Genomic DNA, 57,671 nt, shown 5'->3' with positions numbered 1-57,671 from the left:
TATTATAGCGATTTTCAATATCCTCGAAAATTTTAATCCCAAGATAATATGGATTAATCGATGTTTTGGAGGGCTGCACAACCCCCGCATTTAATTTGGCATATTCGATAGTTTCAGCAGTAGTTAACTTTAGCTCCCGCATGATTCGTTGATGCCAGAAAGAGGCCCACCCCTCATTCATTATTTTAGTTTCTAATTGAGGCCAAAAATAAAGCATTTCCTCTCGCATCATTGTTAATATATCTCGTTGCCAGTCTTCCAATTCACGGCTATGCTCCTCTAAGAATAACAACAGGTCCTTTTCTGGCTGAGGAGGAAATTGCTTTAATCTGCGTCGGATTGGTTTATAAACTTTTTCTTTTTCCTCTATACTCCATAAATCATCATACGGTGATTTTGTTGGTGGTTTTTCCTCCTCAAGCTCATCCTCCTCACTCCAGGATAGCTTCGGTCTTAAAATGGATGGATCAATATGTTCTTGAATAGCTAAAACAGCATCTAAAAACTTCTCCACCTCATCTTTGCCATATTCTCTCTCATAGCCAGCTATTCGCTCAGCAGTTGCGGTCATACTTTCTACCATATCTCTTCTTGTATTAGAAAAACGTATATTATTTTTGAAGAAATCGCAGTGTGCTAGAACATGGGCAATAATCAATTTATTTTGGGTTAAAGTATTAGTATCGAGTAAAAATGCATAGCAAGGATTTGAATTAATGACAAGCTCATAAATCTGACTAAGTCCTAAATCATATTGAAGCTTCATTTTATGAAATTGTTTTCCAAAGCTCCAATGGGAAAAGCGCGTGGGCATACCGTAGGCGCCAAATGTATAAATAATATCCGCTGGACAAATTTCATAACGCATTGGATAAAAATCTAAGCCAAAGCTTGAGGCAATTTCGGTAATTTCATCTATTGCTCGATGAAGCTCTTTTGTGTTCATTTTACGCCCCCTCCTTTGAACGTGGTGCTGAGGATACTTCCATGTTACTCTTCACTTTTCTTGAAAAAGCTCTTTAAGGCGTCATAGACATCGCCTTTTTTTCTCAAAATATGGTATCTGAATTTAGGATCATCAATTTTTTTATACGTATACATAAGCGTAGAGAATCGGTTATGCTGATTCACCTCACCATAGCCAAACATGCTGGATACGTCCATTAACTCCCCTACTAGCTTCAGGCACTTTTCATTGTCCATCGATATATTTTCACCGTCTGAAAAATGGACAGGATAAATATTGTAGCGAGACGGATGATATTTATCCTGAATTAATTCCAATGCCTTTTTATAAGCTGAAGAACAAATAGTGCCACCACTTTCGCCCTTTGTAAAAAACTCCTCTTCTGTGACAACCTTTGCCTCAGTATGATGGGCAATAAATTCAATTTCTACTGTTTCATATTTTGACCGTAAAAACTTCGTCATCCAAAAGAAGAAGCTTCTCGCACAATATTTTTCAAATGCTCCCATTGAGCCACTTGTATCCATCATGGCGAGCACTACTGCTTTGGATTCTGGTTTCTCCACTTCATCCCATGTTTTAAAACGTAAATCGTCATTGTGGATTGGCGTTATTTCTGCTTTCCCATGCATCGCATTGCGCTTTAATGCATTTAAAATAGTACGCTTTTTATCGACATTACCCATGAGACCTTTTTTTCGAATATCATTAAACTCTATTTTTTCTGTTTTAATATCTGCCTTTTCTTTCTGCTGTAAATTTGGTAATTCTAGTTCATGAAATAAAACATTTTGAATTTCCTCCATACTGACTTCTGCTTCATAATAATCTTGGCCAGGCTTGTCACCCGCTTCTTTTCCTTTACCGGGAGCCTGATTGGCCTTACTGCCATCGCGCGCCACTACATCTCCAACACTACTATCCCCTTGTCCCTGCCCTACATGCTTAGAGTTATCATAGTTATATCGTATTTTATATTCATCAAGTGACCGAATTGGTATCTTAATAACCTCGCGACCATTGGACATCACAATACTTTCTTCGCTAACTAAATCAGGTAAATTATTTTTAATCGCATCTTTCACTTTTTCCATATGGCGTTGTTGGTCCTGGTGCCCTTTACGATGGAGGGACCAATTTTCCTGAGAAATGACAAAGCGTTTATTTTCGTGTTCAGTCATTTTTATCCTCACCCATCTATCAAATTCGCTTTTTCTATACTATGCTTGTGAGCCAAATTTTTGAACTTTTTTCATAAAATCAATTGTATCTCTATTAATCACACCTCAATGCGTCCAGATTTTATTGGCCATGCTCGAAAGCTTCTCTTCAAAGTCTCGGACATCCTCTGGGGCTTTTTGTTGATTCCGTCAAATCAACATAAATCTCTCCTCCTGATAATAAAAGGAGTGCCCTAAAATTGGGACACTCCTATCTGACTTGGAACAATGAACATCAAGTTATCGATTGAGCAAACTTCCTACATACTGTAGCAACTCATTTGCTGATGTTGTATTATAGCCATGTTCATCAACAAGCCTTGCCACAACCTCATTAATCTTCTTCAGTTGCGATTCATCTGGCATTTTAGAAGAAGTAGTAATTTTCACGATATCTTTCAAATCTGCAAATAATTTCTTCTGAATGGCTTCTCGCAATCTTTCATGAGAATTATAATCAAAACGTTTACCTTTTCGTGCATAGGCAGAAATTCGAATGAGAATCTCTTCACGGAATGCCTTTTTAGCATTTTCTGAAATGCCAATTTGCTCCTCAATCGAGCGCATTAATTTTTCATCTGGGTTCATTTCTTCCCCAGTAAGTGGATCATAAATTTTATTTTTATTACAGAATGCCTCTACATTATCAAGGTAGTTATTCATCAATGTTTTTGCCGATTCCTCATAGGAGTACACAAAAGCCTTTTGTACTTCATTTTTAGCAATTTCATCATATTCTCTACGAGCAACCGCAATGTAATTCATGTATTTTTCACGATCCTCTTGAGAAATAGATGCATGCTGATCTAGCCCATCCTTCAATGCTCGTAAAACGTCTAATGCATTTATCGATGGTATCTCTTTGCGGATAATAGCAGAAGAAATACGGTTAATAATATAGCGTGGATCAATACCGTTCATGCCTTCATTCGGGAACTCTTTCTTCAGCTCCTCTAAGTCAACGGAATTAAATCCCTCCACATTTTCTCCGTCGTACAAGCGCATTTTTTTAATTAGATCCACACCTTGTTTTTTCGGAACTTCCAAACGAGTGAGAACCGAAAAGATTGCTGCGGCCTTTAAAGCATGCGGTGCAATATGGACATGGGACATATCGCTCTCTTTTATCATCTTTTCATAAATATGCTCTTCCTGACTAACTTTGAGGTTGTAGGGAATTGGCATAACGATAATTCGAGAATGTAATGCCTCATTCTTTTTGTTGGAAATAAATGAACGATACTCTGTTTCATTTGTATGAGCAACGATTAACTCATCTGCACTAATTAAAGCAAATCTTCCTGCTTTGAAATTTCCTTCCTGTGTTAGCGATAATAAATTCCATAAGAATTTTTCATCTAATTTTAGCATCTCCTGGAATTCCATCATTCCTCTATTGGCCTTATTCAGCTCCCCATCAAAGCGGTAAGCTCGAGGATCCGACTCTGAACCAAATTCACCAATTGTAGAAAAATCAATACTTCCTGTTAAATCTGCAATATCCTGTGATTTAGGGTCTGATGGTGTAAATGTTCCTATACCCACACGTTTATCTTCTGAAAAAGTAATACGTTCAATCATTACATTTTCAATGCGTCCATCGTATTCCTTTTCAAGACGCATTGTATTTAAAGGCGATAAACTTCCTTCAATTCTAATCCCATATTCCTCAAAGAACTCATTACGCAAATGATGTGGAATTAAATGGAGCGGATCTTCATGCATTGGACATCCCTTAATTGCGTAAACTGCACCTTCATCTGTTCGCGAATATTGCTCTAATCCGCGTTTTAGTAAAGTAACAATAGTTGATTTACCACCACTAACTGGTCCCATTAATAATAAAATACGTTTTCTAACATCTAACCTGCGTGCTGCTGGATGGAAATATTCCTCCACCAGTCTTTCAATTGCTGTTTCAAGCCCAAAAATTTCTTGTCCGAAAAATTTGTACATTTTTTGCCCATCGCGTTCCTCTACACCAGAACTTTTTATCATATTGTAGACGCGTGAATGGGCTGTTTGAGCAACTTCAGGTCTTTCCCTAATGATGTTTAAATAATCTGCAAATGTCCCTTCCCACTTCAGCCTGTTTTCTTCTTCGCGATAGTTTTTCACTTTATCTAAAATGTTAATAGCCTTCCCTCCATTCAGGGCTTGATTTATAACATAGTATGAAGTTAATGGCATGATGATACCATTACTTTTTCTTTGATGAAGTTTCTTCTTATTATTTCTATTTTTTGGGGCAAAAAAATTGCGGATATATCAACTGTTTTCATACATAGAACCTTACTGAATGAAGATAAAAATTTCGGTTATTCTAACGTTAGAAAGGAGGTCCATCATTGCATCGCCATTTTATATTTCTTTTCACATTTTTATTTTTAGGGATTATGCTGTACCCTTCTGCCTCTTTTGCAAAGGAGGATCTTACAGAAGAAGAAATTTTACAGCAGCGTATGTCCTATTATGTACAATTCGATGAATTACTCATTCCATGGCATTTTTTAGCTGCTATCGATCAGTATGAGAGAAACCTACAATCAGTTCGTAAAGACATCCCTAAACGAGAAGGCTATTTGGCTATCCAATTTTCTGATGAATACTGGTCAGGTGCATTAAATCCTGTAAAGGAAGACACTTCTCCTGAGACAATTAGCTATTTCGGAGGAATGGGCCTTGACGGTAATCATGATGGAATCGCTAGTCCAAAGGATGATGAGGATGTCATCTTTTCGATGGCTAGTTATTTAGGGAAATTTGGAACGACTGATGAGGATTTTAAATTAGCTTTATGGGAATATTACGGAAGCGAAGAAGCAGTCAATCAAATATTTACCATCTCCACATTGTACAGACATTTTAAAACCATTGAACTTGATGCACATACCTTCCCGCTAAATATCCGCTCTGATTACAGTTACCGGGGCACTTGGGGCGCCAATCGCGGTTGGGGTGGACGCCGTATTCATGAGGGAACTGATATTTTTGCCAGCTATGGAACACCTGTATTATCTACCTCTTTTGGAGTTGTTGAGGTAAAAGGATGGAATCAATTTGGTGGCTGGCGTATTGGTATTCGCGACAATCATAATTCCTACCACTATTATGCCCACCTCGGTAGCTATCATAAGGAAATTGAAGTAGGTACAATTGTAAAACCTGGTACTGTTCTTGGCTATGTTGGAAGCTCTGGCTATGGAAAAGAAGGTACATCTGGTAAATTCCCTCCACATCTTCATTATGGTATTTATAAATTTAATGGAAGAACCGAATGGGCTTTTGACCCTTATCCTTCCCTTCTACAGTGGGAGCGCACGGCGAAAAAACAAAAAGAATAGAGAATCCTTTACTTATGGCACTTGAAGCAATTTGCTTCAGGTGTATTTTCTTTCTACATAGGAAATTATACACAAATATATAAATTAGTTGTTAGACATCTATATATATTTAACCATCAATAAAAGGAAAATAATTATATCATTGTACTAAAAAACTATTTTTAAATATTTCTATCGAAAGGCTTATTAATACGCATAATTAGTTATAAAATAATACTTGTGTTGAAAAAATTTCTCAATGAGATAGTAAAGGGATGGGAAAATGAAAGGCATTATCAAGTTTAAAACACTTAAAACTCGAATTTTAAGTGCATTTATTCTTTTGTTAGTTTTAGTAGTTAGCTTTACAACCTACACTTACAATTCCAATACAAATATGGAAAAACAGGCAAAAGATTTAGTAAAAGAAGATTTAGTTGTTTTAAATGCAAGTAAAAATTTAGCACTCTCTATGAGTGTCCGCCTATCTGTAGCGTTAAATTATGTGTTGACAGGTGACGAAAAATACAAAGAATCATTTGATGAGTATCGCAAAAAGGCTGAGGAAAATAACGCTATTCTAGACAAATATGAAAAATCAGATGAACGCGATCAACTTGTAGCAATCGCCCGTGATTGGAGTACCCTTGTTAATACAGAGGTATTTGATATCTATCAAAAGGGCAATAAAGAATTAGCTTTAGAAAATTTAATGGATACACATGAACTCGTAACGAAAGTGCGATATGGTTACGAAAAACTGGCAGATGAACGTGCTAAAGCCATTACAGATGTTGGTAACGATGTTGTATCAACTAGCTCGGAGAATCGAACAATTGGTATCGCCTTTAGCTTGATTCTAACTATAGCTGGTATTCTAATTGCCATTATCACAGCCAATACCATTTCTAAACCTGTTACAGTCGTAGCCGACCGAATGAAAGAATTAGCAGATGGAAATTTGCAACTAGAGCCTCTACCTGTAAAAACACGAGATGAAATTGGAACGTTAATGGTAGCTGCCAATGACATGAACAAAAAATTAAAACAAACGATCCATTCTATCTACACGGTTTCTGAAACAGTAGCAGCTAGTAGTGAAGAACTTGCTCAATCATCGAATGAGGTACAAGCAGGTACTGAGCAAATTACTGTAACGATGCAAGAGCTTGCATCGGGTACAGAAACACAAGCATCTACCACAGGTGATTTGGCAGAAACAATGACAGCATTTAAGCGTAGCATTCATGAAACTACACAAGAGGGCATTGAATTAAGCAAACATTCTAGTCATGTTCAAACATTAACGGTTTCAGGGAAAAGTTTAATGGTTCAATCTACCAAACAAATGGCTACAATAAATGAAATTGTATTAGACTCTGTGAAAAAGGTGGAAAATTTAAATGAACAGTCTGCTGAAATATCCAAACTTGTGTCAGTTATCGATGATATTTCAAACCAAACAAATTTACTTGCATTAAATGCAGCAATCGAAGCAGCTCGAGCTGGTGAGCATGGCAAGGGCTTTGCTGTTGTGGCAGATGAAGTCCGAAAGCTTGCTGAGCAAGTACAGTTCTCTGTCACGGATATTGCAACAATTGTCCATCGTATTCAAGGTGAGACTGACAATGTAACATCTGCCCTTCAGACTGGCTATGAGGAAGTAAAAAGAGGAACAACACAGCTCGATGAAACAAATGAAACATTTGAAAAAATTTCTGATGCTGTTGGAGATATGATTGATAATATTTCAACCATTTCAACGAATTTAAATCAGCTTGCTCAAAATTCGGAAACCATTCATGCTTCTATTGATGATATGGCCTCCATTTCACAGGAATCCGCTGCTGGCGTTGAGCAAACAACAGCAACTGTTGAGGAAACCGCCGCTACAATGGATGAAATCGCTAGAAGTGCAAATCAGCTTGCTGGAATGGCCGAGGAGTTAAATACGCAGCTACAGCAATTTAAAATTTAATCATCTAAACAACAAAGGCTATCTCAAATTTTTCTATTTTGAGATAGCCTTCTCTCTTATTGCCAATGACTTATGGGCACGCGTTCCAATTCATGACGTTTAATAATAACACTTATCTTTTGAAACCATTTCTCACAAAGCTCCATGGCTTCTTTATAGTCATCTTCCTCTTTTGATATTGGATCTTCACTATTATCCATGAACATATATTCTTGAATAGGTTCTGATAAATGATCTACTACTAGCTTTAACGATAGCTGTGAGATTGTATCTTCTTCTACCTCCTCTTCTTCTACTTCCTCTGCTTCAGCAAGTAAGGAACCACTCATTAGATGATTCTTTGTTCTAACCGTAAATACTTCATCTTCCATGATGGCAACCTCATATATTCTGTTAAATGGAACCTCTATTATTTTTAGTTCTTCGTCTAAAGCTTCTCTTCGTGCGAAAATAAGCGTGTTTGTCTGTTCATTTAACAATAAAGCATTTAAAGCATCATTGGAAACTGTACAATGTGTATGAGGAATAGCCATTATCTCCTCCTCACTAGCTTCCGTCATGGCTGTCAAAGTTTGTATGGCAATATAACGCTCTTTTAAATAACGGATACACCCTAGACCGACTAAAGCCAGCCCAATTAAAAAAAATAGTTGCTTAATAATGACTAATTCAATGGCATTTGCTAGATAAAGATAGACAATCCCTAATAAAATGAAGAAAATATTTTTCATTCAATTCCCGCCTTTATCAAGATAATCACTAGAAAAATTCAGATGATGTACTAGCAATAGTATTCTTGATTCTATCTTTTCATTCTAATAAAAAACACGAATTCATTGAACTTTACAATGAATCCGTGCTTTTGCTTTTAACGACCAATTAGCTCTTCTTTACTACTTACGTCGTCTAATGTTTTATCTTTTTCTATTTTGTGCATCTCAAGAACATGCTCAGATGGCGGAACGAGTAAACTCACCACGACAATTGTGATACCAGTTATAACAACACCCGAAAATACAGGAGCCTGCCATAATTCATTTAATAGACCTATGAAGCCTTCTGATTGGATTGTCAGACTAGGTACGAATGTTAGTGATGTCACAATGTAATAAACTAAGCCAACGGAAATACTTGCCCAAACTGCTGGTGTACTGACACGTTTCCAAAATGGTCCTAAAACGATTGGCCAGAATATTGTTACGAATATAATATCCCAAGCTAAATAAGCTAAATCAATTACTTTTTGGAAGCTTACAGCTAGCACTAAACCTAATAAAGCACTGGCTAGAATAATAGATCGTGAAAATCTTAATAGCTTCTTAGGATCAGGATTACGATTAATAAAATCTAAATAAATATTCTTTGTCACAATTCCTGAAGTCGCTACATAACATGCAGCTACTGTAGACATCCCCATGGCTGCCATGGCTGTTAAGAAAATAGCTGCTAATAAAGGCGGAAAATAACCTTGTGCAAAGGTAAGCATCAATGTTTCCGGGTTTGTGCTCTCAGGATAAATAGACTTAAAGGCTTCCCCTAGCATCCCTGGAATCCAGCTAATTGCAATGACAATAATACCAGCAATAATCATACTTCGTTGTGCCACTCGCGGACTTTTCGCAGCAGCTACCCGCTGCCCAAGGTCAACTGCAGGGATATCTCCAAGTGCTAGTACAAGATACAAAGTCCAGAATTCTGCTCCTGCCTTCTCAAATAATGTACTGATATTCCACCACTCAGGATTAAATGTAACGTCTGGATAGTAAAACAAAATAAAAATGGTAATACCCAAAATACCTGCCACTGCAAGCGCACCTTGTACGATTTCAGTATAGGCAACTGCCCATAAACCACCAATAACTGAATAAATAGCCGTTAGTGATACAAATAGAAGCGCCGCAGGTATAAAATCAATTTGCAACAATTGCTGAATAATATAAGTTCCACCAACTGTTAACGCCGCTGCATTAAAAACACCAAAAGCAATTGCCATAACAACCCCTGTATAGGCTCCTAGCTTTTTACTGCCATAGCGTAAACCGTAGTAATCTGCTAATGTCCAGCCCTTTAAACGTCGTAATGGCTTGGTCCAAATGAGTGCTCCAAGAATCATACAAGTCCCTAAACCACCCATTGTTGCCGAACCTTCAAAGCCACCACTTGTATAGCCAGAGCCTACCGCTGCAAAAAAGAAGGGAGCTGCTAATAATGCAGCAACTAAACTACCCGTGACAACGGATAAAGGCATGCTCCAGCCAGCAACAATTAAATCCTCGGCTGTGTTGACACGCTTATAGCCTTTATAGCCAATATAATAGATAAATAATAAGTATAAGCAAAAGATAATAATATTTAACATTATTTACTCCTTCGTTTTCCATTAACCGTTCATTACGACCCCACCATTTGGCGTTAAAATTTGACCTGTATAGAAGTCAGCATGATTAGAGGCTAAAAATAATACACTTTTCGCAATTTCTTCTGGTTGCGCTAAACGTTTTAATGGATATTTTGCGGATTCTTCCTCCACATAGTTATCGCCAAACTCTTGTAGAATGTCCGTAAATGTTCCACTAGGAGCAACTGCATTGACAAGTATAGAAGGTGCTAATTCTCTTGCTAAAGCCTTTGTAAAAGCATTAATAGCACCCTTTGCAGCTGAATAATGCGTGAATTCTTCACAACCCAAGCTACCAATATCAGATGAAATATTGATGATTTTTCCTGTATTACGTTCCTTCATTCTTTTAGCTGCTTCACGGCAATTATAGAAACAGCCATATAAATGAACTTTAATCATACGATCCCACTGCTCATCCGTTAAATCTGTAATGCTGGAACCCTGTGCAAATCCAGCGTTATTTACAAGAATATCAAGATTCCCGAGATGCTCGTCCATAAATTGATGCATCGCTTGTACTTCTTGAGAGTTAGAAACATCTGCGTGGAATATTAAAGCTTTCACACCCAACTTTTCTGCTTCTGCACGTACAGCTTCTGCCTCTTGCTCATCCCCAATATAATTAATTAAAATATTGGCTCCATGTTGCGCAAAGCCTAAAGCAATTGCTTTACCGATTCCTTTACTAGAGCCTGTAATTAAAACATTTTTTCCTGTAAAATTAATGTCCATTATGATCATTCTCCAATTTGAATTTTGCCACTAGACCTTGCAGCTCTTCTGCTGTTTTGCCCAGTGATGAAGAGGCATCCTTTACTTCCTGCATGGTAGATAATTGCTCTTGTGTAGATTTCGAGACATTTGAAGAAAACTCTGCTGACTGCTCTGCAGATTGTTTAATATTATTTACAGATGCCGCCACTTCTTCTGAGGATGCAGAAATTTGTTGTGAAGCAGCGGAAATTTCACGTATTTGGCTAGCTACTTCTTCTGATGAAGTAAGAATTTCTTTAAAGATTTCGCCTACTTCATTAGTAAATGCCATCCCTACCTTAACATCCTCTTTGCCTTTTTCCATAACCGTGATAGAAGCGTTTGAATCAGATTGAATAGAACTAATTAAATTGTAAATTTCTGTTGCTGATTGAGAGGATTGTTCAGCTAAGCGTCTCACCTCATCCGCAACAACGGCAAAGCCTTTACCATGTTCACCTGCTCGTGCCGCTTCGATGGCAGCATTTAATGCTAATAGATTTGTTTGATCGGCAATAGCAGTAATTAAGCTAACAATTTCACTTATTTTTTTCGTATTAACATGTAGTCCATTAATGGTTGTCCCTATTTGTTCAACAGAATCATTAATTAACTCCATTTGAGCAATAACTTGTTGGACAACTTCATTGCCTCGTTCAGAAGCCTGTGATGCTGAAATAGAGGATTCCGCAGCTACATTTGCAGAATCAGCAATTTGCTGAATACCTGTTGCAGTTTCTTCCATAGCAGCGGCTGTTTCCTCTGTCATGGTCATCGAGGCCTCAGCATTTTGAGTAATTTGATTCATGTCTAGTGCAATATTTGTTGAGCTGTTATAAGTTTCACCAGCATGCACCGTTAATTGATTGGCTGCTGAAGAAACGTGATTGGATGTATTGCGTATGTTTAAAATAATATGTTGCAAATTAGCCACCATTGTACGAATGGATTCAGATAATTTACCAATTTCATCCTTCGATGTCTCTAAATCAACCTCTATTAATTCACCATTTGCCACTTGATTGGCAACGTTCACTACTTTTTTCAGTGGCTTTAATAGTCGATCTATAATTATGTAAACTAAAACTAATAAAATTAAAATGCCGATAATGGCAATGACAATTTGCTTAATCACACTTGTTTTAATAATCGTATTGATATAATCAGCAGAGTAATCAATCCCTAATAGGGCAATCAGTTGGCCATTATCATCTTTAATAGGACTAAAAACCGTTCTCCAAGAACCAAAAGGATCCTCGAAAATAGCAGTTACCTCTGTACTATTATTTTCAATAGCTAATTTTGCTGTTTCTACATGTTCATCCGCTAAATCAGTAAAAATTTCACCAGCTTCATATACTTCATTTAGATTAGAGGTATAGCCAATTGGATTGACGCCACCCTCATCCTTGACATCCCAAATATAACTCCAGCTCATAATACCTTGCTGGTCCTGAATCATATCAAGTTGCTTTTGGATCTTAGTAAACTTTGCGTTTGTTTCCCCTTTTTCGGACAGCAAATCTTTTACTTCATCACTGTCTAAGTTCATAGCTGTTAATAAACCAACACTTTTTAATTCTTGCTCCAAATCCACATTCATCCGATTATTCAATTCACTAATACTTTGCGTCGTAATAATAGCGATAAGCAGTAATACAACGATAGAGACTGTTAGTAAAAGCTTATTTTTTAATGATGTGTTTTTTAACAACGTCATTTCCCCTTTTCCTCCTTTGAACTTTACTTGCAAAAAAATGCCTATTTCAAAAGAAATAGGCATAAAAGAACAAAAACTAGAATGAGAATGATACAACTAGCACTCTTTTGCAACCCAGCCGTCATAGCATTTATTGCCTTAGACCTGTAGCTTTGCGTCTCTACTTTTCAGTAAATTTACCTATATTTCCCTACCAAAATTAACACAGTAGGTAAAAGTAGTCAATGCTCTCTAGTTAAAACATACATATTTTATACTAGCTGTTCCTTCATTATTAATTATAGAAATTTTATTCATCTATTGAACAAACTAAAAACAGCTACAACCTCAATTAGCGTTGTAGCTGTCAACTTTCATTTCACTTACCCCTAAGTGTTTGAATAAATTATACGTTTTGTGTGACAAGTAATACGGATGGTATAAAGGATAATGCAAACATAGCGATATACCATACGGAAGTACGACGTAATGAAAAGCGCACTTTTTTCCGTTCCGCATAAAAAATATCTAACATAACTGCAACAATAAAAGGCATTGTAATACATGCAATAGCTACTAATAAGATGTCAATATAAATCATACAAGCACCCCTTTGTCTGTGAACAATTTTCATCTTTTTTGTGAACATTTTGTGATAAATTTATTGTACACAATTTCGTCACAAATTGTCAACGAGTTTCAAAGAAAAAAATGGCACTTTATGATTGTGCATTATGCTCTATATTTATATGTTAAGCCCCTTAAAAAATTTCGTACGAATGAATCGCCACACTCTTTATAATTACGATGACTTGGATTTCTTAAAATAGCACCTAATTCACCTTTTGTTACTTTAATGCCTCCGTCATATAAAATTTCAAGCATCTCCTCAGTTGTTAAAGCTAAAGCAATTTTTACTTTCTTTAGTAGCATATTATTTGGGCTTTCTTTACCTGACACAGGTAACGGTCCAACAGCCTGTCCTTCCCTTGGTTTCTGAGGCCCGCGTTTAAAAGTAATTAATCCATTTAAAAATGCCTCTAACATTTTATTATTACATTTGATGTATTCTTCTGGCGCTTCTTCCTCATCATTAATCTTAATTAGCATATTTAATACTTCTTCCTTTGTATAATCCATGCCACCAAGTTTGAAAATTTCTACCATATCTACATTTTTTATATCGAACGCATAGCGTAAACGAATTAAGATATCATTATTCGTCATTATATGTTCCTCCTTTAATTAACCTTATATAGTAAAGAGCCAGGCTTAATTATAACAGAGAGTTTGCTGATTATTGCTAGCTTTCCACAAGTTGTTGTTGTTAGCAAATAGCGTGTGCATTTCCTACTTTTTAAATGTATGAAAAATTTAATCGCAACCATTCTAAGGTCAAGGAGGTGAGAACAATGGCTAACAATAACCGCAGTTCAAATAAACTTCTAGTACCTGGTGTACATGAGGCAGTCAATCAAATGAAATATGAAATTGCACAAGAGTTTGGCGTTCAGCTTGGGCCAGAAGCATCTTCTCGCGCAAATGGTTCCGTTGGAGGAGAGATTACAAAGCGCCTTGTTGAAATCGCTGAAAAACGTTCAAAAGGTTTATTATAATTAAATACTAATAAGAAAAGAACGAATCCCATTTGCAGAAGTGGAATTCGTTCTTTCGTGCTCGATAAAATTATGCTGTTTGCAATCCCTTACCTGAGCTCTTAAGCGTTAGCATGACGATAAAGGAAATACAATACAGCGCTGCTAAGTAAATCATAACGACAGTCATATCGTAGCTTTGTAAAATAAAGCCGACAAAGATTGGTGAGAATCCACCTATAGCTCGTCCAAAATTAAAAATGGTGTTTGTTGCTGTACTGCGAATTTGTACTGGATAAAAGCTACTAATTAATGCACCATACCCTGCAAACATTCCATTAGAAAAGAATCCTACAACCGCACCGCCTACTAATATCGCTACTGCACCTGTTGCAAACGAGTAAAGGAATACAGCACCTGCAGAGGCTACTAAGAAGATACCGAACGTTCGCTTTGCTCCAAAACGATCCATAAATCTACCAAATGTCAGCATTCCAATGATCATGCCAACTGCGGTACTAATTGTCCACAATGCTGAACTTGAAACCGATAAACCTTGCGATTTCTGTAACATCGAAGGTAGCCAAATCATCAGACCATTATAGCCTGCAATTTGAACAGTAGCCATTAGAATTAGGGAAAGTGTTGTCATGGTGATACGAGGTGAAGCAAATAATTGTGCTAATTTCCCGTTCTCTTTCTTATTATTTTGTTGTTTCTGCGCAGCTAACCATTCTGGTGATTCATCAATATTTTTACGTACGATAAAGGCGAAAATAACTGGTAGTAATCCTACAAAGAATAATGCACGCCACCCTAAAGTTGGTAAAATAATAGCACTTAATAAAGCAGCTAAAATTACCCCATATTGTGCACCTACACTGACATAAGAGGATGCTCTGCCTTGTTTATTCTTTGGCCAAGCCTCCGCCACAAGCGCCATCCCAATACCATATTCTCCGCCAGCACCTAAACCAGCGATAAATCTATAAACATAAACTTGTTCAATACTTGTTGCTACTCCTGTTAAGGCCGTTCCGATGGCAAACAAAATAATCGTATACGTAAATACTTTTACTCGACCATATTTATCTGCTAACACACCGAAAACAATACCACCCAGTAGCATCCCAATATTCGTGATGGATGAAATCAATCCACCTGTTGCAAGATCAATATTAAATTCTGCAATAATCATTGTCATAGCAAAGGAAATGAACATAATATCCATTCCTTCTAACGTTAGCCCTGCCACTGAAGCGACCACGGTTTTTTTACGATAATCCATTCTTGTTAGCCTCCAATTTTCTAGTTGTCGATCTCTTTTAGTGAATGGATTATAGCTATCTTGTCCATTCTCTTTTGAAGCCTCACAGGACTTCCTTTAAAAGAGGAGTATGAAACAATAATAAAAGCCCTTCCGTCACAGAGGACAAAAGGGCATGACAAAGCAAAGATATTAGCTTAAAAATATCACATAGCCCTTTTCAGCCTCTCTGGACCGTATTAAAGGATTTATATATCGTTCATTTATACCGTTCTACATTCTATAAGATTAAGAAAGAAAAAGCAATGGTCGAATAGTGGAAATTCAACTCGGTAATTCTATAAAGTTTTGAGCAAACTGATAAATTAGATTGGCAGGTACAGCCAAATTAAGGTTTTGACCATCATCGAAGCCTGCAGTAATCAGACCAACCAATCGACCATGCATATCCAATAAGGCACCACCCGAACTGCCATTTGATATAGCGGCTGTAAATTGAATCATAGACATTTGCCGTATATCACGAAAACCAGAAACAATCCCATCAGAAACCGAGTTAAACAATCCTAAAGGACTGCCAATCGCCACAATTTTTTGCCCTCGAACTAATTGTCCATCCATTTTAACAGGTAAAGGGTGGCTTATTCTATCTACCTTCAAAATAGCCAAATCATGCATATCATGATATTTCACAAATTGATGGGTTATATACTCGTTAGTATCATTTTCATAGAGCACAGAATAATATTTTCCACCACCCACAACATGCAAGTTTGTTAAAATATATCCATCTTGGTGGAGAATAACACCAGAGCCATAGCATAAAACCTTATCATCCTCCCCGAAGGTCTTAATCATCACAACAGATGTGGCTAAGGAGGCTAATTGCTCATAGCTCCACTCTTCTGTTACATTCGTTTTTTGAACAGGAATGTTCAATTGTCTTGCAGTACTTTGAATAGGCAATGTTATTTCCTTTTCATAGAAATGACGACACATATGTAAGGTAGATGAAGCTTCTATTATAGTGTACAAATTAGCAATATCTCCTTTAGGATTCATGTAACAAATATCGCACCCCAGTGACGATAAGAAATATAGAAATAGTAATTCATGCTGCGTAATGTCACCTATAAAAACAATTTTTGGGGACATTGGATTTTCCTCAGAAAAAATTTGTGGTAAATAATAATCCATCCAATACAAAAATTTAACTGCAAAATTTTTTAACAACGTTTCATTAGGATAAGGCTGATTTTCTTTAAATAGTTGAATCATCTGTTTAAAGCTTAGCTTTTTTGTCCATTCAAGTTGATCACTCGCTAATGTACTGCACAAAGATAGCTTATCCAGTAATTGCGGGTTTTCAGCAACAGTCTGCCACATTCTCCAACTTTCTGACAATCTATCTACATCTTCCTTATTACGAATGACCTCAAGCTTATGCAGTCGTAAATAAAATAAGCTTTGCTTGGAGAAATACTCCTCCATTTTTAGAACCTCATCTTTATAAAAATCTACCGAATCAGGTATACCGATATAGCGTAGAAAAACTACTTCCTTCGTTTGGGAATGATTGTTGTGATGATTTTGCATAAACTCCTGAAAAGTATTTACTGATTTATTATATTTAATTTTTAACGGTCTAGTTGTCACAATCATCTTCATACAACTCCTATAAGCTCGTCATTACATATAATGGTACTCACTATACAATTCTCTGATGTTTCTCTAAATCCTCTATTGATGCAAACAAAAAAGCCCAACTCTATAAAGAATTAGACGTAGCTTTGGAATAAAGATTTAGAATAACAACTTCCATTGTTTTCGAGTGGTTCACTAGTATTCCATTAGTTGTTCATGCCACTCTAACATAATTAAAAACTAAAAAGATGTTTTATTCATTCAATTTAGTGGAATAGATTGAATGTGAACATATATAGGAGGGATCAATAATGACAGTCAAATTGACAGTAGAAAACGTAGTACAGGCGAAACAAGAAGTGGAGAAATTAGAAGCGCAAGGATATCTTCGAGATAACATTTACATCTTTGCTCACTATGAAGAACGTGAAGATGATATTAACGAAGCACTCGGGACAGAAGAAGCTGGTATTAGCGAGCAAGGGTTCCTGACTTCGTTAAAGAACCTGGTGAATTCCCGTGGTGATGAACTCCGCAATGAATTAGCTTCTGTCGGATTAAGTGAATTGGAAGCTGCTCAATTCGAAAAGGAACTGGATACAGGTAAATTGGTCATAGTTGCCAATAAGTAAAAACAAACCCGGGAAACCAATCCCGGGTTTGTTTTTCATTTTACAAGTCCTCCTCGTATTTCATCGACTCTGTATTCCACAAAGCCTTTCAACCAAGTCAGTATAAAAACTGTCAATGATCTGCTCGAGGAAATTTTCATTTTTTTCATGAAAGAGTTCTTCAACAATATGGCCCTATTCATAAAGAATGACGCTTTTTCCTTATTACGGAAAAGCGCCCGATTGTTGAATAACTAATTTTTATTAATAATAGCGTTTTCTCAAATATTTCTTATTTAGTAGTTCAATGACTATTGAAGATAATTTCATAAAAAATTAGCACCACAGTAATTTTTATGTCTATTCTTTACAAAAATCGACAAATTTTTTTGCCTGTATTAAGGACATATCTGTTTGTTCTCTCACAAACTTTACCGCTTTAATTTCACCGACGGACTTTATTTTCTCTTTTACTAAGGCAATCAGTTCCTCATTATAGACTTTAGTATAATCCATTTTTCCGACCTCCTCTAATCTATAATACCTTATACGACTATTTTAACCATTTAGTTTCAATATATATTAATACCACTTAAAGAAATTTGTAAAAATAAGGATAAATCAATTGTGAGGGTTCATATTACGAGATAAAAACTACATTTAAACAGAAGAGCATAAAAACAAGCGTCCTCCCCCCTAGCATTAGAAGCCAAAACCTCAATAGCGATAATTGAAAGGAGCAAAGAAAAGGAAATCTCATCCTCAAATCTTTGCTCCTACTTCTACTGTTATTTACTTGACTTTATTAGTAGTTCCATTATTTCATTGTCATTCAATATTGTTTGATTCAAAGTTGTCTAGCAATACACGCACTTCATCCGTTGATTTTGTGTTCATCAATTGACTTCTTAATTCACCAGCTCCTCTGAATCCTTTGACATAAATTTTAAAGAAGCGATGAAGTCCTGTGATGGAACGTGGCAGTTCTTCCGCATATTGATCTTGAAGATCGAGCTGCAGTCTTAAAAGATTAAGGTACTCTTTACTGCTATGTTCTTTTGGCTCTTTTTCAAAAGCAAAAGGGTTTTTAAAAATACCTCGTCCAATCATTACGCCATCAATACCGTATTGTTCAGCTAGCTGCAGTCCCGTTTGACGGTCAGGAATATCTCCATTGATCGTCAGTAGCGTATTAGGTGCAATACGATCACGTAACTTTTTGATTTCTGGAATGAGCTCCCAATGCGCATTTACTAGGCTCATTTCCTTTCTTGTTCGTAGATGAATCGAAAGGTTCGCTATATCCTGCTTTAAAATATGCGTTAGCCACTCTTCCCACTCATTTACATCCTTGTAGCCAAGTCGAGTTTTCACGCTAACAGGCAGTCCGCCCGCTTTTGCTGCTTGAATCAATTCTGCCGCCACATCTGGTCGGAGAATTAGACCACTTCCCTTCCCTCTTGATGCTACATTTGGTACAGGGCAGCCCATGTTAATATCAATACCTTTAAATCCTAGCTCTGCCATGCCAATACTCATTTCACGGAAATACTCGGGATTATCTCCCCAAATATGTGCCACCATTGGCTGCTCATCTTCTGTAAAGAGCAAACGGCCACGCACACTATTCTTTCCCTCTGGATGACAGTAGCTATCCGAATTTGTAAACTCAGTAAAAAACACATCTGGTCGACCTGCTTCACTTACAACGTGACGAAATACAACATCTGTCACATCTTCCATCGGTGCCAATACAAAAAATGGGCGTGGTAAATCACGCCAAAAATTATCGTTCATGTTATTTCCAATTCCTCTCACTATGGACATATTGATACATTTGCCTCTTTACCTAATAGAGGTAGAAGTATTCTTTATCAAGAATTAATGTAAAAATCAACAATGTTTATTTTAACGAAAATCCGTCCTAAATGATATTTTAAAAAATAAAAAAGCAGATGGATAGCTTGTTTCTATCTCATCTACTTTTATTATACCTAATTTTCATTTCTATATTTTTTCGAATGGATCCATTTGTGAGGTGGATTTACACAAAATAGATAATATGACTGCAATACAAGCCGTAGACATCGAATATTTACTCTCCTACATTTGAGTTCTGCCGTTATCTTCTTGTATCTGTTTAGTATGTTGTACCTTTAGTATCTCTGGTTTTTTCGACCAATAGGTAGCGAGAATTGGACCAGAAATATTATGCCAAACAGCCCCAAGTACACTAGGTAAGGCCGCTAAGGGACCGAAGTGGGCAGTGGCTAACGCTACACCTAGACCAGAGTTCTGCATTCCAACTTCTATTGAAATAGCTCTTCGATTACTTTCATCGAGGCCTAATAGACGAGCTGTTATATAACCAAATAACAATCCGAATGCATTATGAAGCACTACAGCTGCAAAAATAATGGAGCCTGCCGAAGCGATGGTATCAACATTACCAGCAACAACAGCGGATACAATAATCATAATAGCAACTACTGAAATAAGAGGAATCACATTAATACTTTTTTCTACGATTTGAGGAACAACTCTTCTTATAACAATCCCTAGGATAATAGGGAAAATAATTACTTGAATAATTGAAGTAAACATTGCTATTGGATCAACTGGCATCCATTTACCTGCAAGTAATAATAGGATGAGTGGTGTGGCAATTGGAGCTAATAATGTCGAAAAGGATGTCATTGTGATGGACAAAGGTACATTTCCTTTAGCTAAATACACCATGACGTTTGAAGCAGTTCCACCAGGTACAGATCCAAGAAGGACTAGCCCTGCAGCTAATTCTGCTGGCAAGTTCATTATATAAGCAATTAAAAAAGCGGCAAGTGGCATGATAACATATTGAGCACATACACCAATAATGACTGGTACTGGATTCGTTATAACCAATTTAAAATCAACTGCTTTTAACGTTAGACCCATGCCAAACATAACAATGCCTAGCAAAATCGTGATATACCCTCCAAATATTAAAAAGGGCTCCGAAGCTATAAAAGCAATAACAGCAATACAAATAACCCAGATGGCGAAATATTTTCCAGCTATCGTACTAATCGCTTCTAAAATTTTCATAATTCCACTTCCTATATTTTTATTTTCAATATTTTATTCGGATTGAAAAGTGTGTGAGGGTCAAGTGCTTGTTTAATCTTTTCCATCACTAGAAGTGCTTTACCGTGTTCTTTCTCTTGATATTTCTGCTTACCAATGCCCACACCATGTTCTCCTGTACAAGTTCCTCCTCGTTCAAGTGCATACATCACAATCAATTCATTCAATTCATCAGCTTTCTTTATTTCTTTTGGATCATTCATATCAATCATTAATAATACATGGAAATTGCCATCACCAACATGTCCAACAACCCCACCTGTAAGCGCTAACATATCAAGTGCTTCTCTTGCATGTTCTATAGCACCTGCTAATTCGGATATCGGTAAGCAAACATCTGTTACCATTAGTTTTTTTCCTGGGTGTCCATGGACATAGGCGTAAGCTAAATTATGGCGAGCTTCCCATAGCTGATTTCGGGCTGCATTATCCATCTCAAATTCAATATTTTCACAATTATGAGCCTCTACAATCTCTTTCATAAATTCTACATCTTGCCTTAAGCCAGCCTCATTCCCCTCAAACTCTAAAAATAAGGTTGGTTGTTCCTCATAAGCTGTTTGACTATACAAGTTCACTTGCTTCATTGAGGGTTCATCTACAAGTTCGACTCTTGCAATGGGAATTGCCGCTTGTAGAATACTCACCACTCCTTCCACAGCATCATTCACTGTTTTGAAGGACGCTCTAGCAGCCATTACACATTCAGGAATACCATAGACTCTTAACGTCAATTCAGTAAAACAACCAAGTGTTCCCTCAGACCCAACGAAAAGCCCATTTAAATGATAGCCTGATGAAGATTTTTCTGCTAAATTTCCTGTATGAATCACTGTTCCATCTGAGAGAACAACTTCTAAATCTCGAACTTGATCGCGCATAGTTCCATATTTAACAGATGTTGTCCCACTAGCATTTGTTGCCGCCATTCCTCCAATTGTTGCATCTGCTCCTGGGTCTACAGTGAAAAATAATCCATATTTCTTCAATTCTTTATTTAACTGAGAACGCGTTACCCCTGGTTGAACTTTCACAAGAAAGTCCTTCTCTCTAACTTCTACTATTCTGTTCATAAGTGAAAAATCAATCGTTATCCCATGATTATAAGGGATGACATGTCCTTCTAAGCTTGTTCCTCTTCCAAATGGCACTATCGGTACTTTGTATTGATTTGCTATGTTAATTATTTTACTCACTTCTTCTGTCTTTGTCGGAAACACCACAATATCAGGAAGACTGGCGCTATGATAGGATTCATCACTGCTATGCTGTTCTAAAATCGTTTGATTGATTGTCACTTCAATTTCTGGAAGAACACTTCGTAGAGCCATCACTAATTCTTCATTTGTAGTAATCATTTTTTCCTTCCCCTTTTACTCTCATAGTATTTTGAGTGTTTAATTGATAAATTTATATGTCATACCAATTTTCTATATTCTTTTAATTGGTCCAACCTTTTTACATTGTACTAAATATTCAGAAAATATCAACTATTAATTTTTTTCTTAAATTGATAAACATGCTGTATTTCTGTATGATTAAAGCGTTTATAGTACTATGTATTTAAGGTGGTGAGATAGGTAATGCCTCAACCAAAGAAAAAAGCATATCAAGTTATCGTTGATCAAATAAAGGAATATTTTTTAAATGGTGAATTACAGCCTGGGGATAAACTCCCGACAGAAAGAGAATTAGCAAGTCGTTTTAATGTCAGTCGAACATCGGTGAGAGAGGCACTTCGAAAACTTGAAATAAAAGGATTTATTGAAATTAAACAAGGCAGTGGTAGCTTTATTAAAACTGCTGAATCCCATACTTTAAGCGAAGAGCTTTCCTCTACAATAATAAATACTGAAAAAAAATTAATTTATGAAATGTTGGAACTTCGCCAAGCACTTGAAGTAGAGTGTGCCTTTTTAGCTTCACGACGAGCTACTTCTGTAGACTTAGAACGAATTAGCAAAGCATTAGACATGATGGATCAAGGTAAAAATGATGTAGAATTAGGAATTCAAGCAGACCTAAGTTTCCATCTTAATATTGTACTTGCTTCACATAACTCAATATTTTTACAATTATTTCAAACCCTTAGTGAGCATATGCAAGATACAATCCGAGCTACCCGTAGACAACGCTTGGAAGATTCGGAACGAACGCAAGAGACCATCGATGAACATAAAAGAATTTACTTAGCCATCGCTTCTGGAGATGCGAACCAAGCTAAGCAACTCATGGAAAACCATATCACGCAAATAAGACGAGAATTGACAGAGTCTCTTTTAAGTCATATTGGAGAAAAAAACAATTAAAACCCTAGATACGCATAGATGATATGTAGCATATTGAAATTAATGAAAAAAACTCGGATTCGTATTTGATCGAATCCGAGTTTTTATTGATAAACAAATAAAAAAGATTATTTTAACTGAAATCCGTCCTAAAACGATAATTTTTTATTGTGTAGGTGAGTTTAGTAATGTGTTAGTCGTTTAACTTCAACCATGCTACTGCTTCACAATGCGTCGAATGCGGGAACATATCCACTGGCTGGATTTCCTGTGTGTGATAGCCGCCATCCTCTAAAATGCGAAGATCGCGTGCTAGTGTGGCTGGATTACAGGATACGTAGACCACTCGTTTTGGTCGTTGCTCTAGAATAGTAGTTAGCAATGCTTCATCGCAGCCTTTGCGCGGTGGATCAACTACTAGTACGTCTGCTTCCTTGCCTTCTTTATACCATCTTGGGATAACTTCCTCTGCTGGGCCTGCTTCAAAATAAGTATTTGTAAAGCCATTAAGCAGTGCGTTGCGTTTGGCATCTTCAATCGCTTGTGGGACAATTTCCACGCCCATGACGGTCTTTGCTTTTTGAGCAAGGAATAAAGAAATCGTACCAATTCCACAATACGCATCAATGACACGTTCATCTCCCTGCAAGTCAGCATAATCTAGTGCTTGCTTGTAGAGGACCTCGGTTTGCTCCGGGTTGACTTGATAGAAGGAACGAGCAGAGATTTCAAAACGTACGTCACCAATAGTATCAATAATAACGTCTTTACCCCAAAGGTTGATTGTGTCATCACCAAAAATCACATTGGTTTTCTCACTATTCACATTTTGCATAATCGATGTAACGTTTGGCACTAGCTTTTGGATTACTGCAATAGCTGCCTCTTTTTGTGGGAACTTTTTCCTTTTCGTTACAAGGACAACCATGACTTCGCCTGTTGCTCGTGCTTTACGAATAACGACATGACGCAACATGCCTTCATGTGTATGCTCATTGTAAGAGCGAATACCTAACGTTGCTAATTCCTTTTTCAAGCCTGCAAGAATTGCATCTGCTTCTCCTGTTTGAATTAAACAGCGATCCATATCCACAATGCTATGCGTTTTTGTTTTATAAAAGCCTGCAATCGCTTGTCCTGCTTCATTTTCAGAGAAAGGAATTTGCGCTTTATTACGGTAGTGCCAAGGTTCTTTCATACCTTTTACTGGGTGAACAGGTGCATTAATTTTACCAATCCGCTGCATTACATTGCGCACCATATTTTCTTTCCATTTTAGCTGCCCCTCATAGGATAAATGCTGTAATTGGCAGCCGCCACACTGCTTGAAGTAATCACATGGAGCTTCAACACGGTCTGGAGATGGCTTGATAATATCTATTACCTTTGCAAAGCCATAGTTTTTTAATGTTTTTAATACATGGATTTCGGCTGTTTCGTTTGGCAGTGCGCCTTGTATGAATAGTGGATAACCTTCAACCTTTGCGACACCATTGCCATCATGCGTTAGATCTTCTATATAAACTGAAAGTCGTTCGTTTTTTTTCACGGGTGCTGACATTCGTACATCCTCCATTTCAATCTCCTTATTGTAGCATGTGTTGGCGAATGAAAAAAGAACAAGACTTGGCTGTTGCGTGTCTCTGCTAATTAACTTGAAAAAAGAGTCGCTATTCGCGACTCTTTTCCTGCTCTTTTGTAATATGATAATCCCTTGGTGCCCACCAAAATGCACACAAGATCCCCAGAATGACGACAATAAAAGGTGCATAAAAAATTAAAAAACTTTGCATATGTGCTTTCCTCCTATGCGTGATTGTCTTCTTTTCCTGTCACATATTTTTTATTGAATAAGAATAGTTTCATCAATAAATAAAGTGAAGGAAGAAGAAGACACAGTCCTAAAATAAATGCGATAACTAAAGCGATCGCCATTTGTGTGCTTGTAAAGCTATCGTAAATGGTTAAATACGGATACAGTAGGTATGGATATTGAGCTATTCCATAAGCAAAGAAGGCTACGGCAAATTGAGCAATCAGGAGCCCAACTGCAAGTCCGTACTTTTTACGCATGGCAATGAGTACGACTGTGACAATAAATAAGACAGCTGAAATCGCAAACATCCACCATAAATTTACCATATGACTGTAGCTCTCTGGATTGATGGATTTCATTTCATACATAATGCCTAGCGCACTAATCATTAGCGGTGCTGCCCACACAAGAGCATATTTTCTCATCAGTTTCGTTGCTTCGATATCATTTGCTTTATGCGCATACCATGTTAAAAATACGGCTGAAATATACAATACAGCAGCGATACTTAGTACCACAATGCTCCAAGCAAATGGACTTGTATATAAAGTCCAGTAGTTCAGCACAGGCTGCCCATCAATTACATCAACATACCCTCCACCAGCAATGGCAAAGACAACGGATAAAGAAGCGGGAATTAATAAACCTGCTACACCATATGTCAGGGTATATCCGATATGGCCTCGTGTACCATACGATTCAAAGGCATAGTAGGAGCCCCGAATTGCCAATAGTACAAGCGAAATACTAACGGGCACAAGTAAAATCGTTCCGTAATAAAAAGCGGTTTGCGGGAAAAATCCTACGATTCCTACAAAGAAGAATACTAAAAAGACATTGGTAACTTCCCAAACAGGCGATAAATAACGTTTAATAATATTTGTTAAAATATGATTTTTTCCAATAAGTAGGCTGTATGCATTAAAGAAGCCAGCACCAAAATCGATTGATGCGACTATGACGTAGCCAAATAGGAATATCCATAATACTGAAATACCTAAAATCTCTAACGTCATAGGATGTCACCGCCTTTTTCAGAGTGGCGATCTTCAATCTCGCGTTCGATTGGGTTCTTTTTAAACATTCTTACCAATACGACAATACTTCCCACTGCTAATACTGCATAGACTCCTGCGAATAAAAGCAGCATTAAATCCACATGGTCGCTCGTCGTAGCTCCCTCAGGTGTACGCATTAGTCCATAAAGTATCCATGGTTGACGTCCAACTTCGGCAAGCCACCAACCTGCTTCAATCGCAATAATTGATAGTGGTCCTCCCGCTACGATAATCCATCTATACCATCGTGAATGAATAAACTGCCAGCCCCGTGCTTTCCCTACAACATAAAGTAATGAAACTAGCACCATAAACATACCAATGGAAACCATGATATCAAAGAGATAGTGAATATAGAGTGGCGGTAGATCCTCTTCCTCAAATTGATCTAAGCCGATTACCTCTGCATTAGGATTAAAATGTGCAAGAATGCTTAAAGCATACGGAATTTTAATAGCATATTTAACTTCTTCTCCATCTAAGACACCAAATAATACAAGTGAAGCCTTACCTTCTGTTTCAAAATGCCATTCTGCTGCGGCTAGTTTTTCGGGTTGATATTCGGCTAAGTATTTTCCTGAAAAATCTCCAATCACAGCGGCTGCAATGGAGAAAATCAAGCCAATTTTCATTAATAAAAGTAGTGATTTTTTATGGTATACATGCTTCGAGCCCTTTAACATCCTAAATCCTGCAATAGCTGCTAGCACAAATGCCGATGTCATGTACGCTGTCACAAGTACATGTGCAACCTTTGTTGGCATGGCAGGGTTAAACATTGCAAGAAAAGGTTGAATATTAACAAGTTCTCCATCTACGATATCAAATCCTCTTGGTGCGTTCATAAAAGCGTTAACGATTGTAATAAAGACTGCTGACATCGATGCTCCGACAGCAACAGGGATTAACAGAAGCATATGCTTTTTCTGACTATCAAAGCGATCCCAAGTATATAAATAGATGCCCAAGAATATCGCCTCAAAGAAAAATGCAAACGTTTCCATAAAAAGTGGTAACGCAATTGTTTGACCAGCGAGTTGCATAAAATTAGGCCACAATAATGATAGTTGTAAGCCGATTGCGGTTCCAGTTACTACACCGACTGCTACAGTAATGACAAAACCACGGGCCCAACGTCTTGCCATTAAGATATAATGTTCATCATTCTTTTTATACCCAGTCCATTGGGCAATCATAATCATTAACGGGACACCCACACCAATTGTTGCATAAATAATATGGAACGATAATGTTAACTCCGTTAATGCTCGGCTCCAATAGACCGCTGATTCATTAATCATCTCATTGCCCCCTTAACTTCCAAATATTCTTCCAAGAATAGAAAGTAGCATAATGATTGCAACACCAAAGCTTAGCCATATAAGCTTCTTTTCTTGTGACTTATACAAAGGCAACACTTCCTTTCCCTTATCCATACCCCCATTTTCCACTATTCCAACGAAAAAAACCTTAATAACGGACCGAAATTTCAGTCTATTATTAAGGTTTCAAATTTTGTTCAAGTAATATACGCACATTTGCCAAACATTTTTCTAATTTCATTCACAATCTTACTTTTAGAGCTTAGTTTATGGGATTTAATCAGTTTTATTCTAGTGATGGAATTTTAAGTTAAGAGGATTTGGAGTGGTATCCTTACCTTTTAGAGCGCTTTTTACTTCCTTTGGAGCGGCTTCCTCACCTTTTTGATCACTTTTCACTTCATTTGGAGCGGCTTTCTCACCTTTATGAGCACTTCAATCGCCTTCTCTAGAGGAGTCCTCACCTTTTGAAGTGTTCTAACTAGACATCTTTTCGAGTGACGTCACCTAACTTCAAGCAACCAATCATATAGAAATACAAAATAAAGCTCATCCTCAATAAAATCGGATGAGCTTTTCGGGTTCATTAAATACGGTCTTCCTCTCGAATATCTGCGAGTGGAACAAAGATTTCGATGTGACGCTTTAGGTTTTCAAATGTAGCGGGAGCGTCTCCGCCATATTCGCCATCGAGATTAAGGTGGACCTCATTTTCTGTAGTAACTTTGACAACGCTAGCTTTTTTGTAGATGACACGATCATCATTTAAATGTTCGCCTCTTAATGCCATAGCAGCTAGTTGAATAAATTCAGGAAGACTTACCTTCTTTAGCACTATTAAAGTAAAGTAACCATCATTAATGCTTGCATCAGGAGCTAGTTTTTCAAAGCCGCCTACTGAATTCGTTAACCCACATAGGAACATCATAGCGTCGCCATCAAATACTTCGCCATCATATTCAATGCGCATATGTGAGGCTTTGATGGATGGAATCATCTCAACTGCCTTTACATAATAGGCTAACTGACCAAGCATTGTTTTCATTTTGCTTGGTACTTCGTAAGTTAGCTCTGTAATACGTCCGCCAGCAGCAATATTGATGAAATAGCGTTCCCCATTTAAGAGACCAACATCCACTGGTAATGTGTCGCCTTGAATAATAATGTCTACTGCCTCTTCAATATTTCGAGGGATATGCACGGCACGGGCAAAATCATTTGTAGTGCCCATTGGAATTAGACCAACTTTCGGACGGTTTTCAAATGGACTTACACCTGAAACAACTTCATTTAATGTGCCATCTCCACCAACTGCGATGATGATATCAAAACCGCGTTCTACCGCATTTTTTGCTGCAAGCGTTGCATCACCTTCACATGTTGTTGCGTGACAGGATGTCTCATAGCCTGCTACCTCTAGTTTTTCCAACACCTCTGGTAGATGTTTCTTAAACACTTCGCGTCCAGATGTAGGATTATAAATGATTCTTGCTCGTTTCATAACATACCTTCCTGCTTCATAAGATTCTACTTCATTCAACGATTTATAGGTTGAAATGTTGCAATACTCTTGTTATTTTTGTAATGCTTCTGTTACTTGCTTCTTAAAGTCCTCATAAACATATGTCCAATATGTTTGATTGGAGATATTTTCCTCACGAATTTCTGCATAAAGAGTCTTTTGTGCCTCTTCAAAGGTTGGATCTTCTTTATCTGGTAAGCTTGCTCGTTTCGTTACGACGAACTCTTGTAATTCTGGTGCACGTGGTCCCCATTTTCCAATCACATCTCCTGCATCATCTAACAATAGATAAATCGGAATTGCACGGCCACCGTTTGTTAAATAACGATCAATTAGCTCTGTATCAGCATCACGGAAAACGGTACGCATATCTAATCCTGCTGCTTCAGCAATACGACGAATAATTGGATTATTTAACATTGCGTCTCCGCACCAATCCTCTGTAATTGTTAAAATTTTAGGTTGTTTTTCTTTTAATAACCCGATAAAACCATCGTTTGTTGGTACTTCAAAGCCATCATAAATACGAAAGCTTTCTTCTTTTAACGTCGTCATGTTCTCCATATATTGTTGTATTGATATAGCTTCATTAAAATACTGTTGTTCTGTTTTCATTGGCTCGTCCCCCTTATTATTGTCTATTCTATATTTTGCTATGAATACTCTTTTTAAACAACTATTAAGTTTCGTAAAATGCAAATTTGTTACATTTTTGAAAATTAATAGCCGAGGGAGCAATGAAGCTCTCTCGGCTATTATGTTACAACGAGTATTATCGTTTGGCAATTTCTTGTTGTAATAATTTATTAACCATTGGTGGGTTAGCTTGACCTTTTGTTGCCTTCATAATTTGACCAACTAAGAAGCCAATCGCACGGTCTTTACCATTTTTGAAGTCCTCGATAGATTGAGCATTGTTATCTAAAACTTCTGTTACGATTGCTAGTAATGCACCTTCATCAGAAATTTGCACTAAGCCTTTTGCTTTCACAATATCCTGCGCAGAGCCGCCATTTTCTACTAATTCAGCAAATACCTTTTTACCGATCTTAGAAGAAATTGTACCGTCCGTGATTAATTTCACCATTTCAGCAAGGTTTTCTGGTGTTAATGCAGTATCTTTTAGATCTTTTTGCTCTGCGTTTAAATAAGCAGAAACATCACCCATTAACCAGTTAGCAGAAAGCTTAGCATCTGCCCCCTTTGCTACCATTGCCTCAAAGAAGTCTGAGATCTCTTTAGAGATAACAAGAACTCCAGCATCATAAGGTGTTAAGCCTAGTTCTTCAACATAGCGTTTTTTACGAGCATCTGGAAGCTCTGGAATTTCAGATTTCACACGCTCTAACCATGCATCATCAATTGAAAGACGAACTAAGTCTGGCTCTGGGAAGTAACGGTAGTCATCTGTTCCCTCTTTAACACGCATTAAAATTGTTTTACCTGTTTTTTCATCAAAACGACGTGTTTCTTGCTCAATCACGCCACCGGATAATAATACATCTGCTTGACGTAATTCTTCATGCTCTAAACCACGACGAACATAGTTGAAGGAGTTCAGGTTTTTAAGCTCTGTTTTTGTACCAAATTCTTCTTGACCATAAGGGCGAAGAGAAATATTGGCATCACAACGTAGTGAGCCTTCTTCCATCTTACAATCAGATACGTCAGTATATTGAATAATCGATTTTAATTTTTCAAGATATGCATATGCTTCGTTTGGTGTACGAATATCTGGCTCAGAAACGATTTCAACAAGCGGTGTTCCTTGACGGTTAAAGTCAACTAGTGAATGGTCACCAGCATGTGAAAGTTTACCAGCGTCTTCTTCCATATGAAGACGCGTGATACCGATACGTTTTGTATAGCCGTCTACTTCAATATCGATCCAGCCGTTTTTACCGATTGGTTTATCGAATTGTGAAATTTGATAAGCTTTCGGATTATCTGGATAGAAGTAGTTTTTACGGTCAAACTTTGTTTCTTGCTCGATTTCCATATTGAGTGCCAGTGCTGCACGCATAGCGAAATCTACTACATTTTTGTTCAGGACTGGTAGGACCCCAGGATAGCCTAAATCGATTACTGTTGTATTTGTATTTGGTTCAGCACCAAAGTGAGCTGGTGCTGGTGAGAAGATTTTTGAGTTTGTCTTCAACTCAACGTGTACTTCTAAACCAATGACTGTTTCAAAGTTCATGTTATTTTCCCTCCCACATTTGAGGAACTTCTTTATGGAACTCAGTAGCTTGTTCAAAAGCATGAGCCACACGGTAAATAGTTGCTTCATCGAAATATTTACCAATTATTTGTAAACCTAGTGGTAGACCGTTTTCAAAGCCACAAGGAATTGAAATTGCTGGTACACCTGCTAAGTTCATCGGGATTGTTAAAATATCGTTTGCATACATTGTCATTGGATCATCAACATTTTCACCAATCTTGAATGCTGGTGTTGGAGCTGTTGGTCCAATGATAACATCAAAGTCTTCAAATACTTTATCGTAGTCTGCTTTGATCAGTGTACGTGCTTGTTGTGCTTTTTTGTAGTACGCATCATACGTACCTGCACTTAGTGAGTAAGTACCTAACATGATACGTCGTTTTACTTCATCACCAAAGCCTTGAGCACGTGTTTCTTTATAAAGGTCCATTAAATTTGTCACGTTTTCTGCACGGAAACCATAGCGGATACCATCGAAACGAGATAGGTTAGAAGACGCTTCAGAAGAAGAAAGGATATAGTACGCAGCTAGTGCATATTTTGAGTGAGGAAGTGATACCTCTTCTACAGTAGCGCCTAAGCCTTTTAATACCTCTAATGCTGCAAGCACTGATTGACGAGCTGCTTCACCAACGCCTTCACCAAGGAATTCTTTTGGCACAGCAATACGTAAGCCCTTAACATCACCAGTAAGAGCTGCAGCGTAATTTGGCACCTCAACATTCGCAGAAGTCGAATCATTTGGATCTAATCCAGCGATAGCTTCTAGTAATAGCGCATTATCTTCAACATTGCGTGTAATTGGTCCAATTTGATCTAGAGAAGATGCGAATGCAACGAGACCAAAACGAGATACACGACCATATGTAGGTTTCATCCCTACAACACCACAGTAAGCTGCAGGTTGACGGATTGAACCACCTGTATCTGATCCAAGAGAGAATGGTACTTCACCAGCTGCTACAGCTGCTGCAGATGCACCTGAAGAACCTCCTGGTACGTGGTTTAAGTTCCATGGATTTTTTGTTGTTTTATAGTATGAGTTTTCGTTTGAAGAACCCATTGCAAATTCATCCATGTTTAATTTACCAACTGTAATCATGCCAGCTTCACGTAGCTTGTTGACAACAGTTGCATCATAGATTGGCATAAAGCCTTCTAGAATTTTAGAGGCACATGTTGTTTCTAAGCCTTCTGTTACGATGTTGTCTTTCACACCGATCGGTAGACCGAATAATGGTCCACGCTTTTCAAATGGTACTTTATCCATTTCAGCAGCTTGAGCAGTTGCTTTTTCTTCGTTTGAAGCAAGGAATGCTTGTACATCGCCATCAAGCTTTGCAATACGCTCGTATGCTTCTTTCGTTAAGTCAGCGATTGATAAGTTACCCGCTTTAATTTCTGCTTGTAACTCCTTAGCTGAACGTTCAAATAGCGTCATGAGGAATCCTCCTATGTTTTAGTATTACATGATAGCTGGTACTTTTACTTGACCATCTTCTTGTTCTTTTACGTTTAACATCATTACTTCTCGGTCTAAACCTTTTACTGCTACATCTTCACGCATTACGTTCACTAATGGTAAAACGTGCGTTGTTGGTTCAACATTTGTTGTATCCAGTTCATTTAACTGCTCCGCAAAGTCTGTAATTTTGCCAAGCTGTTCAGCAAATTTCTCTGCTTCTTCTTCTGTAATTGCAAGACGTGCTAAATTTGCCACGTGCTTTACTTCTTCTTTTGTTAATTTAGCCATTTTTCACACCTCCGAATACTTGTTCAATTCATTGTTTTTATTGATAACAATAGGGTTGAATAAAGTTAACCATGCCAATAATCATAACATTTTTCATTTTAAAAATCACAACTTTCACTAAAAATATAGAAACTTTCACTACTATAACAAAGTGTTGTCTCTATCATCCTGTTGTGTTCCTCTATTTCAATCCATTACCATAAAAAATATAGTCAGCACAAAGGCTGACTATATTAATCATAGATATGCACGTAAGGGTCCTTGTCATTGGCCTTTTTGATGATTAATGCCTCAGGACCATTCACTGAAGTAACACTCACTTCCACATGAATATTATCAAATTGATTGATTAAAATCCCTGTTAAATATTGTGTAAATCCTATTATCTCTGCTTTGCCGAAAAATTGGATTGGGATTTCAATCGAAAGATTTTGTATTTGTTTATTACGATAGAAACCAGTACCGATCACACTTGTATAGTTAGAAAAATATTTATCAACATCTTGTTTGAAGTTCTTGAAGTTATTATTGACATCTCGGTATACATCTTGTGAATCATCTGTTGGGAACAAGACGTAATTTTCATCTATACCTTCCCAATCAGCGATGCTGTTCTGCCCAGCTTTTGCTACACCATAGCTAAAGTATGTCCCTGGAATAATTTGATTACGGGCTTGCTGCTTAAACAAACCGACCACAATCGGTACATCCTTTAACTCTTCACGTGAACGTAAACGAGAAACGATTTCAGCAGCCATTTTTTTGCCTTGCTCAATAAGAGTAGACTCTGAAATTGGTTCCTCGTAATATTCCCCATACTGTTCTTTTTGATAATAATAGATAGAATTTAAGGCAAGACCGATTGAAATCCCACCTAGTTTCACTTTATTATCCTTCGTTTTTGTTAAGTAGTTTTGCTCTACAATATGGGATAAATAAACTGGAGCCTTTGTTGCTCGCTCCTCAGGTGTCATTGTGTCTGTTGTCGGTGGATTTAATCCATCCTCTGTTTGTGAACTACGAGCAAGCCAAGAGCTTACTGTACTTTCAGCTAAATATTGACCTTCTTGGAAGTAGTAGTTTTCTGTGTCGAACTCATTTTGAGATAAACGCATTAAACCTGATTCAACTTCCTTCATATCATATTTCGTATAAATGTTAGAAACCACTAGACCTCTACTTGCACTCTCTTTATAAGGGATAAGCGTCTTATAATAAGATTCATCAATTTGTATGCTTGGAATAATTGTTGTTTCAGCTTTTTCTTTCTGTTGCGTTTCCTGTGTAAGCTCTGTCTCCTTCTTGTCAGAAGGCACACAGCCGACTAGCATTGCAGCAGCTACGATTGCTGGAATGAGTCGAAAAGACTTCATTATTTAGTGCTCCTTTACTAATAGTCAATTTTAGGTCGACGAAACTACTCGACGCCTTGATGTAACGATTGTGCACCAGATATCGCTTCCTATTCATAAAAAGGGAGGATATCATGCACTTATTAGATGAGGTTAAGTTGTTCAATTAAGTTATCTTCAGTCCAAACTTCGATACCCAATTGCTCAGCCTTTGTTAGTTTAGAGCCTGCATCCGCACCTGCGATCACTAGATCTGTTTTTTTGCTGACACTACCCGTGACTGTACCACCTAACTCTTCTATTTTCGCTTTTGCTTCGTTGCGTGTCAATTGCTCAAGTTTACCAGTTAAGACAATTGTTTTACCTGCAAAAGGACTATCACCTATCGCCACTTCTACTTTTTTACCTTTGTATGTCATATTCACGCCTGCATCAGCAAGACGCTCAATGACTGCTCGTGCATCTTCATTTGAGAAATACTCCACTAACGATGAAGCCATTTTATCTCCAATTTCATAAATTGCCACAAGCTGCTCCTCTGTTGCAGCCATCACGGCTTCCATTGAACCAAATTCCTCTGATACGATTTTGGCTGCTTTTTCACCAACATGACGAATTCCTAGTCCAATTAACAAACGCTCCATCGAATTTTCCTTCGATGCTTGAATAGCATTTACTAAATTAGTTGCTGATTTTTCGCCCATACGCTCCAATTCCACAAGTTGCTCCACCGTTAAATGATACAGGTCAGAAACATCATGTATTAAATCTGCACGCAATAATTGCTCCACTACTTTATCCCCAAGACCGTCAATATTCATCGCGTTTCGAGAAACAAAATATTTTATGCTTTCTGCGATTTGCGCAAAGCAGGCAGGATTTACACAGCGCAAGGCAACTTCGCCTTCAATACGAATCAATTCACTATCACAAACAGGGCAATTTTTTGGCATGACAAAAGGGACTGAATCCTCAGGACGTTGTTCTATAAGCACACCTACAACTTGGGGAATAATGTCACCAGCTTTTCGAATAATAACTGTATCTCCAAGACGAATATCCTTATCTCGAATTAAATCTTCATTGTGTAAAGAAGCACGTTGAACCGTCGTTCCCGCTACTTGTACGGGGGTTAAAATCGCTGTAGGCGTAACAACACCTGTACGACCTACTGTTAAATCAATATCAAGTAACGTTGTAACAACTTCCTCTGCCGGAAATTTGTAGGCAATTGCCCAGCGTGGACTCTTTGCTGTATAACCTAGTTCATCTTGCTGAGCATAACGGTCAACTTTAATAACAATTCCGTCAATCTCGTAAGCTAATTTTGGACGGTTTTCTGTCCAATGTTCTATAAAGGCCATTACCTCTTCAATCGTAGAGCATCGTTGGCGTTCTTTATTTGAAGGGAAGCCTAGGCCTTCTAAATAATCAAGCATTTCTGCATGACCGTCGATACCATATACTTCACCGTCTCCACCAATGGCATAGATAAACGTTGATAATTGGCGACTGGCCGCAATTTTAGGGTCTAATTGACGTAATGAGCCAGCAGCAGCATTACGAGGATTAGCAAACAACTCCTCACCATTGTCAGCACGTTGGGCATTTAAGTTTTCAAAAGATTTTTTCGGCATATATGCCTCACCACGTACTTCAATCGTAATGGGTTCCTTTAAACGAAGGGGAATCGCACGGATTGTCTTTAAATTGGCGGTAATATCTTCTCCTACCACACCATCTCCTCTTGTAGCCCCTTGTACAAACATGCCATTTTCATATTTTAATGAAATAGCCAAACCATCTATTTTCAGCTCACATACATAAGAAAATTGATCTCCGATAGCCTGACGTACTTTACGATCGAATTCTCGTAAATCCGCTTCATTAAAAGCATTTGAAAGACTAAGCATCGGGTAATCATGCGTCACTTTTTTAAAGCCCTCTACCACTGCTCCACCAACACGCTGCGTAGGAGAATCGGGGTAAATAAGGGATGGGTTTGCTTCTTCTAATACAATCAGTTCCTGTAATAGCTGGTCATAGACACTATCTGCTACGACAGGTTTATCTAACACATAATAGGCATAACCATATTCATGCAATAATTTATTTAACTCCGCTATACGCTGTTCTATTTCGTTCATTTACGTTCCTCCGCTTACGCTTTTTCAATAGGTGCAAATTGAGCAAGTAATCGCTTTATACCAATTGGTTGTGGGAATGCGATATCGAGCTCTGTACTATCACCTTTACCTTTTACACTAACAACCATACCTGTTCCCCATTTTTTATGAATCGCCTTATCTCCAGCCTTCCATCCAAATTGATCTCCGCCCGTTGCTTGTAAACGTGCTGTGGCAGGTTGTGTTTGCTGAATAGCACCAAGTGTACGCTTTTGATGGCCACCGGTTGAACGATTGTTAGTAGCAAATGGTACTGTTGATGTTGTCCCTGCCTTAGAAATTGACTCTGTAATATCTTGAGAAATTTCACCTAAAAATCGGGAGGCATTATTAAAGCTTGAACGACCAAAAATCGTACGGCTTTGGGCACAGGTTAAATATAGACGTTCCTCAGCACGGGTCACACCTACGTACATAAGGCGGCGTTCCTCTTCCATTTCATCTTGATCGTCTAGTGAGCGGGAATGTGGGAAAATGTTTTCCTCCATACCGATTATAAAGACAACTGGGAACTCTAAGCCTTTAGCTGCATGCATCGTCATTAAAATAATATTGCCTTTGGATGCATCCTCTTTGTCGAGTGCATCAATATCAGCTATAAGGGCTAAATCTGTTAAAAAGGCAATTAAGCTTTTATCATCACTGCGCTCTTCAAAAGCCTTTGTGACAGATAAAAACTCTTCAATATTTTCTAAACGGCTTTCTGCTTCAATTGTTTTTTCGTTTTGTAACATTGCTCGATAACCCGATTTATCAATAACTTGCTCCACAATTTCAGTGACAGACAGATATTCCTGCATTTGTGTAAAGCCTTTAATCATGGCATAAAATTGCTCAGCCGAATTTGCTGCTTTCCCTGATAGTCCCATGAAAACAAGATCATTCATCGCGTCAAAAATCGAACGATCCTGATCTATTGCATAACGTGCCATTTTTTCAAAGGAAGTTGCACCAATACTGCGCTTTGGCTCATTAATAATACGTGCTAGTGATAAATCATCATCATTATTAGCAATAAGTCGTAGATATGCTAGTAAGTCCTTTATCTCTTTTCGATCATAGAACTTTGTTCCGCCTACTATTTGATAGGCCATATTGGACTTAACAAGTACTTCCTCCATTACACGAGATTGAGCGTTTGTACGATATAAAATAGCAAAGTCATCAAAGGAACGATTTTCTTTTTCAATTAACTGTTGAATCGTTTGTACAACAAATTGCGCTTCCTCCTGCTCGTTATAAGCTTTATATAGTGCAATCTTTTCACCTTCTGAATTTTCTGTGCGTAATTCTTTTGGGTAACGTGTTGTATTATTTTGAATGACGTCATTGGCTGCTTGTAGGATGCGTTTAGTTGAACGATAATTTTGCTCTAGCATAATCACCTTTGCAGTAGGATAATCCTTTTCGAAGGATAGGATATTCCCAATATCTGCACCACGCCAACGATAAATAGACTGATCGGAATCACCTACAACACAGATATTTTTAAATTTCTTTGCTAGTAACTGTACAAGTAAATACTGAGATTTATTGGTATCTTGATATTCATCGACATGAATATATTGAAATTTATTTTGATAATATTCAAGCACTTCAGGTACACGTTTAAACAACGTAATCGTCGTCATTATTAAATCATCAAAATCAAGGGATTGGTTGCGGCGTAATCTTTTCTCATAGCCTTTATAGACACGTGCAACTGTTTGTTCATAAGGGTTTTTATCATTCATTTGTCCAGCGTAATCATCCGCTGCTATACACTCGTTTTTTGCCGCACTAATAGCATTTAAAATTGCTCGTGGCTCAAAACGTTTTGGGTCAATATTTTCTTCCTTCATCACATTTTTGATGACTGAAAGCTGATCCGTAGAATCTAAAATAGAGAAATTACGAGAAATGCCTAGTTGATCGATATTACGACGTAAAATCCTTACACACATGGAGTGGAAAGTCGATACCCACATACTATCGCCAGTACCATTGCCAAGAATGCCATCAATACGATCACGCATTTCTCGTGCTGCTTTATTTGTAAATGTAATCGCTAAAATTTTAGAAGGATATACTTCCTTTTCGATAACTAGGTAAGCAATTCGATGTGTTAAAACTCGTGTTTTTCCTGACCCAGCACCTGCCATAATGAGTAATGGTCCTTCAGTTGTTTTAACTGCTCTTTCTTGTTCAGGATTCATGCCTGCTAGTAAATTTTTTGTTAACTGTTCCATTTCGCACCGCCTTACAAACATTTGTTCTAAAATTATAACGTATTTTTAACAGCCTTAACAGTCGCAAGTGCAGCTTTTAAATCTTCGTAGATAATATTTCCAACTACTACCGTATCAGCAACGCGTGCCATTTCCTCTGCTTGCTTTGCAGATTTTATGCCACCACCGTAAAAGAGTTTGGTATGCTTCAGTTCGTTTTTCACAGCACTGACTACCTCTAGATTGCCATACATTCCACTGTACTCTAAATAAAAAACAGGTAGTTTAAAGAAATTCTCTGCCATGCGTGCATAAGCTACCACATCATCAATCGTTAAATCTGTTTTCGCACCCGTTACATGGGCTACTTTACAATCAGGATTTAAAATACAATATCCTTCCGCTACTAATTCATCCCATACCATAATATCGCCGTATTCTTTAATAGCCTCATGATGTAAATTTTTAATCCATTTTGGATCATCACTATTTAATACCGTTGGGATGAAATAATAGTCGTAACCTGGTGTTACCGCATCGATCGTAGAAATTTCAAGCGCTATCGGCACCTCAAAACGACGCACTCGAACAAGTAAATCTAATACCCCATCCAACGTTACATTATCAGTTCCCCCAACTAAAATAACATCTGTCCCAGACTCGCAAATTTTTTCTAATGCTTCATCGGAAATGTCCTTCGCTGGATCTAGCTTGAACACATGTCTCCATTCCAAATAATCCATCTATGTTTACCACCTATCATTTTCTATCTATTCGTTTACAAGTATAGCTTATGATTCACGACAAAAAAATGAAAAAGACCGAGTAGAACTTCTACTCAGCCTTTTTTCTGACTATTCTTTTGGTGCTTGGAATGGTTTTTCATCAGGATACAAACGACCTAACATTTCATCATATGTATCATTCCCATAATCGAAGCAGCGACGCACGCGCGAAATAGTTGCAGTACTTGCCCCTGTTTCCTTTTTAATGGATTCGTAGGTTTTCTTTAATCGTAATAAATGTGCAACCTCAAAGCGTTGTGCCAACGATTGTATTTCACTAATCGTACATAAATCATCAAAAAACTTATAGCATTCCTCGATGTCCTTCAACTCTAACACTGCTTTAAATAATTGATCTGTTTGATGCCCCCGAATTTTTTCGATTTGCATGCAATTTTCCTCCCTTTAAGGCTGCGTTTTCACCATTGCTTGTAACCCTGGCGAAGCTGGTACGAAATGAACCCACGACTTTCCTGGTACAAGCTTTACAGGATCCCCTGTTTGCTCTACAGCCATTGGTATTCCATTAACATTAGCCCATTTGACTTCCCTCAAATAGCCATTTTGAAATACATACGCATTTCCACCAGACGTTAAATCAATTGCTTGGCGACCAATATCATCGATTGTTTGGTGATCCATTTCGAAAAATAGAACATTTGCCAATGACACTGTTTCGCCTGTTAACATATCTTTTGTGTCCACGCTAGCCGATTGTCGTTCATAGTGATTAGTTTGATGATCATACACATACGCGTTATGGAAATCTTCATTATTTCCGTAATAAATGTCAACTTGACTTGTTTCAATACCTATTTTACCACGTTCATCAGGTTCATAAAAAGCCTGAAGTACTTTTTCACTGTAATTCATTGAAGCGCCCACCATTTCAGCACCTTTTAGAATGTTGTCTGATGTAATATAGGAATTGTGTGGCGCAACGCGGTCGTTAGAACGTTTAAACAGAATACCATCATAAGCCATACCGTTGATATTGTCGACGATACGATGATCAAGCATTGTTTTCGCCTCTGGACTATAGCCATGTGCTACATAAAAGGCATCAAATCCCTTGGCCATATCGATAAAATAAGAGCGTGCACTACGAACCGGCCCAATATTTTCTGGCAGTTCACTTTGGTATACTGCTAAAAAGCGTGTCACATTACCTTCTGCAAGCATTTCATAAATGATATCCGCCGCAGCTAAGCCTGATTGTGGACGTGCTGCTGGATGATTATTAATGGTTACGATAATTGGTCGCTGTGTAATTTCTTCTTGTACAGCCTCCCCAGTAAGTGGTGCAACAAAAGCTGGTTGTTGCACAGGCTCCTCCACTACTGCTTCTTCCTCTACAATTGGTTCTTCATCCTCTTTGACTTTTGGTGTATCCTTTGAACATCCCCCGATTACCAAAGCACTAAATGCAAAAGCAATCCATAATTTTTTCGATTTGAACACAAGCATATCTCTCCTTTGAACAATTACACATATTTGTAATTGTTTAAACAACTGAAACACTTTCATGAATTAGCGCATAACAGCAGGTAATAATAACTTATTCTTCATCACATCGAAAATTCCTTGTGGTGTTATACGAATATATGGTAAATGAGTAGATTGTAAAAATAATAATGTATAAATGGCATCTCCTAATTGATAGCCTCTATCTGCTAAAGCTTGTTTTAATGCCTTTTCTTTCTCTGTTAAAGTGAATAAATCTCCATCATACAAAAGTCCACCAATTGTTAATGGAATATCCGCTATAACTTCTCCTTTTTCAACGAGAACAATACCCCCATTCATTGCTTTCATTTCTTCGAATGCTTTCATCATATCGTCTTTATTTTTTCCAATTAACAATATGTCACCCGTGTTGGAATAAGAGGATGCAAAGCCTTGGACATCTGTTGCAAATCCTTTAATCATTGTATTTACATGCCAGTTGCCTTTTCGATTAATGAGCATTAAATAGCACTCATCATGATTTCCCAATTGCCCTTCTTTAGCAATTAAAGAATTATAAGGCTTTGTAATCACATCATTAACTAATTGAATCCCAAACGGCATAGAAAACTGGAAATCCTGTGAATCTAATGAGAAATCTAAATCTAACGTTGGGATGGCAGAATAATCAATTGTCGCCATTCTATGCACCCGATCCCCATCACGTTTCAACCAGACACCCTTTGATAAGACACTTTCTGGAACAGGATTATATTCATCTTGTAAAATATTGAGTGAAGCAAAACGCCCTGTTGCGATAAAACCATGTAAATTAGACATGTTGTAATAACGTGCTACATTATAGGAAGCCATTTGGTAAGCATCAATAGGAGATACCCCTGCATCTAAAGCTACTTGAATGCATTTATCCATCACACCATCCTCATGGAATGAAGGTGTTGAACCGTCTGTTGTCATCATTAAATGATCAAAGATTGGAAGTTCTTTTTCTACTATTCCTTTTAGTAGATGTGGTAAATCTGGTCGAATGGAAGAATGACGTAAAGTTACAGCATAGCCCTGCATAATACGACGCTCTACCTCTTCTACTGTCATTGCCTCATGATCACCATCAGCACCAAGCAGTTTCATGCGTGCCAATGTTCTTTCTGAAGCTCCAGGGAAATGTCCTTCAATTTTTTTTCCCAGTCCCTTAGCCATTTGCATACGATAAAGCATTTGATCGTCACCATGCAACAGCTTAGGCCAGCCTGTCAACTCTCCACCAAGTAAGACATCACCTCGCTCTAACCACTCTAATATAGAAGTGTTAGAGAAAACCTCTTCCTCTTGCTCCAATTCAGTTTGTGAGTCAAAGCGAGTCCACCAATAAAAAGAAAACGGTAGCTTTTTCAAACTCTCTAAAATTGAAAACGCTTTCTTATTTTCTAAATTTAAAACAAAGCTTAAATTATCCGAAATAAAAGTTGTTGTCCCAAGCTGACCACAAAAATCTGCAAATGACTGTGGATGATAAAGCTGGAATGGGTGTACATGTGGCTCAATATAGCCAGGTACGATTGTTTTTCCTGTACAATCCACCACTTCTGTTCCTTCTAATAAAGGAGGCATTCTGTCACCAGCATAGACAATGCGATCTCCCAAAATCCAAATGTTTCCTACTATGAATTGCTTTAACATACTATGCAAATAACGTGCATTCTTCAGCACGATATCTGGTGCCTTTTTCCCATCGATTACTGCTAATTGTTGACGTATTTTTGTTATTTTCCATACTGGATCCATGCTATTCGCTCCTTCCTAAATTACGTAATTTTTCATTGTGTAAATCCAACTTGAAATCACATACTACTACTGCATAATCGCATATTTTCAAAAAAATTATGCTTTATGCAATCATCTTGTTTCAATCGTAACACAGCACTTTCATAAAGCAAAGTGCACCTCGCTTATTTTTTCCACAATGACTAAAGGAGGAAGTATGATGATGCAGCAAGCAAATTTAAGCGAAAAGAATGCATTTTGTCGTTTTGCCATGGGGACGAGTTTGACCGCATTTGGTATCGCTAAAGTTTCTAGAAATCCTAATTGTACAAAAGGTCGATTAATGATTGCATTAGGTGCCATGAAAATGGCCGAAGGACTTTTTAAATATTGTCCAACGAAAGCAGTTTTAAGCTCCAATATGCAGAATGCCATGAACACCTCTATGCAAAGTATGTTCAGCGGGCAAAATTCTATGTCTACTGAACAAATCGATAAGCTCATGAAGGATTTTTCCTCTGCTATAGCTGGTAATTCTTCAGGTTCACAAGCTACTGCTTCAAAACAATCTGACACCAGCACTTCAACTCAAAATTCCTCAAAGAGTAGTGATTCTTCAACGAATAAAGCTCAGAATCCTTCTTAGTCAAAGGAGCCGTCCCAATCTATTATTGAGACGGCTCTTACCTCTTACGTTTTGAAACAACAAGAGGTTTCAAAAGACGATAAAAAATATTTAGTGAAAATAATCATTACTTAAATGTACGCCAGCCAATATCTTTACGGAAGAAAAAGTGATCCCATGTTTCCGTTGCAATACCTTCATAAACCTTTTCCTGTGCTTCTTGTAAAGTAGCTGCTTTTGCACCAACTAACAATACACGTCCACCATTACCAACGAATTGACCGTCTACTAATTTTGTACCTGCATGGAAAACTGCATGTGATGTCGAAAGTGCCTCTAAATTTGGTAATACCTTACCTTTTTCAACGTCTCCTGGGTAACCCTCTGCTGCAATGACTACACCAAGCATTGCTTCTTCTGACCATTGTAAATCAAAAGGCTGTTCATCCATTAACGCCATCATAAATGCACCAAAATCTGAAACCATACGTGGCAATACAACTTGCGTTTCTGGATCACCAAAACGAGCATTAAACTCTATGACCTGAGGGCCTTTCTTCGTTAAAATTAACCCTGCGTATAAAATACCTGTAAAGGAAGCACCATCTGCCTCCATCCCTTTAACAGTTGGTTCTACAATAGTTTGAAAAGCACTATCTACTACCTCTTGTGGAATTTGTGGTACTGGTGAATAAGCACCCATACCTCCTGTATTTGGTCCTTTATCACCGTCATAAGCTCGTTTATGATCTTGTGCAATAACCATCGGATAAATTTGTCCTTTGTGTACAAAAGACATAAAGGAGAATTCTTCACCGTCTAAAAATTCCTCAACGACAACACGTGAAGAGGATTCACCAAAACGTTGGTTTCCAATCATATCCTGTACTGCTTCAATTGCTTCTTCCTCTGTCATTGCCACGACAACGCCCTTACCAGCCGCTAATCCATCAGCCTTAATGACAATAGGCGCCCCTTGTTCTTTAATATAGGCTATTGCTTTTTCTGCTTCAGTAAATGTTTCATGTGCTGCTGTAGGAATATTATATTTATTCATAATTTCCTTCGCATAGGATTTACTGCTTTCTATTTGAGCAGCAACTTTTGTAGGACCGAATATACGTAAACCTCTAGCTGTAAAGAAATCGACAATGCCTTCAGCAAGCGGCTGTTCTGGGCCAACAAATGTTAATGCAATATCATTTTCCTTGGCAAATTGAGCGAGACCTGCGAAATCCATTGTATCAATAGCAACAACTTCTACTTCGCCCCGCATCCCATCATTTCCTGGCGCTACGAACACGTTGTTCACTGATGGAGAAATGCTGAATTGTTTAGCGATTGCATGCTCACGACCACCGCTTCCGATTACTAATACATTCATTTTAGAGAATCCTCCTCTTTGTAAGTAAGACCGAGATGAACCAACATCTCGGTCTGTTTTCATTTCTATATAATTCAACAATTAATGTTTAAAATGACGTACACCTGTGAATACCATCGCAATGCCGTATTCATTTGCTTTATCAATGGAATCTTGATCTTTAATGGAACCACCTGGTTGAATAATTGCTGTAATTCCTGCAGCTGCTGCCGCCTCCACAGTATCGCTCATTGGGAAAAATGCATCTGATGCTAATGCAGCACCTTTCGCTTTTTCTCCAGCTTGTTCAAAGGCAATTTTAGCTGCACCTACACGATTCATTTGCCCTGCGCCAACCCCAAGAGTCATTTGAGAATCTGTTACAACAATCGCATTGGATTTCACATGTTTGACAACAGACCAACCAAGTTGCAATGCTTCCCATTCTTGCTCTGTTGGTTCGCGATCTGTCACCACTTTAATATCCGCATTGCCAAAGCCATAACGATCTGGCTCCTGTACAAGAAGCCCACCCTCAACTGATACTACATTGAATGAATCTTGTTTCGCTTGCTCGAAAGGAATTGTTAGTAAGCGAATATTTTTCTTTTTCGTTAAAATATCTAATGCTTCTTGTGAGAAAGCAGGTGCAATAATAATTTCTAGGAAAATATGACTTAGCTTCTCAGCAGTTGCTGCGTCCACTTCCATATTTAATGCGATAATACCGCCAAAAATAGATGTTGGATCTGCCTCATATGCTTTATCGAATGCTGCCTCTAACGTGACACCTGTGCCAACACCACATGGATTCATATGTTTCACGGCTACAGCAGCTGGCATTTCAAATTCTTTTACAATTTGCAATGCTGCATTACCATCTTGAATATTATTGTAAGATAACTCTTTACCATGTAATTGTGTAGCATAAGCTAATGAAAAGTCAGAGCCAAGACGCTTTTGGTAGAAGGCCGCTTTTTGGTGAGGGTTTTCGCCATAGCGTAAATTTTGCTTTAATTCATATGTCATCGTTAAGCTCTCTGGGAACTCTTCTTCAGTCAGATAGTTTGAAATATAAGAATCATAAGCGGCTGTGTGACGGAAAACTTTCGCAGCTAGTTTACGACGTGTTTCAATTGTTGTAGCACCGTCCGCTTTAAGTTCCTCTAATACTGTTGCATAGTCATTGCTGTCCACGATTACTGTTACATATTGATGGTTTTTTGCAGCAGAACGTAACATTGTTGGACCACCGATATCAATGTTTTCAATTGCATCATCCCAAGTTACATTAGGCTTTGAAATTGTTTCAACAAACGGATAGAGATTAACACAAACAATTTCAATTGGTTCAATTCCATGCTCATTCATCTGTGCTTGATGAGAGACATCATCAAACTTTCCTAATAGACCACCGTGAATCATTGGATTTAAAGTTTTCACACGACCATCTAAAATTTCAGGAAACTTCGTTACTTCATCTACTGCTGTTACAGCTACCGCATTATCCTGTAACATTTTTTTTGTACCGCCAGTTGATAAAATTTCATAACCTAATGCTACTAATTCCTTTGCAAATTCTAAAATACCATCTTTATTGGAAACACTGATTAATGCACGTTTTGTCACAACAATATCCTCCTAATTTTTATCGTGCTGTCCACGAACTGACTTGCTTCAATAGATTAATAGAGTTAGGTCTTACTTGTTGAGTAGGATTCTCGACCTAACTCCCTCTTCAGTTACTGTAATAATAGCTTTAATGCCTTTGTATATAATAAATGCTCTTGTTTATGAATTTCAGCTTCTGTTGCCTCGCGATTTCCTTCAATGACAGGTACCGCTGCCTGAGCGATAATTGGTCCAGTATCCATTCCTTCATCAACAAAATGCACAGTTACACCTGTTATTTTCACACCATGATTAATGGCTTGTCCAATAGCGTCCTTTCCAGGAAAGGCAGGCAATAGGGACGGGTGAATATTAACTATTCGCTGTGGAAAGGCTGCTAATAATACGTCACTGATTAATCGCATATACCCAGCAAGCACAATCCATTTCACATCGCACTCATGCAAAGCTTCGATAATAGCTGTCTCATAAGCTGTCTTCGAGACAAACTCTTTTGGATTCAATGCTAACACTGGAATCCCAAAGTTTTCAGCACGCGTTACTACAAATGCTCCAGGCTTATCTGTGACCACAAGTGCGACCTTTGCATGGAGTTCACCACGTTCAATGGCCTCTTGAATGGCGTGAAAATTGCTACCGCTACCTGACGCGAACACGGCTATTTTTGTTGGTGCAGTCATTACACTAAACTCCCATCATGTGAGCCATTAAATACTACTCCGTCACCTTTAATAACACGTCCGATTGTATAAGCCTTTTCACCATTTGCTTCAACTGCAGCGATTACTTTATCAGCTTCAGTTTCTGGCACAGCTATTACAAAGCCAATACCCATGTTAAACACATTATATAAATCTTTATCTTCTAGCTGACCTTTATCTTTTAGGAATTCGAAGATACGTAATACAGGCCAAGAACCTAAGTCGATTTCCGTTGCTAGTCCCTCTGGCATCATGCGTGGTAGATTTTCATAGAAACCGCCACCTGTAACATGTGCACAGCCATGTACATCTGCTGCCTTTAAAGCTGCTAGCACAGGTTTAGCATATAGCTTTGTTGGCACTAGAAGCGCCTCACCGATTGGGCCTAGATCTTCATAGCCTTCTACAATAGCATCCACAGCATATTGATGATCTGCAAAGACAATTTTACGCACTAAAGAATAACCGTTTGAATGTACACCACTTGATGCAATCCCAATAAGTACATCGCCTTCTACAATTTCTTCACCTGTTACGATAGCAGACTTTTCACAAGCGCCTACCGCAAAGCCAGCTAGATCATATTCATCTTCTTCATAAAGTCCAGGCATTTCTGCAGTTTCTCCACCTATTAGGGCCGCACCTGATTGCACACAGCCATCTGCAACACCTTTGACAATTTGTTCGATTTTTGCTGGCTCTGCTTTTCCAAGAGCTACGTAATCTAAAAAGTACAGTGGTTCTGCTCCTTGGGCAACAATATCATTTACACACATTGCTACACAGTCCACACCGATTGTATCGTGTTTGTCTACCATGAAGGCTAGCTTTAGCTTTGTTCCAACACCATCTGTCCCTGAAATAAGAACAGGTTCTTTAAGATTCAGTTCTGACAAGTCAAACATGCCACCAAAACCACCAAATGTCCCCATTACACCTAGACGGTTCGTACGTTCAACATGAGACTTCATTCGTTTTACGGCTTCGTAGCCCGCTTCAATATTTACACCTGCTTGTTCATATGCCTTTGACACGCAGAGTTCCTCCTTATCATCCAAGTCGCCTAAGTTTCCTAGATAGAAATAACTGTAAGACACTAATTTGTTGCGATGTTGTTCTTAACGTAATAATTCTTTTTCATGTGGCAAAATCGTATCTGGGAAAATCTCTGTTGGATATTTGCCTGTAAAGCATGCAAGGCAAAGTCCTCGGTTTTCATCTTCGTATGGTCGTGCAATTGTTTCTACCATCCCCTCAACAGAAAGGAATGTTAGAGAATCTGCTCCAATTGCTTCACGAATTTCATCTACATTATGACTAGAAGCAATCAGTTCTTCATGCGTTGATGTATCAATGCCATAATAACAAGGGTTTGTCATCGGTGGTGATGAAATCACAACATGAACTTCCGCTGCGCCAGCATCTTTAAGCATTTTGACAATGCGACGAGATGTTGTACCACGAACGATAGAATCATCTACCATTACTACTTTTTTTCCTTTTACGACTTGAACTACAGGTGAAAGTTTCATTTTCACACCACGTTCACGTAACTCTTGTGTCGGCTGAATAAACGTACGACCAACATAACGATTTTTAATAAGACCTAATTCATAAGGAATTCCACTTTCTTCTGCAAAACCAATCGCTGCGGAAATACTTGAATCAGGAACACCTGTTACAACATCTGCCTCAATATGCGCACACTCACGAGCAAGCTGTTTACCCATACGTTTTCGTGCCATATGAACGTTAATACCATCAATATCCGAATCAGGACGTGCTAAATAAACATATTCCATCGCACACATCGAACGTTTATCCATATCAGCAAAACGATCTGATTTTACGCCCTCATCATTAATAATGATTAATTCACCTGGTTCTACCGAACGAACAAATTCTGCACCAATTAAATCGAATGCACAAGTTTCAGAAGCAACCACCCAGCCATCTCCTAGCTTTCCAAGAGATAGTGGACGTAAACCATGTGGATCACGTGCAACAAGCATTTCATCCTTTGTCATAATTAAGAAAGAATAGGCACCCTTTAAAAGAGATAGGGCATTTTTCACCTTCGCACGGAATGGTGAATGCGAACTTTTCTTAATAAGATGCGCCAACACTTCTGTATCAGAGCTAGAGTGGAAAATGCTACCTTGTCGCTCTAAATATTGCTTTAAATGTGTCGCATTGACTAAGTTACCGTTATGGGCAATAGAAAGGCTACCAGTTGAGGAGTGGAATAATAATGGCTGTACATTTTCGATACCGCCACCACCAGCAGTCGTATAACGAACATGCGCAATAGCTGCTTTGCCGTTCACTGCTTTTAATTTATCTTCGTTGAAAACATCATTAACTAGTCCTTCGCCTTTCACCGCGCGAAGATGCTGTCCGTCTGAAACGACAATTCCAGCGCCTTCTTGTCCACGGTGTTGAAGAGCATGAAGCCCGTAATAGCTAAGGTGTGCTGGATTTGGGTTACCCCAAATACCAAACACCCCACATTCTTCGTTTAAGCCTCTGAGTTCAGCAAGCATGGGATTGCTCCTTTCCAATTAGAACGGAATTCCTCCACTGTACCTTCTACAAGCACACCTTTGTCCCCGTTGATTTTCACAAGTGCATCGTTTGTTACGACACCAATTCTTTGAGCATCTTTCATGATTTCTACAAATGCTGCAGCATTTTCTTCTTTAACTGTGACAACAAAACGAGATTGACTCTCACTGAATAGCGCAGTTGTTGCAGAGCCTGTTAATGTTACATCCACACCAAGACCGTTAGCGCCAAATGTTGTTTCAGCAATCGCCACAGCTAGACCACCCTCTGCTACATCATGCGCAGATTGAACAAGGCCTGCTTTAATCGCCTTTAATAAAGCTTGCTGACGTGTCGCTTCAACCTCTAAATCAATAGCTGGCGCTTTCCCTGAAATAACACCATTATTTAAAAGTTTTTGAAGCTCTGAACCGCCAAATTCTGTTTTCGTCTCACCAATGACAAAGACAAGATCTCCTGCTGCCTTTACATCCTGTGTCGTTACATGTGCTAAGTCTTCAATAAGACCAACCATACCAATTGTCGGTGTTGGATACACCGCTTCACCTGAACGTTCATTATAAAGAGAAACGTTACCTCCGATTACTGGAGCATTTAATGCCGTACAAGCTGCCGAAATACCATCCGCAGATTTTTCAATTTGCCAGAAGATTTCTGGTTTCTCTGGATTACCGAAGTTTAAGCAATCTGTAATCGCAAGTGGCGTACCACCAGTTGCCACGATATTACGAGCTGCTTCGGCTACTGCAATAGCACCACCCACTTCTGGATCTAAATAGATATAACGTGAGTTACAGTCTGTTGTCATTGCCAACCCTTTATTTGTGCCACGTACTCGAATAACGGCAGCGTCAGAGCCTGGTTTAACAACTGTTGATGTACGTACCTGATAATCATATTGATCGTATACCCATTCTTTAGAAGCAATTGTCGGTGCTTTTAATAAAGCATTAAGTGTTTCTTTGTAATCTGTCACAGCAGGTTCAGTATTTTCGATTGCTTGGAACTGAGCATAGTATGCAGGTTCTGCAGATGGTTTATGATAAACAGGAGCATCTTCTGCTAATGCGTCTGCAGGTACCTCTGCCACTACTTGTCCTTTGTGTAGCAGACGAAGCATTTTATCATCTGTAACGCGACCAATCGCTACTGCATCTAAATCGTATTTATCAAAAATCGCTTTAATTTCATCTTCGCGACCTTTTTTCACCACTAAAAGCATACGTTCTTGAGACTCAGACAACATCATTTCATACGCTGACATTCCTGTTTCACGCTGAGGCACTAAGTCTAAGTTCATTTCTACACCAGAACCAGCCTTAGAAGCCATTTCTGCTGAAGAAGACGTAAGACCAGCTGCACCCATATCTTGAATACCAACTAGAGCATCCGATTTTACAACCTCTAAACAAGCTTCAAGTAAAAGCTTCTCCATAAATGGATCTCCAACTTGTACTGCTGGACGTTGGTTTTCTGATTCCTCAGTTAATTCCTCAGAGGCGAATGTTGCACCATGAATACCATCACGGCCTGTTTTCGCTCCAACATACATCACTGTATTACCTACACCAGCTGCAATGCCTCGTTGAATATCCTTATGATCAATTAAACCGACACACATAGCATTCACAAGAGGATTACCTTCATAACAAGGATCAAATTGAATTTCTCCACCTACTGTTGGGATTCCGATACAGTTACCATATCCTGCGATTCCCGCTACTACTTCTTCAAATAGATATTTACCACGTGCTGACTTTAATTCACCAAAGCGTAATGAGTTTAACATAGCGATTGGACGTGCACCCATTGAGAAAACGTCACGGATAATACCACCCACACCCGTTGCAGCCCCTTGATAAGGTTCTATTGCAGATGGATGGTTATGTGATTCCATTTTAAACACTACTGCTTGTTCGTCACCAATATCAACAATACCTGCACCTTCACCTGGTCCCTGTAGTACCTGTGGCCCTTTAGTAGGGAATTTACGTAGTACTGGCTTTGAATTTTTGTACGAGCAGTGTTCAGACCACATTACTGAGAAAAGACCTGTCTCTGTCCAGTTAGGTAGACGTCCTAAAATACCTTCTACCATTGCAAATTCTTCGTCTGACATCCCCATTCCAGCGTATAGCTTCTCATCTTTAATCTGCTGTGCTGTTGGCTCAAACTTAGTTGTTGACATGATTTTCCCTCCACTGCTTCACGATTGATTTAAATACTGCTAGACCGTCTGCGCCGCCCACCAGTGCATCAACAGCTCGCTCTGGGTGTGGCATCATCCCTAATACATTGCCGCGCTCGTTTATAATCCCTGCGATATCTTCTAAAGAACCGTTTGGATTGTCACCTGAGTATGTGAATACGATTTGATTATTATCTTTTAGTGATTGTAAAGTTTCCTCGTCACAGTAGTAGTTACCTTCACCATGTGCGATTGGAATATTGATGATTTGACCTTGCTCATATTGATTTGTGAATAATGTATTGTTGTTTTCAACTTTAAGCTGCACTGTACGGCACATAAATTTTAAGTTTTTATTGCGCAATAAAGCTCCTGGCAATAAACCTGCTTCCGTTAGGATTTGGAAACCATTACATACACCTAATACAGGTTTACCAGCATCTGCTGCCTTCTTAACTTCTGTCATAATGTTAGATTGATTAGCCATTGCACCACAACGAAGATAATCCCCATAGGAGAATCCTCCAGGTACTAATACACCATCAAAACCACTTAGATCTGTTGCTGTATGCCATACATATTCTACTTCTTCACCTAGCTCGTCTTTAATCGCATGATACATATCGATGTCACAGTTTGACCCAGGGAATACGAGTACTGCGAATTTCATGATTAAATAGCCTCCTCGACTTCGTAACGGTAGTCTTCAATTACAACGTTCGTTAAAACCTTTTCACACATTTCTTTTACTAGAGTATCAATGTCACGTTCTGTATCTTTAATTGATAGTTCAAGATATTTACCGATACGTAAATCTTCTACTTCACCGTAGCCCATCTTAGCTAAAGAACCTTGTACTGCAGAGCCTTGAGGATCAAGAATACTCTCACGTAATGTTACATAGATTTTTACTTTTTTCATTGTTATTTGCCTCCGAGTCTAGAAAGTATAATAGTATAAACTTCAGTTAAATTACCAAGGTCACGACGAAAAACATCTTTGTCTAACTTTTGCTTCGTTGTTGCATCCCAAAGTCGGCATGTATCTGGTGAAATTTCATCTGCCAATAATACATGACCATCCATATCACGGCCAAACTCTAATTTAAAATCAATCAATGTCACATTGACATCTGCAAAGATCGGCTGTAGCACTTTGTTAACGGCTAATGCACCATCATAAATAGCTGTTACTTCAGTTGGTGTGGCAAGTTCAAGAACATCAATATGTTCTGTTGTAATAAGTGGGTCGCCTAAATTATCATCTTTATAATAAAATTCAACGATTGGTCGTTTTAAAGATGTCCCCTCTTCAAGACCCAGACGCTTTGCTAAACTTCCAGCAGCAATATTACGAACAACTACCTCAATCGGAATAATTTCTACTTTTTTTACAAGTTGTTGTGTATCGGATAATTGTTTTACGAAATGTGACGCAATTCCGTTAGCTTGTAATTTTTCGAAAATTAATGAAGTAATGAGATTATTTAAAATGCCCTTACCTTCAATTTCCTCTTTCTTTTCACCATTGAATGCTGTTGCACTATCCTTGTACTCAACAAGTAGCACATTTGGCTCCTCTGTTGTGAACAATTTTTTTGCTTTACCTTCATACAAAAGTTGACCTTTAGTCATTTCGTTTTCCCCCTGATATTATGAGATACGCTTGTAATAATGTTCAGAATTGAACCGTATCTCTACGATTCAACTCTGAAACTTTTTACTGGTGGCTCTAACATTTATTAGTAGATGGCTAAATAAATATTAGTTAAGTCCTAGTCGTTCAAAAATCATATCAACATGCTGTAAGTGGTAGTTGTAATCAAAACAATCATCCAACTCTTCTTTTGTTAAATAAGATGTGATTTTTTCACTTGCATCGACTAATGTACGGAACTGAACTTGCTCGTCCCAAGCCTGCATTGCTAAAGGTTGTACTGTATCATAAGCTTCTTCACGTACTAGTCCTTTATCAATCAATGCTAGTAAGATGCGTTGAGAATAAATAAGACCAAATGTACGATCCATATTACGTTTCATGTTCTCAGGGAATACTGTTAAATTTTTCACAATATTACCGAAGCGATTTAGCATATAGTTAAGAGTAATAGTTGCATCCGGTAAAATAACACGCTCTGCAGATGAATGTGAAATATCACGCTCATGCCATAAAGCTACATTTTCATAAGCAGTCACCATGTAACCTCGCATTAAACGAGACATACCAACCATGTTTTCAGAACCGATTGGATTACGTTTATGTGGCATTGCTGATGATCCTTTTTGACCTTTTGCAAAAGCTTCCTCCACTTCACGTGTTTCAGATTTCTGTAGTCCACGAATTTCTGTTGCGAATTTTTCAATTGAAGTAGCGATTAAAGCTAATGCACCTAAATACTGAGCATGGCGGTCACGCTGTAAAGTTTGTGTTGAAATCGGTGAAGCTGCAAGGCCTAATTTGTCGCAAACATATTGCTCAACACGAGGATCAATATTGGCATATGTTCCAACTGCTCCAGACATTTTTCCTGTTTCAATTACTTTTGCAGCTGCTTCAAAACGTTCAAGGTTACGCTTCATTTCCTCATACCATAAACCAAGTTTCAAACCGAAAGTTGTTGGTTCAGCGTGAACACCGTGTGTGCGTCCCATCATAACTGTATGTTTATGTTCTTTTGCCTTAGCAGCAATAATATCAATGAAATTTACGATATCTTTACGTAAAATATCATTTGCTTGTTTGATTAAATAAGAAAGTGCTGTATCTACTACGTCAGTAGAAGTTAAACCATAATGTACCCATTTGCGTTCCTCTCCAAGTGTTTCAGAAACAGCACGAGTAAAGGCTACAACGTCATGACGAGTTTCTTGTTCAATTTCCAATATACGATTCACATCAAATGAAGCATTTTCGCGAATTTTAGCAACATCCTCTTTTGGGATATCCCCTAACTCTGCCCATGCTTCACAAGCTAAAATTTCAACCTCTAGCCAAGCTTGGTATTTATTTTGTTCTGTCCAAATTGCGCCCATTTCGGGTCTTGTGTAACGTTCAATCATCGCGTATCTCCTTCTATTCTGACCAAATGCCAGAACTCTCGATTTGTTGTAGTGTAGCTTCTAAGTCTTTTGTCATAATCGTCACATGGCCCATTTTACGGTTGACCTTAGCTTCAGCTTTCCCATAAAGATGTATGGACCATTCAGGATATTTAGCAATTGAGTTACTGAGTGGCACGACATGTTGCCCTAATACATTGACCATAATGGACGGTGCCCATAGTTGTGGCTTCCGTAACGGCCATCCACAAACAGCACGAATATGCTGATGGAATTGTGAAACATTACATGCTTCAATTGAATAGTGACCAGAATTATGAGGTCTTGGTGCTAATTCATTGATAACAATACTACCATCTTCTAATACAAACATTTCTACCGCTAGCGTTCCTACTAAATGTAAATAGTCTGCAATTTTCAAAGCTTCTCGTTCTGCAGCTTGAGCTGTGCTTTCAGTTATGCGAGCAGGTACTATTGTCTCGTGAAGAATATGATGAACATGAATGTTCTCTCCAACTGGCTGGCAATACGATTCACCATGACCATTTCTTTGAACAATGACCGATACTTCCTTTACGAAAGGAACAAATCCTTCTGCAATACATTGCGAATGCGTGAATAATTCTTTCGCTAAAGGCAAATCTTCAGTTGATTTTAAAAGCTGCTGTCCCTTGCCATCATAACCACCTCTTGCTGTTTTGACTATACAAGGATAACCAATCGAATCAATATTGGCTACTAATTCTTCATAAGTTTTTGCAACAATATATGGTGCTACTGGGCAACCAGCTTTCACAATAGCCTCTTTCTCTGTTATACGGTTTTGTGTAATACGTACCAACTCTGCTCCTTGAGGAACATAAGCCATTTGTGATAAACGCTTTAAGCCTTCATAATCAATATTTTCAAATTCATATGTGATAATATCACTTACTTCTGCAAGTTCTTCTAAAGCAGCTTCATCATCATATGGAGCTACAATGCGAATATCTGCTACCTGCCCACAAGGTGAGTCCATTGCTGGTTCAAGAACAGCCACTTTAAAACCAGACTCCTTTGCAGCAAGTGCCATCATTCGACCAAGTTGTCCTCCGCCGATAATGCCTATCGTTTGTCCAGGATAAATAATCTTCGTCACACTAAGTCACCTGTACTTTCTAAAACTTGCTGCTTTGTTTCTTCACGTCTAGCATCTAATTTATTAGCAAGCTCGGCATCTGTTATTGACAAAATTTGAGCTGCAAGTAAACCTGCATTCGTCGCTCCTGCTTTGCCAATCGCTACAGTTGCTACAGGCACGCCACCAGGCATTTGAACGATGGATAATAGTGAATCAAGTCCATTAAGTGCACGTGATTGAACAGGTACACCGATGACAGGTAGTGTTGTTTTAGCTGCTACCATTCCTGGTAAATGTGCGGCACCGCCTGCTCCAGCAATAATTACTTGTATTCCTCGCTCGCGAGCTGCCTCTGCATATTCAAACATTAAATCAGGTGTACGATGTGCAGATACAACTTTCTTTTCGTACGGTACTTGTAATTCATCTAAAATATCACATGCATGTTTCATTGTTTCCCAGTCACTTGAACTACCCATAATGACACCGATTTTCGGATTCATAAATTGTCGCTCCTTTTAAACGATAGAAAAATGATCAATTATTTATTGTGCTAGCCTCTATTTGAATAGCTACTGCAATTCTTATTTACAAAGAAAATCCCCAAATAAACTACTCTCTACCGGTACACGTGAAAGCAGTTTACTTGAGGATTATTCGGACAAGGTCGTCTCCATGTACATAGTACATAGCTGTACAAAGACCTTCTCACCATACGCCAAAAGTGCTTTCCCGCATAGTCCAGCATTTACGGTGCCGGGTAGAGACACTAGAGCCAATCCTCTAGCATATATGTGGGATCTATTTGTTTTTCCTTCTCACATTTTAACAAGGGATTGTCTTATCGTCAATCCAAAAATGCGAACATTTTTTATTAGGTTAAAAAAATTGTTCGGTTTTTAGTCAAAATCATTCGATATCTTGAGCAGGTATACCTTTAAACTGAATTTTTTGGCGCAGATAAGCTGGCTCACCATCTACGATATGAAAAAGTGGCTCTTCTTTTCGTCCTATGACCATAAAGCCATCTTTCCGCATTCTTGCCAAACAATCCTCGATTGACTCGTTTTCCTGTACCTCATACCAAATTTGCTTTTTTCCCAACTTGTTCTTCCTTTCCATTGTACATATTCATTCACAATCAATTTGTAATTTATTATACCTTTTGTTGCTTATAGAAGTATGTAAGAACTTAAATAATTAGAAAAAACTGCAGATTCCTCTCCGCAGTTTTGATGAATGCTCATGGAACATAAAATGCCTTTAAATAGATACAAAAAAATAATAGCAGTAGGAACAAATGAAGGACAACAAGAACCATACGATATCCTTTGATGCCAAATAGGGCACTGGTGATGCCTAAACCACCTAAAATAAACGGCATAAACATATTTACACGATAGAGAAATGTAAAAAGGTTTCCATACCATTTGGTTGAATCATAGCCAAACATAAAGAATATAAGTAGTAGACTTGAGATCGAAATCGCAGAAAAAATGTTCTGCCTCATTTTGATTCCTCCATTATTAAATCCAGAATGTATCTAGGTGAAAGAATTTCCCTTTAAATCCACTTGAAAATATTAAATATATTATAGCATTTTATGAATAGTTGACAAAATAAAAAAAAGCCATGGAATAGATCCATGACTTTATAATTGCCTAGCGACGTCCTACTCTCACAGGGGGAAGCCCCCAACTACCATCGGCGCTAAAGAGCTTAACTTCCGTGTTCGGTATGGGAACGGGTGTGACCTCTTTGCCATCATCACTAGACTTATTCGACCTCCAATACACGGCGTATTACTGCGTCAGCTGCTCTCGTTCAATCAGTCACGTACAAAAGTACGCTCCTTCAATCACTCGTTTGCTTCCTTGTACAACTTGTGTCTTGAAGCTCTCTTTTTTATTGAAAGATTTGTTCTTTCAAAACTGGATAAACGGTGCATTGAATGTTTCAAACTTTTTTTGGTTAAGTCCTCGATCGATTAGTATTCGTCAGCTCCATGTGTCACCACACTTCCACCTCGAACCTATCTACCTCATCGTCTTTGAGGGATCTTACTTACTTGCGTAATGGGAAATCTCATC

51 protein-coding genes, 2 rRNA genes and 2 riboswitches (1 of these 55 running past the window's edge) are annotated in these 57,671 nt (G+C 38.2%); of the genes, 6 read left to right on the top strand and 47 right to left on the bottom strand.

The window, feature by feature from the left end:
- The 3 genes from RCJ95_RS18530 to RCJ95_RS18520 form a co-directional block, all read right to left on the bottom strand.
- Positions 1 to 946 carry the 5' portion of a SpoVR family protein gene (locus tag RCJ95_RS18530; RefSeq protein ID WP_369578308.1) on the bottom strand. It extends 458 nt beyond the left edge of the window, so only the first 946 of its 1,404 coding nucleotides appear in the window; it begins with the start codon at positions 944 to 946; the stop codon falls past the left edge of the window.
- A 44-nt stretch (positions 947 to 990) separates the two neighbouring features.
- Positions 991 to 2,148 (bottom strand): sporulation protein YhbH, encoded by a 1,158-nt coding sequence (yhbH, locus tag RCJ95_RS18525; protein WP_221682801.1) that lies wholly within the window; start codon positions 2,146 to 2,148, stop codon positions 991 to 993.
- Positions 2,149 to 2,427: 279 nt separating this feature from the next.
- Positions 2,428 to 4,323 carry a PrkA family serine protein kinase gene (locus RCJ95_RS18520; RefSeq protein WP_039884612.1) on the bottom strand — a complete coding sequence of 632 codons (1,896 nt, stop codon included), beginning with the start codon at positions 4,321 to 4,323 and terminating at the stop codon, positions 2,428 to 2,430.
- A 212-nt stretch (positions 4,324 to 4,535) separates the two neighbouring features.
- On the opposite strand from RCJ95_RS18520, the gene RCJ95_RS18515 reads away from it, so the two are divergent.
- The gene (locus RCJ95_RS18515; RefSeq protein WP_221682800.1) at positions 4,536 to 5,531 is read left to right on the top strand and encodes a M23 family metallopeptidase; all 996 of its coding nucleotides are present in this window, start codon (positions 4,536 to 4,538) and stop codon (positions 5,529 to 5,531) included.
- Positions 5,532 to 5,793: 262 nt separating this feature from the next.
- Positions 5,794 to 7,488 (top strand): methyl-accepting chemotaxis protein, encoded by a 1,695-nt coding sequence (locus RCJ95_RS18510; RefSeq protein ID WP_446722613.1) that lies wholly within the window; start codon positions 5,794 to 5,796, stop codon positions 7,486 to 7,488.
- A gap of 56 nt (positions 7,489 to 7,544) precedes the next feature.
- Here RCJ95_RS18510 and RCJ95_RS18505 read toward each other — a convergent pair whose 3' ends face one another.
- The 6 genes from RCJ95_RS18505 to RCJ95_RS18480 all read right to left on the bottom strand — a co-directional run bounded on the left by RCJ95_RS18505 (position 7,545) and on the right by RCJ95_RS18480 (position 13,568).
- Complete coding sequence (locus RCJ95_RS18505; RefSeq protein ID WP_312129499.1) at positions 7,545 to 8,219, bottom strand: hypothetical protein; 675 nt, start codon at positions 8,217 to 8,219, stop codon at positions 7,545 to 7,547.
- 137 nt (positions 8,220 to 8,356) lie between these two features.
- On the bottom strand, positions 8,357 to 9,847 hold the full coding sequence (locus RCJ95_RS18500; RefSeq protein ID WP_066038212.1) for a sodium:solute symporter family protein: 1,491 nt from the start codon (positions 9,845 to 9,847) through the stop codon (positions 8,357 to 8,359).
- Between the two features lie 21 nt (positions 9,848 to 9,868).
- Positions 9,869 to 10,621, bottom strand: a complete 753-nt coding sequence (locus RCJ95_RS18495) for an SDR family NAD(P)-dependent oxidoreductase (protein WP_009374257.1) — start codon at positions 10,619 to 10,621, stop codon at positions 9,869 to 9,871.
- Positions 10,611 to 12,362, bottom strand: coding sequence for a methyl-accepting chemotaxis protein (locus RCJ95_RS18490; protein ID WP_257520619.1), 1,752 nt, complete (start codon positions 12,360 to 12,362; stop codon positions 10,611 to 10,613). Before RCJ95_RS18490 ends, RCJ95_RS18495 begins: the two co-directional genes overlap by 11 nt.
- Positions 12,363 to 12,467: 105 nt before the next feature.
- A riboswitch (cyclic di-GMP riboswitch) is annotated at positions 12,468 to 12,553 on the bottom strand.
- A gap of 194 nt (positions 12,554 to 12,747) precedes the next feature.
- Complete coding sequence (locus tag RCJ95_RS18485) at positions 12,748 to 12,942, bottom strand: hypothetical protein (protein ID WP_221682794.1); 195 nt, start codon at positions 12,940 to 12,942, stop codon at positions 12,748 to 12,750.
- A gap of 131 nt (positions 12,943 to 13,073) precedes the next feature.
- Positions 13,074 to 13,568, bottom strand: a complete 495-nt coding sequence (locus RCJ95_RS18480; RefSeq protein ID WP_103118849.1) for a DUF1456 family protein — start codon at positions 13,566 to 13,568, stop codon at positions 13,074 to 13,076.
- 185 nt (positions 13,569 to 13,753) lie between these two features.
- Here RCJ95_RS18480 and RCJ95_RS18475 point away from each other — a divergent pair, with 185 nt between their 5' ends.
- Positions 13,754 to 13,957 carry an alpha/beta-type small acid-soluble spore protein gene (locus RCJ95_RS18475; RefSeq protein WP_004225662.1) on the top strand — a complete coding sequence of 68 codons (204 nt, stop codon included), beginning with the start codon at positions 13,754 to 13,756 and terminating at the stop codon, positions 13,955 to 13,957.
- A 70-nt stretch (positions 13,958 to 14,027) separates the two neighbouring features.
- Here the strand turns inward: RCJ95_RS18475 and RCJ95_RS18470 are convergent, their stop codons facing one another.
- Together RCJ95_RS18470 and RCJ95_RS18465 are read right to left on the bottom strand one after the other, a co-directional pair.
- The gene (locus RCJ95_RS18470) at positions 14,028 to 15,224 is read right to left on the bottom strand and encodes an MFS transporter (protein ID WP_221682793.1); all 1,197 of its coding nucleotides are present in this window, start codon (positions 15,222 to 15,224) and stop codon (positions 14,028 to 14,030) included.
- 303 nt (positions 15,225 to 15,527) lie between these two features.
- The gene (locus tag RCJ95_RS18465; protein WP_446722612.1) at positions 15,528 to 16,865 is read right to left on the bottom strand and encodes a trypsin-like peptidase domain-containing protein; all 1,338 of its coding nucleotides are present in this window, start codon (positions 16,863 to 16,865) and stop codon (positions 15,528 to 15,530) included.
- 293 nt (positions 16,866 to 17,158) lie between these two features.
- On the opposite strand from RCJ95_RS18465, the gene RCJ95_RS18460 reads away from it, so the two are divergent.
- Positions 17,159 to 17,479, top strand: coding sequence for a general stress protein (locus tag RCJ95_RS18460; RefSeq protein WP_274770290.1), 321 nt, complete (start codon positions 17,159 to 17,161; stop codon positions 17,477 to 17,479).
- Between the two features lie 339 nt (positions 17,480 to 17,818).
- Here the strand turns inward: RCJ95_RS18460 and RCJ95_RS18455 are convergent, their stop codons facing one another.
- The 4 genes from RCJ95_RS18455 to RCJ95_RS18440 form a co-directional block, all read right to left on the bottom strand.
- Complete coding sequence (locus RCJ95_RS18455; RefSeq protein ID WP_202342757.1) at positions 17,819 to 17,974, bottom strand: hypothetical protein; 156 nt, start codon at positions 17,972 to 17,974, stop codon at positions 17,819 to 17,821.
- Between the two features lie 312 nt (positions 17,975 to 18,286).
- Entirely contained in the window at positions 18,287 to 19,255 is a 969-nt protein-coding gene (locus RCJ95_RS18450) for a tRNA dihydrouridine synthase (RefSeq protein WP_446722611.1), read from the bottom strand.
- A gap of 306 nt (positions 19,256 to 19,561) precedes the next feature.
- Positions 19,562 to 20,545, bottom strand: coding sequence for a bile acid:sodium symporter family protein (locus RCJ95_RS18445; RefSeq protein ID WP_337976715.1), 984 nt, complete (start codon positions 20,543 to 20,545; stop codon positions 19,562 to 19,564).
- 11 nt (positions 20,546 to 20,556) lie between these two features.
- On the bottom strand, positions 20,557 to 21,942 hold the full coding sequence (locus RCJ95_RS18440; protein WP_446722610.1) for an FAD-binding oxidoreductase: 1,386 nt from the start codon (positions 21,940 to 21,942) through the stop codon (positions 20,557 to 20,559).
- Between the two features lie 225 nt (positions 21,943 to 22,167).
- Here RCJ95_RS18440 and RCJ95_RS18435 point away from each other — a divergent pair, with 225 nt between their 5' ends.
- Complete coding sequence (locus RCJ95_RS18435; protein ID WP_221682788.1) at positions 22,168 to 22,893, top strand: FadR/GntR family transcriptional regulator; 726 nt, start codon at positions 22,168 to 22,170, stop codon at positions 22,891 to 22,893.
- 172 nt (positions 22,894 to 23,065) lie between these two features.
- On the opposite strand, the gene rlmD is transcribed toward RCJ95_RS18435, so the two are convergent.
- The 16 genes from rlmD to RCJ95_RS18355 form a co-directional block, all read right to left on the bottom strand.
- On the bottom strand, positions 23,066 to 24,433 hold the full coding sequence (rlmD, locus tag RCJ95_RS18430) for a 23S rRNA (uracil(1939)-C(5))-methyltransferase RlmD (protein ID WP_446722623.1): 1,368 nt from the start codon (positions 24,431 to 24,433) through the stop codon (positions 23,066 to 23,068).
- 109 nt (positions 24,434 to 24,542) lie between these two features.
- Positions 24,543 to 24,665: a cytochrome bd oxidase small subunit CydS gene (gene cydS, locus RCJ95_RS18425; protein WP_004225690.1), complete on the bottom strand. Its 123-nt coding sequence runs from the start codon at positions 24,663 to 24,665 to the stop codon at positions 24,543 to 24,545.
- A gap of 13 nt (positions 24,666 to 24,678) precedes the next feature.
- Positions 24,679 to 25,704 carry a cytochrome d ubiquinol oxidase subunit II gene (locus tag RCJ95_RS18420; RefSeq protein WP_221682787.1) on the bottom strand — a complete coding sequence of 342 codons (1,026 nt, stop codon included), beginning with the start codon at positions 25,702 to 25,704 and terminating at the stop codon, positions 24,679 to 24,681.
- Positions 25,701 to 27,047: a cytochrome ubiquinol oxidase subunit I gene (locus tag RCJ95_RS18415; protein ID WP_016995190.1), complete on the bottom strand. Its 1,347-nt coding sequence runs from the start codon at positions 27,045 to 27,047 to the stop codon at positions 25,701 to 25,703. Before RCJ95_RS18415 ends, RCJ95_RS18420 begins: the two co-directional genes overlap by 4 nt.
- 607 nt (positions 27,048 to 27,654) lie before the next feature.
- Positions 27,655 to 28,569: a diacylglycerol kinase gene (locus RCJ95_RS18410; RefSeq protein WP_004225701.1), complete on the bottom strand. Its 915-nt coding sequence runs from the start codon at positions 28,567 to 28,569 to the stop codon at positions 27,655 to 27,657.
- Positions 28,570 to 28,641: 72 nt separating this feature from the next.
- Positions 28,642 to 29,205, bottom strand: coding sequence for a thioredoxin family protein (locus RCJ95_RS18405; RefSeq protein ID WP_004225703.1), 564 nt, complete (start codon positions 29,203 to 29,205; stop codon positions 28,642 to 28,644).
- Positions 29,206 to 29,362: 157 nt separating this feature from the next.
- Positions 29,363 to 30,790: an Asp-tRNA(Asn)/Glu-tRNA(Gln) amidotransferase subunit GatB gene (gene gatB / locus RCJ95_RS18400; RefSeq protein ID WP_009374262.1), complete on the bottom strand. Its 1,428-nt coding sequence runs from the start codon at positions 30,788 to 30,790 to the stop codon at positions 29,363 to 29,365.
- A 1-nt stretch (position 30,791) separates the two neighbouring features.
- On the bottom strand, positions 30,792 to 32,255 hold the full coding sequence (gene gatA / locus RCJ95_RS18395; RefSeq protein ID WP_004225706.1) for an Asp-tRNA(Asn)/Glu-tRNA(Gln) amidotransferase subunit GatA: 1,464 nt from the start codon (positions 32,253 to 32,255) through the stop codon (positions 30,792 to 30,794).
- Positions 32,256 to 32,279: 24 nt separating this feature from the next.
- Positions 32,280 to 32,567, bottom strand: coding sequence for an Asp-tRNA(Asn)/Glu-tRNA(Gln) amidotransferase subunit GatC (gene gatC, locus RCJ95_RS18390; protein WP_004225708.1), 288 nt, complete (start codon positions 32,565 to 32,567; stop codon positions 32,280 to 32,282).
- A gap of 233 nt (positions 32,568 to 32,800) precedes the next feature.
- On the bottom strand, positions 32,801 to 33,940 hold the full coding sequence (locus RCJ95_RS18385; RefSeq protein ID WP_004225709.1) for a CamS family sex pheromone protein: 1,140 nt from the start codon (positions 33,938 to 33,940) through the stop codon (positions 32,801 to 32,803).
- Between the two features lie 122 nt (positions 33,941 to 34,062).
- Complete coding sequence (gene ligA / locus RCJ95_RS18380) at positions 34,063 to 36,066, bottom strand: NAD-dependent DNA ligase LigA (protein WP_274770347.1); 2,004 nt, start codon at positions 36,064 to 36,066, stop codon at positions 34,063 to 34,065.
- Between the two features lie 14 nt (positions 36,067 to 36,080).
- Positions 36,081 to 38,333 carry a DNA helicase PcrA gene (pcrA, locus tag RCJ95_RS18375; RefSeq protein WP_446722609.1) on the bottom strand — a complete coding sequence of 751 codons (2,253 nt, stop codon included), beginning with the start codon at positions 38,331 to 38,333 and terminating at the stop codon, positions 36,081 to 36,083.
- A gap of 32 nt (positions 38,334 to 38,365) precedes the next feature.
- Positions 38,366 to 39,055 carry a heptaprenylglyceryl phosphate synthase gene (locus RCJ95_RS18370; protein WP_221682782.1) on the bottom strand — a complete coding sequence of 230 codons (690 nt, stop codon included), beginning with the start codon at positions 39,053 to 39,055 and terminating at the stop codon, positions 38,366 to 38,368.
- A 111-nt stretch (positions 39,056 to 39,166) separates the two neighbouring features.
- Positions 39,167 to 39,487, bottom strand: coding sequence for a YerC/YecD family TrpR-related protein (locus RCJ95_RS18365; protein ID WP_004225717.1), 321 nt, complete (start codon positions 39,485 to 39,487; stop codon positions 39,167 to 39,169).
- A gap of 15 nt (positions 39,488 to 39,502) precedes the next feature.
- On the bottom strand, positions 39,503 to 40,558 hold the full coding sequence (locus RCJ95_RS18360; RefSeq protein WP_313150615.1) for a DUF3048 domain-containing protein: 1,056 nt from the start codon (positions 40,556 to 40,558) through the stop codon (positions 39,503 to 39,505).
- Positions 40,559 to 40,627: 69 nt separating this feature from the next.
- Positions 40,628 to 42,349, bottom strand: coding sequence for an adenine deaminase C-terminal domain-containing protein (locus RCJ95_RS18355; protein WP_446722608.1), 1,722 nt, complete (start codon positions 42,347 to 42,349; stop codon positions 40,628 to 40,630).
- Between the two features lie 199 nt (positions 42,350 to 42,548).
- On the opposite strand from RCJ95_RS18355, the gene RCJ95_RS18350 reads away from it, so the two are divergent.
- Positions 42,549 to 42,974: a YgaP-like transmembrane domain gene (locus RCJ95_RS18350; protein ID WP_255601702.1), complete on the top strand. Its 426-nt coding sequence runs from the start codon at positions 42,549 to 42,551 to the stop codon at positions 42,972 to 42,974.
- A gap of 106 nt (positions 42,975 to 43,080) precedes the next feature.
- Here the strand turns inward: RCJ95_RS18350 and purD are convergent, their stop codons facing one another.
- The 16 genes from purD to RCJ95_RS18270 all read right to left on the bottom strand — a co-directional run.
- Positions 43,081 to 44,337 carry a phosphoribosylamine--glycine ligase gene (gene purD / locus RCJ95_RS18345; protein WP_274770355.1) on the bottom strand — a complete coding sequence of 419 codons (1,257 nt, stop codon included), beginning with the start codon at positions 44,335 to 44,337 and terminating at the stop codon, positions 43,081 to 43,083.
- 81 nt (positions 44,338 to 44,418) lie between these two features.
- A complete protein-coding gene (purH, locus tag RCJ95_RS18340) occupies positions 44,419 to 45,945 on the bottom strand; it encodes a bifunctional phosphoribosylaminoimidazolecarboxamide formyltransferase/IMP cyclohydrolase (RefSeq protein WP_066038207.1) in 1,527 nt (508 codons plus the stop codon).
- A 113-nt stretch (positions 45,946 to 46,058) separates the two neighbouring features.
- On the bottom strand, positions 46,059 to 46,628 hold the full coding sequence (gene purN / locus RCJ95_RS18335; RefSeq protein ID WP_369578311.1) for a phosphoribosylglycinamide formyltransferase: 570 nt from the start codon (positions 46,626 to 46,628) through the stop codon (positions 46,059 to 46,061).
- Positions 46,628 to 47,683, bottom strand: a complete 1,056-nt coding sequence (gene purM, locus RCJ95_RS18330) for a phosphoribosylformylglycinamidine cyclo-ligase (protein ID WP_009374267.1) — start codon at positions 47,681 to 47,683, stop codon at positions 46,628 to 46,630. The genes purN and purM overlap by 1 nt, the downstream gene beginning before the upstream one ends.
- A gap of 84 nt (positions 47,684 to 47,767) precedes the next feature.
- Positions 47,768 to 49,192 (bottom strand): amidophosphoribosyltransferase, encoded by a 1,425-nt coding sequence (gene purF / locus RCJ95_RS18325; protein ID WP_004225733.1) that lies wholly within the window; start codon positions 49,190 to 49,192, stop codon positions 47,768 to 47,770.
- Positions 49,168 to 51,402, bottom strand: coding sequence for a phosphoribosylformylglycinamidine synthase subunit PurL (gene purL / locus RCJ95_RS18320; protein ID WP_221682774.1), 2,235 nt, complete (start codon positions 51,400 to 51,402; stop codon positions 49,168 to 49,170). The genes purF and purL overlap by 25 nt, the downstream gene beginning before the upstream one ends.
- Complete coding sequence (gene purQ, locus RCJ95_RS18315) at positions 51,389 to 52,072, bottom strand: phosphoribosylformylglycinamidine synthase subunit PurQ (RefSeq protein ID WP_048394895.1); 684 nt, start codon at positions 52,070 to 52,072, stop codon at positions 51,389 to 51,391. Before purQ ends, purL begins: the two co-directional genes overlap by 14 nt.
- A gap of 2 nt (positions 52,073 to 52,074) precedes the next feature.
- A complete protein-coding gene (purS, locus tag RCJ95_RS18310; protein ID WP_016992383.1) occupies positions 52,075 to 52,323 on the bottom strand; it encodes a phosphoribosylformylglycinamidine synthase subunit PurS in 249 nt (82 codons plus the stop codon).
- Positions 52,324 to 52,325: 2 nt separating this feature from the next.
- Positions 52,326 to 53,036, bottom strand: a complete 711-nt coding sequence (gene purC, locus RCJ95_RS18305; protein ID WP_446722607.1) for a phosphoribosylaminoimidazolesuccinocarboxamide synthase — start codon at positions 53,034 to 53,036, stop codon at positions 52,326 to 52,328.
- Between the two features lie 129 nt (positions 53,037 to 53,165).
- Complete coding sequence (gene purB, locus RCJ95_RS18300) at positions 53,166 to 54,461, bottom strand: adenylosuccinate lyase (RefSeq protein WP_016992384.1); 1,296 nt, start codon at positions 54,459 to 54,461, stop codon at positions 53,166 to 53,168.
- Positions 54,462 to 54,474: 13 nt separating this feature from the next.
- Positions 54,475 to 55,599 carry a 5-(carboxyamino)imidazole ribonucleotide synthase gene (gene purK / locus RCJ95_RS18295; RefSeq protein WP_004225748.1) on the bottom strand — a complete coding sequence of 375 codons (1,125 nt, stop codon included), beginning with the start codon at positions 55,597 to 55,599 and terminating at the stop codon, positions 54,475 to 54,477.
- Positions 55,596 to 56,084: a 5-(carboxyamino)imidazole ribonucleotide mutase gene (gene purE, locus RCJ95_RS18290; RefSeq protein ID WP_221682772.1), complete on the bottom strand. Its 489-nt coding sequence runs from the start codon at positions 56,082 to 56,084 to the stop codon at positions 55,596 to 55,598. Before purE ends, purK begins: the two co-directional genes overlap by 4 nt.
- Positions 56,085 to 56,298: 214 nt before the next feature.
- Positions 56,299 to 56,397, bottom strand: a riboswitch (purine riboswitch).
- 93 nt (positions 56,398 to 56,490) lie between these two features.
- Positions 56,491 to 56,685 carry an NETI motif-containing protein gene (locus tag RCJ95_RS18285; protein WP_036076850.1) on the bottom strand — a complete coding sequence of 65 codons (195 nt, stop codon included), beginning with the start codon at positions 56,683 to 56,685 and terminating at the stop codon, positions 56,491 to 56,493.
- A gap of 139 nt (positions 56,686 to 56,824) precedes the next feature.
- Complete coding sequence (locus RCJ95_RS18280; RefSeq protein WP_221682771.1) at positions 56,825 to 57,091, bottom strand: hypothetical protein; 267 nt, start codon at positions 57,089 to 57,091, stop codon at positions 56,825 to 56,827.
- 149 nt (positions 57,092 to 57,240) lie between these two features.
- Positions 57,241 to 57,356: ribosomal RNA gene (rrf, locus tag RCJ95_RS18275) — 5S ribosomal RNA — on the bottom strand.
- Positions 57,357 to 57,548: 192 nt separating this feature from the next.
- A 23S ribosomal RNA gene (locus RCJ95_RS18270) occupies positions 57,549 to 57,671 on the bottom strand; the annotation flags it as partial.

Source organism: Lysinibacillus sp. BSL11, from assembly GCF_052928325.1.
The sequence above is the reverse complement of the archived record's forward strand: the minus strand, read 5'-3'. Positions and strand labels throughout refer to the sequence as shown.

Excerpts from the sequence above, each read along its gene's own strand:
- RCJ95_RS18480 (WP_103118849.1), bottom strand. The coding sequence starts at position 13,568 with ATGACGAATAATGATATCTTAATTCGTTTACGCTATGCGTTCGATATA.
- RCJ95_RS18415 (WP_016995190.1), bottom strand. The coding sequence starts at position 27,047 with ATGATTAATGAATCAGCGGTCTATTGGAGCCGAGCATTAACGGAGTTA.
- RCJ95_RS18465 (WP_446722612.1), bottom strand. The coding sequence starts at position 16,865 with ATGATTGTGACAACTAGACCGTTAAAAATTAAATATAATAAATCAGTA.
- RCJ95_RS18350 (WP_255601702.1), top strand. The coding sequence starts at position 42,549 with ATGATGCAGCAAGCAAATTTAAGCGAAAAGAATGCATTTTGTCGTTTT.
- RCJ95_RS18440 (WP_446722610.1), bottom strand. The coding sequence starts at position 21,942 with ATGATTACTACAAATGAAGAATTAGTGATGGCTCTACGAAGTGTTCTT.
- RCJ95_RS18385 (WP_004225709.1), bottom strand. The coding sequence starts at position 33,940 with ATGAAGTCTTTTCGACTCATTCCAGCAATCGTAGCTGCTGCAATGCTA.
- gatC (WP_004225708.1), bottom strand. The coding sequence starts at position 32,567 with ATGGCTAAATTAACAAAAGAAGAAGTAAAGCACGTGGCAAATTTAGCA.
- rlmD (WP_446722623.1), bottom strand. The coding sequence starts at position 24,433 with ATGTCAGCACCCGTGAAAAAAAACGAACGACTTTCAGTTTATATAGAA.
- RCJ95_RS18470 (WP_221682793.1), bottom strand. The coding sequence starts at position 15,224 with ATGGATTATCGTAAAAAAACCGTGGTCGCTTCAGTGGCAGGGCTAACG.
- RCJ95_RS18510 (WP_446722613.1), top strand. The coding sequence starts at position 5,794 with ATGAAAGGCATTATCAAGTTTAAAACACTTAAAACTCGAATTTTAAGT.
- purL (WP_221682774.1), bottom strand. The coding sequence starts at position 51,402 with ATGTCAACAACTAAGTTTGAGCCAACAGCACAGCAGATTAAAGATGAG.
- purC (WP_446722607.1), bottom strand. The coding sequence starts at position 53,036 with ATGACTAAAGGTCAACTTTTGTATGAAGGTAAAGCAAAAAAATTGTTC.
- purQ (WP_048394895.1), bottom strand. The coding sequence starts at position 52,072 with ATGAAATTCGCAGTACTCGTATTCCCTGGGTCAAACTGTGACATCGAT.
- ligA (WP_274770347.1), bottom strand. The coding sequence starts at position 36,066 with ATGAACGAAATAGAACAGCGTATAGCGGAGTTAAATAAATTATTGCAT.
- RCJ95_RS18410 (WP_004225701.1), bottom strand. The coding sequence starts at position 28,569 with ATGAAACGAGCAAGAATCATTTATAATCCTACATCTGGACGCGAAGTG.
- yhbH (WP_221682801.1), bottom strand. The coding sequence starts at position 2,148 with ATGACTGAACACGAAAATAAACGCTTTGTCATTTCTCAGGAAAATTGG.
- RCJ95_RS18455 (WP_202342757.1), bottom strand. The coding sequence starts at position 17,974 with ATGGATTATACTAAAGTCTATAATGAGGAACTGATTGCCTTAGTAAAA.
- RCJ95_RS18365 (WP_004225717.1), bottom strand. The coding sequence starts at position 39,487 with ATGCAAATCGAAAAAATTCGGGGGCATCAAACAGATCAATTATTTAAA.
- RCJ95_RS18460 (WP_274770290.1), top strand. The coding sequence starts at position 17,159 with ATGACAGTCAAATTGACAGTAGAAAACGTAGTACAGGCGAAACAAGAA.
- gatA (WP_004225706.1), bottom strand. The coding sequence starts at position 32,255 with ATGACGCTATTTGAACGTTCAGCTAAGGAGTTACAAGCAGAAATTAAA.
- RCJ95_RS18355 (WP_446722608.1), bottom strand. The coding sequence starts at position 42,349 with ATGGATCCAGTATGGAAAATAACAAAAATACGTCAACAATTAGCAGTA.
- purB (WP_016992384.1), bottom strand. The coding sequence starts at position 54,461 with ATGATTGAACGTTACACAAGACCCGAAATGGGCGCAATTTGGACAGAA.
- purE (WP_221682772.1), bottom strand. The coding sequence starts at position 56,084 with ATGAATCCGAAAATCGGTGTCATTATGGGTAGTTCAAGTGACTGGGAA.
- RCJ95_RS18405 (WP_004225703.1), bottom strand. The coding sequence starts at position 29,205 with ATGAAAACAGAACAACAGTATTTTAATGAAGCTATATCAATACAACAA.
- RCJ95_RS18490 (WP_257520619.1), bottom strand. The coding sequence starts at position 12,362 with ATGACGTTGTTAAAAAACACATCATTAAAAAATAAGCTTTTACTAACA.
- RCJ95_RS18445 (WP_337976715.1), bottom strand. The coding sequence starts at position 20,545 with ATGAAAATTTTAGAAGCGATTAGTACGATAGCTGGAAAATATTTCGCC.
- RCJ95_RS18280 (WP_221682771.1), bottom strand. The coding sequence starts at position 57,091 with ATGAGGCAGAACATTTTTTCTGCGATTTCGATCTCAAGTCTACTACTT.
- purD (WP_274770355.1), bottom strand. The coding sequence starts at position 44,337 with ATGAATGTATTAGTAATCGGAAGCGGTGGTCGTGAGCATGCAATCGCT.
- pcrA (WP_446722609.1), bottom strand. The coding sequence starts at position 38,333 with ATGGAACAGTTAACAAAAAATTTACTAGCAGGCATGAATCCTGAACAA.
- gatB (WP_009374262.1), bottom strand. The coding sequence starts at position 30,790 with ATGAACTTTGAAACAGTCATTGGTTTAGAAGTACACGTTGAGTTGAAG.
- RCJ95_RS18505 (WP_312129499.1), bottom strand. The coding sequence starts at position 8,219 with ATGAAAAATATTTTCTTCATTTTATTAGGGATTGTCTATCTTTATCTA.
- RCJ95_RS18475 (WP_004225662.1), top strand. The coding sequence starts at position 13,754 with ATGGCTAACAATAACCGCAGTTCAAATAAACTTCTAGTACCTGGTGTA.
- purN (WP_369578311.1), bottom strand. The coding sequence starts at position 46,628 with ATGACTGCACCAACAAAAATAGCCGTGTTCGCGTCAGGTAGCGGTAGC.
- RCJ95_RS18370 (WP_221682782.1), bottom strand. The coding sequence starts at position 39,055 with ATGGATTATTTGGAATGGAGACATGTGTTCAAGCTAGATCCAGCGAAG.
- RCJ95_RS18500 (WP_066038212.1), bottom strand. The coding sequence starts at position 9,847 with ATGTTAAATATTATTATCTTTTGCTTATACTTATTATTTATCTATTAT.
- RCJ95_RS18435 (WP_221682788.1), top strand. The coding sequence starts at position 22,168 with ATGCCTCAACCAAAGAAAAAAGCATATCAAGTTATCGTTGATCAAATA.
- RCJ95_RS18420 (WP_221682787.1), bottom strand. The coding sequence starts at position 25,704 with ATGACGTTAGAGATTTTAGGTATTTCAGTATTATGGATATTCCTATTT.
- cydS (WP_004225690.1), bottom strand. The coding sequence starts at position 24,665 with ATGCAAAGTTTTTTAATTTTTTATGCACCTTTTATTGTCGTCATTCTG.
- purS (WP_016992383.1), bottom strand. The coding sequence starts at position 52,323 with ATGAAAAAAGTAAAAATCTATGTAACATTACGTGAGAGTATTCTTGAT.
- RCJ95_RS18485 (WP_221682794.1), bottom strand. The coding sequence starts at position 12,942 with ATGATTTATATTGACATCTTATTAGTAGCTATTGCATGTATTACAATG.
- RCJ95_RS18495 (WP_009374257.1), bottom strand. The coding sequence starts at position 10,621 with ATGGACATTAATTTTACAGGAAAAAATGTTTTAATTACAGGCTCTAGT.
- RCJ95_RS18450 (WP_446722611.1), bottom strand. The coding sequence starts at position 19,255 with ATGAACGATAATTTTTGGCGTGATTTACCACGCCCATTTTTTGTATTG.
- purF (WP_004225733.1), bottom strand. The coding sequence starts at position 49,192 with ATGCTTGCTGAACTCAGAGGCTTAAACGAAGAATGTGGGGTGTTTGGT.